General features: G+C 68.7%; 43 protein-coding genes and 1 tRNA gene (1 of these 44 running past the window's edge). 18 read left to right on the top strand and 26 right to left on the bottom strand.

Features of this window, described 5'->3' with window-relative positions:
- The 8 genes from J3S89_RS19580 to J3S89_RS19615 form a co-directional block, all read left to right on the top strand.
- A protein-coding gene (locus J3S89_RS19580) for an efflux RND transporter permease subunit (protein ID WP_217929957.1) crosses the window boundary here: on the top strand, positions 1-1,185 show its 3' end. It extends 1,944 nt beyond the left edge of the window; 1,185 of the gene's 3,129 nt are visible here — the last part of the coding sequence; the start codon falls outside the window, past its left edge; it ends in the stop codon at positions 1,183-1,185.
- Complete coding sequence (locus J3S89_RS19585; protein ID WP_338019806.1) at positions 1,182-4,322, top strand: efflux RND transporter permease subunit; 3,141 nt, start codon at positions 1,182-1,184, stop codon at positions 4,320-4,322. Before J3S89_RS19580 ends, J3S89_RS19585 begins: the two co-directional genes overlap by 4 nt.
- Before the next feature lie 62 nt (positions 4,323-4,384).
- Positions 4,385-5,806: an FAD-binding oxidoreductase gene (locus tag J3S89_RS19590; RefSeq protein WP_217929960.1), complete on the top strand. Its 1,422-nt coding sequence runs from the start codon at positions 4,385-4,387 to the stop codon at positions 5,804-5,806.
- Positions 5,807-6,108: 302 nt separating this feature from the next.
- The gene (gene pyrC, locus J3S89_RS19595; protein ID WP_217929962.1) at positions 6,109-7,143 is read left to right on the top strand and encodes a dihydroorotase; all 1,035 of its coding nucleotides are present in this window, start codon (positions 6,109-6,111) and stop codon (positions 7,141-7,143) included.
- A gap of 129 nt (positions 7,144-7,272) precedes the next feature.
- A complete protein-coding gene (locus tag J3S89_RS19600) occupies positions 7,273-7,782 on the top strand; it encodes a MaoC/PaaZ C-terminal domain-containing protein (protein ID WP_217929964.1) in 510 nt (169 codons plus the stop codon).
- Positions 7,783-7,791: 9 nt separating this feature from the next.
- Positions 7,792-8,178, top strand: a complete 387-nt coding sequence (locus tag J3S89_RS19605; RefSeq protein WP_217929967.1) for a DUF423 domain-containing protein — start codon at positions 7,792-7,794, stop codon at positions 8,176-8,178.
- A gap of 107 nt (positions 8,179-8,285) precedes the next feature.
- Positions 8,286-9,167 carry an HpcH/HpaI aldolase/citrate lyase family protein gene (locus J3S89_RS19610; RefSeq protein ID WP_217929974.1) on the top strand — a complete coding sequence of 294 codons (882 nt, stop codon included), beginning with the start codon at positions 8,286-8,288 and terminating at the stop codon, positions 9,165-9,167.
- A gap of 7 nt (positions 9,168-9,174) precedes the next feature.
- Positions 9,175-9,381, top strand: a complete 207-nt coding sequence (locus tag J3S89_RS19615) for a DUF1737 domain-containing protein (RefSeq protein WP_217929977.1) — start codon at positions 9,175-9,177, stop codon at positions 9,379-9,381.
- Positions 9,382-9,414: 33 nt separating this feature from the next.
- On the opposite strand, the gene J3S89_RS19620 is transcribed toward J3S89_RS19615, so the two are convergent.
- From J3S89_RS19620 to J3S89_RS19630, 3 genes are all read right to left on the bottom strand, one after another.
- Positions 9,415-9,720, bottom strand: a complete 306-nt coding sequence (locus tag J3S89_RS19620; protein ID WP_217929979.1) for a hypothetical protein — start codon at positions 9,718-9,720, stop codon at positions 9,415-9,417.
- A 99-nt stretch (positions 9,721-9,819) separates the two neighbouring features.
- The gene (locus tag J3S89_RS19625) at positions 9,820-10,218 is read right to left on the bottom strand and encodes a carboxymuconolactone decarboxylase family protein (protein WP_217929989.1); all 399 of its coding nucleotides are present in this window, start codon (positions 10,216-10,218) and stop codon (positions 9,820-9,822) included.
- An 8-nt stretch (positions 10,219-10,226) separates the two neighbouring features.
- Positions 10,227-10,796, bottom strand: coding sequence for an AprI/Inh family metalloprotease inhibitor (locus J3S89_RS19630; RefSeq protein WP_217929997.1), 570 nt, complete (start codon positions 10,794-10,796; stop codon positions 10,227-10,229).
- A gap of 244 nt (positions 10,797-11,040) precedes the next feature.
- On the opposite strand from J3S89_RS19630, the gene J3S89_RS19635 reads away from it, so the two are divergent.
- On the top strand, positions 11,041-11,628 hold the full coding sequence (locus J3S89_RS19635) for a GNAT family N-acetyltransferase (RefSeq protein WP_217929999.1): 588 nt from the start codon (positions 11,041-11,043) through the stop codon (positions 11,626-11,628).
- Between the two features lie 109 nt (positions 11,629-11,737).
- On the opposite strand, the gene J3S89_RS19640 is transcribed toward J3S89_RS19635, so the two are convergent.
- The 13 genes from J3S89_RS19640 to J3S89_RS19700 all read right to left on the bottom strand — a co-directional run bounded on the left by J3S89_RS19640 (position 11,738) and on the right by J3S89_RS19700 (position 23,725).
- Complete coding sequence (locus J3S89_RS19640; protein WP_217930007.1) at positions 11,738-12,517, bottom strand: succinate dehydrogenase iron-sulfur subunit; 780 nt, start codon at positions 12,515-12,517, stop codon at positions 11,738-11,740.
- Positions 12,518-12,595: 78 nt separating this feature from the next.
- Positions 12,596-14,422 (bottom strand): succinate dehydrogenase flavoprotein subunit, encoded by a 1,827-nt coding sequence (gene sdhA / locus J3S89_RS19645; protein ID WP_217930009.1) that lies wholly within the window; start codon positions 14,420-14,422, stop codon positions 12,596-12,598.
- Positions 14,423-14,427: 5 nt separating this feature from the next.
- Complete coding sequence (gene sdhD, locus J3S89_RS19650; protein WP_217930011.1) at positions 14,428-14,808, bottom strand: succinate dehydrogenase, hydrophobic membrane anchor protein; 381 nt, start codon at positions 14,806-14,808, stop codon at positions 14,428-14,430.
- 4 nt (positions 14,809-14,812) lie between these two features.
- Positions 14,813-15,217, bottom strand: coding sequence for a succinate dehydrogenase, cytochrome b556 subunit (sdhC, locus tag J3S89_RS19655; protein WP_217930016.1), 405 nt, complete (start codon positions 15,215-15,217; stop codon positions 14,813-14,815).
- Between the two features lie 281 nt (positions 15,218-15,498).
- The gene (locus J3S89_RS19660) at positions 15,499-16,551 is read right to left on the bottom strand and encodes a MaoC family dehydratase (RefSeq protein WP_217930019.1); all 1,053 of its coding nucleotides are present in this window, start codon (positions 16,549-16,551) and stop codon (positions 15,499-15,501) included.
- 153 nt (positions 16,552-16,704) lie between these two features.
- On the bottom strand, positions 16,705-17,418 hold the full coding sequence (locus tag J3S89_RS19665; protein ID WP_217930022.1) for a DUF1868 domain-containing protein: 714 nt from the start codon (positions 17,416-17,418) through the stop codon (positions 16,705-16,707).
- A 75-nt stretch (positions 17,419-17,493) separates the two neighbouring features.
- Complete coding sequence (locus J3S89_RS19670; RefSeq protein WP_217930024.1) at positions 17,494-18,246, bottom strand: DUF429 domain-containing protein; 753 nt, start codon at positions 18,244-18,246, stop codon at positions 17,494-17,496.
- Positions 18,247-18,272: 26 nt separating this feature from the next.
- Positions 18,273-19,187, bottom strand: a complete 915-nt coding sequence (locus J3S89_RS19675) for a PfkB family carbohydrate kinase (RefSeq protein WP_217930026.1) — start codon at positions 19,185-19,187, stop codon at positions 18,273-18,275.
- 17 nt (positions 19,188-19,204) lie between these two features.
- Entirely contained in the window at positions 19,205-20,392 is a 1,188-nt protein-coding gene (locus J3S89_RS19680; protein ID WP_217930028.1) for an NAD(P)/FAD-dependent oxidoreductase, read from the bottom strand.
- Positions 20,393-20,415: 23 nt separating this feature from the next.
- Entirely contained in the window at positions 20,416-20,931 is a 516-nt protein-coding gene (locus J3S89_RS19685; RefSeq protein ID WP_217930029.1) for a hypothetical protein, read from the bottom strand.
- 70 nt (positions 20,932-21,001) lie between these two features.
- A complete protein-coding gene (locus tag J3S89_RS19690; RefSeq protein WP_217930037.1) occupies positions 21,002-21,505 on the bottom strand; it encodes a hypothetical protein in 504 nt (167 codons plus the stop codon).
- Positions 21,506-21,632: 127 nt separating this feature from the next.
- Positions 21,633-22,889, bottom strand: a complete 1,257-nt coding sequence (gene rlmN / locus J3S89_RS19695; protein WP_217930137.1) for a dual-specificity RNA methyltransferase RlmN — start codon at positions 22,887-22,889, stop codon at positions 21,633-21,635.
- A gap of 284 nt (positions 22,890-23,173) precedes the next feature.
- The gene (locus tag J3S89_RS19700) at positions 23,174-23,725 is read right to left on the bottom strand and encodes an invasion associated locus B family protein (protein WP_230489145.1); all 552 of its coding nucleotides are present in this window, start codon (positions 23,723-23,725) and stop codon (positions 23,174-23,176) included.
- 284 nt (positions 23,726-24,009) lie between these two features.
- On the opposite strand from J3S89_RS19700, the gene J3S89_RS19705 reads away from it, so the two are divergent.
- Positions 24,010-24,987 carry an NADPH:quinone oxidoreductase family protein gene (locus tag J3S89_RS19705; protein ID WP_217930147.1) on the top strand — a complete coding sequence of 326 codons (978 nt, stop codon included), beginning with the start codon at positions 24,010-24,012 and terminating at the stop codon, positions 24,985-24,987.
- 2 nt (positions 24,988-24,989) lie between these two features.
- On the opposite strand, the gene J3S89_RS19710 is transcribed toward J3S89_RS19705, so the two are convergent.
- Complete coding sequence (locus J3S89_RS19710; RefSeq protein WP_230489146.1) at positions 24,990-25,358, bottom strand: YkvA family protein; 369 nt, start codon at positions 25,356-25,358, stop codon at positions 24,990-24,992.
- Between the two features lie 185 nt (positions 25,359-25,543).
- Between J3S89_RS19710 and J3S89_RS19715 the strand changes: the two genes are divergently transcribed.
- The 3 genes from J3S89_RS19715 (at position 25,544) to J3S89_RS19725 (ending at position 31,898) form a co-directional block, all read left to right on the top strand.
- Positions 25,544-26,056 carry a GNAT family N-acetyltransferase gene (locus J3S89_RS19715; RefSeq protein ID WP_217930149.1) on the top strand — a complete coding sequence of 171 codons (513 nt, stop codon included), beginning with the start codon at positions 25,544-25,546 and terminating at the stop codon, positions 26,054-26,056.
- 205 nt (positions 26,057-26,261) lie between these two features.
- Positions 26,262-26,807, top strand: a complete 546-nt coding sequence (gene ppa, locus J3S89_RS19720) for an inorganic diphosphatase (protein ID WP_217930151.1) — start codon at positions 26,262-26,264, stop codon at positions 26,805-26,807.
- Positions 26,808-27,035: 228 nt separating this feature from the next.
- Positions 27,036-31,898, top strand: a complete 4,863-nt coding sequence (locus tag J3S89_RS19725) for an NAD-glutamate dehydrogenase (protein ID WP_217930161.1) — start codon at positions 27,036-27,038, stop codon at positions 31,896-31,898.
- Positions 31,899-31,955: 57 nt separating this feature from the next.
- On the opposite strand, the gene purH is transcribed toward J3S89_RS19725, so the two are convergent.
- From purH to J3S89_RS19740, 3 genes are all read right to left on the bottom strand, one after another.
- Entirely contained in the window at positions 31,956-33,572 is a 1,617-nt protein-coding gene (purH, locus tag J3S89_RS19730; protein WP_217930163.1) for a bifunctional phosphoribosylaminoimidazolecarboxamide formyltransferase/IMP cyclohydrolase, read from the bottom strand.
- A gap of 180 nt (positions 33,573-33,752) precedes the next feature.
- The gene (locus tag J3S89_RS19735; protein ID WP_217930164.1) at positions 33,753-35,468 is read right to left on the bottom strand and encodes a heparinase II/III family protein; all 1,716 of its coding nucleotides are present in this window, start codon (positions 35,466-35,468) and stop codon (positions 33,753-33,755) included.
- A 120-nt stretch (positions 35,469-35,588) separates the two neighbouring features.
- Positions 35,589-37,031 carry an RsmB/NOP family class I SAM-dependent RNA methyltransferase gene (locus J3S89_RS19740; RefSeq protein WP_217930166.1) on the bottom strand — a complete coding sequence of 481 codons (1,443 nt, stop codon included), beginning with the start codon at positions 37,029-37,031 and terminating at the stop codon, positions 35,589-35,591.
- Between the two features lie 97 nt (positions 37,032-37,128).
- On the opposite strand from J3S89_RS19740, the gene J3S89_RS19745 reads away from it, so the two are divergent.
- Positions 37,129-37,377, top strand: a complete 249-nt coding sequence (locus J3S89_RS19745; RefSeq protein WP_217930176.1) for a DUF1674 domain-containing protein — start codon at positions 37,129-37,131, stop codon at positions 37,375-37,377.
- 6 nt (positions 37,378-37,383) lie between these two features.
- On the opposite strand, the gene folD is transcribed toward J3S89_RS19745, so the two are convergent.
- Genes folD through J3S89_RS19760 form a run of 3 tightly spaced genes read right to left on the bottom strand, consistent with a single transcriptional unit; the run spans position 37,384 to position 38,962 of the window.
- Positions 37,384-38,310, bottom strand: a complete 927-nt coding sequence (folD, locus tag J3S89_RS19750; RefSeq protein ID WP_217930178.1) for a bifunctional methylenetetrahydrofolate dehydrogenase/methenyltetrahydrofolate cyclohydrolase FolD — start codon at positions 38,308-38,310, stop codon at positions 37,384-37,386.
- Positions 38,311-38,336: 26 nt separating this feature from the next.
- A complete protein-coding gene (locus J3S89_RS19755; protein WP_217930180.1) occupies positions 38,337-38,672 on the bottom strand; it encodes a DUF167 family protein in 336 nt (111 codons plus the stop codon).
- 2 nt (positions 38,673-38,674) lie between these two features.
- A complete protein-coding gene (locus J3S89_RS19760; protein WP_230489147.1) occupies positions 38,675-38,962 on the bottom strand; it encodes a YggT family protein in 288 nt (95 codons plus the stop codon).
- A gap of 274 nt (positions 38,963-39,236) precedes the next feature.
- On the opposite strand from J3S89_RS19760, the gene J3S89_RS19765 reads away from it, so the two are divergent.
- The 3 genes from J3S89_RS19765 (at position 39,237) to J3S89_RS19770 (ending at position 41,353) form a co-directional block, all read left to right on the top strand.
- Positions 39,237-39,312 (top strand) — tRNA-Ala (locus J3S89_RS19765).
- A gap of 89 nt (positions 39,313-39,401) precedes the next feature.
- Entirely contained in the window at positions 39,402-40,952 is a 1,551-nt protein-coding gene (locus J3S89_RS23225; RefSeq protein WP_230489148.1) for a DUF6538 domain-containing protein, read from the top strand.
- Entirely contained in the window at positions 40,910-41,353 is a 444-nt protein-coding gene (locus J3S89_RS19770; protein ID WP_230489152.1) for a site-specific integrase, read from the top strand. The genes J3S89_RS23225 and J3S89_RS19770 overlap by 43 nt, the downstream gene beginning before the upstream one ends.
- Positions 41,354-41,455: 102 nt before the next feature.
- Here J3S89_RS19770 and J3S89_RS19775 read toward each other — a convergent pair whose 3' ends face one another.
- The 3 genes from J3S89_RS19775 to J3S89_RS19785 form a co-directional block, all read right to left on the bottom strand.
- Positions 41,456-42,709, bottom strand: a complete 1,254-nt coding sequence (locus tag J3S89_RS19775; RefSeq protein ID WP_217930185.1) for a PDDEXK family nuclease — start codon at positions 42,707-42,709, stop codon at positions 41,456-41,458.
- 2 nt (positions 42,710-42,711) lie between these two features.
- Entirely contained in the window at positions 42,712-43,977 is a 1,266-nt protein-coding gene (locus J3S89_RS19780) for a DNA cytosine methyltransferase (RefSeq protein ID WP_217930197.1), read from the bottom strand.
- 633 nt (positions 43,978-44,610) lie between these two features.
- Positions 44,611-45,327: a recombinase family protein gene (locus tag J3S89_RS19785; protein WP_338020054.1), complete on the bottom strand. Its 717-nt coding sequence runs from the start codon at positions 45,325-45,327 to the stop codon at positions 44,611-44,613.
- Between the two features lie 42 nt (positions 45,328-45,369).
- Between J3S89_RS19785 and J3S89_RS19790 the strand changes: the two genes are divergently transcribed.
- Positions 45,370-45,551 (top strand): transposase (locus J3S89_RS19790; RefSeq protein ID WP_217930198.1); only part of this gene is annotated, 182 nt, incomplete at its 3' end.

Raw genomic sequence — 45,551 nt, forward strand, 5'->3', positions numbered from 1 at the left:
GCGGCGGTTCACGTCCAGCCGGTGCAGGACGTCCGCATCGGGACGCGCTCCAGCCGCTCGCAATATCAATACACGCTGACCGGCATCGACGGCGCGGCGGTGTCGCGGCAGGCGGACGCGCTGGCGACGGCGCTCGCGGCACGTCCCGAATTCGCCCATGTCACGCTCGAGACCCGCGACGACGGGCTCGCGGTGCATGTGGCGATCGACCGGGAACGGGCCGGGCGGCTCGGGGTCTCGGTGCAGTCGATCGACGACGCGCTGTCGGACGCCTTCTCGCAGCGGCGGATCTCGACGATCTATGCGCAGGCGAACCAGTACCGGGTGATCCTCGAGGCGGATCTCTCGGCGGGTGTCGACGCCTCGGTGCTCGACCGGCTGCGGGTCGCGTCGAGCAGCGGCGCGCAGGTGCCGCTGACGGCGCTGGCGCGGATCGAGCGCGGCACGGCGCCCTTGTCGGTGGCGCGGGTCGATCAGTTCCCGGCGGCGACGCTCTCCTTCGATCCGGCGCCGGGGGTGTCGCTCGATGCCTCACTCGCCGCGATCGAGGCGGTGCGGGCCGATTTCGGCGAGGAGACCGGGGTGATCGGCCGGGCCGATGCCGACGCGGCCGAATTCGCCCGCTCGCTCGCCTCGCAGCCGTGGCTGATCCTGGCGGCGGTGGCGACGATCTACGTCGTGCTCGGCGTGCTCTACGAGAGCTTCGCCCATCCCTTCACGATCCTGACGACGCTGCCCTCGGCCGGTGTCGGCGCGCTGATCGCGCTGCGGCTGACGGGTCAGGACCTGTCGCTGGTGGCGCTGATCGGCATCATTCTCTTGATGGGCATCGTCAAGAAGAATGCGATCATGATGATCGACTTCGCGATCGTCGCCGAGCGCGAACGCGGCCACGATCCGCGCGCGGCGATCGTCGAGGCGTGCCGGCTGCGCTTCCGGCCGATCATGATGACGACGCTCGCCGCCCTCTTCGGGGCGGTGCCGCTCGCCTTCGCGCACGGGACCGGGTCGGAGCTCCGCGTTCCCCTCGGCATCACCATCATCGGCGGGCTGCTGCTGTCGCAGCTCCTGACGCTCTACACCACGCCGGTGGTCTATCTGGCGGTGGAGGCGTTGCGGGCGCGGCTCGGGTTCCGGGCGCCGCCGGGCGCGGTGAAGGTGGGATCGGGGGAGGCGGCGCCGTGATCGATCTCTCCCGGCCCTTCATCCGTCGGCCGGTCGGCACGACGCTCCTGGCGGCGGCGCTGATGATGGTCGGGATCGTCGCCTGGGGGCAATTGCCGGTGGCGAGCCTGCCGGCGGTCGATCTGCCGACCATCCGCATCCAGGTGTCGCGGCCGGGCGCCGATCCGGCGACGATGGCGGCGACGGTGGCGGCGCCGCTCGAGCGCTCGCTCGGCACCATCGCCGGGGTCAGCGAGCTGACCTCGACCTCGACCTTCGGTTCGACCGGCATCACGGTGCAGTTCGATCCCTCGCGCAAGGTCGACGGCGCCGCGCGCGACGTCCAGGCGGCGATCAACGCCGCCGTCGCCGATCTGCCGAGCGATCTCAATTCCGCGCCGGTGGTGCGCAAGATGAACCCGGCGGCGGCGCCGGTGCTGATCCTGGCGCTGACCTCCGACACGATGGGGCCGGCCGACATCTACGACGTCGCCGACACCACCATCGTCCAGACCCTGTCGCAGGTCGAGGGCGTCGCCGACGTCTCGGTCGCCGGCGGCGAGCAACCGGCGATCCGCGTGCGCCTGTCCTCGGCGCGGATGGCGGCGGCCGGGATCGGCCTCGACGCGGTGCGCAGCGCCATCGCGAAGGCCAACGTCCATGCCGCGCTCGGCGGTCTCCACGGCGACCGAGCCTTCGAGGTGATCACCTCGAACAGCGCTCTGGCGACACCGGAGGCCTTCGCGCGGGTGATCGTCAAGGCCGACGGCGACGCCATCGTCCGGCTCGGCGACATCGCCGAGGTCACGACGGGGGTGCGCAACACCCGCTCGGTCGGCTGGTTCGGGGCGAAACCCTCGGTGCTCTTGTTCATCACCCGGCAGGTGGACGCGAACGTCATCACCACCGTCGATGGGGTCAAGGCCGCGATCGCCGGTCTCGACGGGCGGATCCCGGCCGGGCTCGAGATCTCGACCGTCTCGGATCGCACCGTCACCATCCGCGCCTCGGTCGCCGACACCGAGAAGACGCTGGTGATCTCGATGATCCTGGTGATGGGCGTGGTGATCGCCTTTCTCGGGCGCTGGACGCCGACCTTCGCGGCCGGGGTGACGGTGCCGCTGGCGCTCGCCGGGACCTTCGTGGCGATGTGGATCGCCGGGTTCTCGATCGACAATCTGTCGCTGATGGCGCTGACGATCGCGGTCGGTTTCGTCGTCGACGACGCGATCGTGATGATCGAATCGATCCATCGGCGCCGTGCCGAGGGGCTCGGGCCGATCGACGCGGCGCTCGACGGGGCGCGGCGGATCGCCTTCACGGTGGTGGCGATCGGCCTGTCGCTGATCGCCGCCTTCATCCCGCTGATGTTCACCGGCGGCATCATCGGGATGTTCTTCTCCGAATTCTCCTTCACCATGACCTTCGCCATCGTCGTCTCGACGGTGGTGTCGCTGACGGTGACGCCGATGATCTGCGCCCACCTGATCCGCTCGGGGCCGCCGAGCCGGATGGAGCGGATTTCGGACAGGGTGTTGGAGCGGGTGTCACGGGCCTATGGCGACAGTCTCGGCGGCGTGTTGAGACGGCCGTGGTGGATGGTGCTCTTGGCGAGCGCCACGGTCGGGCTGACGGTGTGGTTCTTCATCACGTTGCCCAAGGGGATGGTGCCGCAGGACGACACCGGCCTCGTCTTCGCCTTCACCGAGGCCTCGCCGGACGTCTCTTTCCCTCGCATGATGGCGCTGCAACGCGAGGCGACCGACCGGGTGATGGCCGATCCGATGGTGGTGGGCGTCGCCTCGTCGGTCTCCGGCTCGTCGGGTGGGCAGGTCAACCAGGGGCGGATGTTCCTGTCGCTGAAGTCGGTCAAGGAGGGCGGCGAGCCGTCGCTCCGGGTGATCGATCGCTTGCGGCGCAAGCTCGCCTCGCTCGGCGACATCCGCGTCTTCATGTTCCCGATGCAGGACGTGCGCGCCGGCGGGCGCTCGGGCAAATCGCCCTATCAGTTCACCCTGTGGAATCCCGATCTCGACGAACTGGTCGCCTGGGCGCCCAAGGTGGTCAAGGCGCTGGAGGCGCGGCCGGAGCTGGTCGACGTCTCGGCCGATCGGCAGACGCCGGGTCTCGAGGCGCGGGTGGTGATCGACCGGGTGGCGGCCTCGCGGCTCGGGGTGAGCGTGCGCGACGTCGACGCCGCCCTCGGCGACGCCTTCGCCCAACGCCAGATCTCGACCATCTACGGCGGCCGCAACCAGTACAAAGTGGTGCTCGAGATCGATCCCGACCGGGCGCGCGATCCGACCGACCTCTCCGACCTCTGGGTCTCGGCCGCCGACGGAACCCAGGTGCCGCTGGCGGCGGTGGCCAAGATCGAGCGGGCGACGGCGCCGCTCGGGGTCAGCCATCAGGGCGCCTTTCCGTCGATCACCGTCACCTGGGGGCTCGCCGAGGGGGCGAGCGCGGATGCCGCCAACGCGGCGGTGCGCGCCGCCTTCGACGCGCTCCATCCGCCCGACACGCTCCACGCCGAATTCGCCGGCGACGCCAAGGAACTGGCGAAGTCGGGCAACAGCACCTGGGTGCTGGTGGTGACGGCGCTGGCGGTGGTCTACATCATCCTCGGCGTGCTCTACGAGAGCCTGATCCATCCGTTGACGATCATCTCGACCCTGCCGCCGGCCGGGCTCGGGGCGCTTTCGGCCCTGTGGCTGTTCGGCATGCAGCTCGATCTGGTCGGGATCATCGGCATCATTCTGCTGATCGGCATCGTCAAGAAGAACGGCATTCTCCTGGTCGACCACGCCATCCAGGCGATGCGCGAGGAGGGGCTCGATTCGGCGACGGCGGTGCGGCGGGCGGCGGTCGAGCGGTTTCGGCCGATCCTGATGACGACGCTGGCGGCGCTCCTCGGCGCGCTGCCGCTGGTGCTGGCCTCGGGCGCCGGGGCGGAGCTGCGGCGGCCGCTCGGGGTGACGATCGTCGGCGGTCTGTTCGTGTCGCAACTCCTGACCCTCTACACGACGCCGGCGGTGTGGCTGCTGATGGATCGTCTCTCCGGCTGGTGGGGACGGCGGCGCGGCCGGGCGGCGGGCGCGGCCGCCACGGCGCCGGGGGGGATGAGGCGAGCGAAGGGCGGAGGTGACATCGGGGCGTGACATGGGCGGGGTCGGGAGAGTATCGAGGGTGTCCTTCGTCTCCACTCAACGGATCCGTCGCCATGACCGCCGCCCTGTCGCCCGAAGCCGTCCGTGAACGCCTCGTCGAGATCGTCGGGGAAAAGCACGTCCTGACCGACGCGCATACGATCGAGCCCTATCTGCTCGAGCCGCGCGGTCTCTATCGCGGCGCGACGATCTGCGTGGTCGAACCGAAGACGACCGCCGAGGTCTCGGCGATCCTCGCCTTCGCCGACGGCAACGGGCTCAAGATCGTGCCCCAGGGCGGCAATACCGGCCTCGTCGGCGGGCAGATCCCGTCGTCCACGGGCGAGGAGATCGTCCTGTCGCTGAAGCGGCTCGATCGGATCCGCGAGGTCGACCCGGTCTCCGACACGATGACGGTGGAGGCCGGCGTGACGCTGCTCAGGGCGCAGGAGGCGGCGGAAGGCGTCGATCGCCTGTTCCCGCTGTCGCTGGCGGCGGAGGGGTCGTGCACCATCGGCGGCAATCTCTCCACCAATGCCGGCGGCACCCAGGTGATCGCCTATGGCAACACTCGCGCGCTGGCGCTGGGGCTCGAGGTGGTGCTGGCCGACGGGCGGGTGCTCAACGGCCTCGGCAAACTGCGCAAGGACAACACCGGCTACGACCTGAAGCATCTCTTCATCGGCTCGGAGGGCACGCTCGGCATCATCACCGCTGCGGTGCTGGAGATGGTGCCGCGTCCGCGGACCTTCGGCACCGCCTTCGTCGCGGTGGAGGATCCGGCCGGGGCGGTGCGGCTCCTCGAACAGGGCAAGGCGACCTTCGGCAAGGCCCTGACGGGATTCGAACTGATGCCGCGGATCGGCATCGATCTGGTGGTCAAGCACTTGCCGGGCGCGCGCGATCCGATCGCCGACAAGTACGACTGGTACGTGTTGGTGGAGATCTCGAGCGCCGAGGACGAAGGTGTCGGCGAGGGTCTCGAGGCCTGGCTCGGCACGGCGATGGAGGACGGGATCGTCCTCGACGCGGTGATCGCCGGCTCGCTCGATCAGCGGGCGCAGCTGTGGAAGATCCGCGAGGGCATGTCCGAGGTGCAGGGCATCGAGGGCGGCTCGATCAAGCACGACGTGTCGGTGCCGATCGCCTCGGTGCCGGAGGTGATCGCGGAGGGGATCCGCGTCGCCGAGGCGCTGATTCCGGGGATTCGGCCGGTTCCCTTCGGCCATCTCGGCGACGGCAACATCCATTTCAACTTCTCGCAGCCGGTCGGCGCCGACAAGGCGGCCTATATCGCGCGGTGGGACGCGCTCAACCGGGTGGTCCACGCGGTGGTGCTCGAGCACGGCGGATCGGTCTCGGCCGAGCACGGCATCGGCGCCCTGAAGCGGCATCTCCTCGCCGAGGTGAAGGATCCGGTGGCGATGGAAGTCATGCGTTCGGTGAAGAGCACGCTCGATCCGAACGGCACGCTCAATCCGGGAAAGGTCCTATGACGTAGAGTCATTGGACCGCGACACGTAGTCGCGCGACGATAGCTTCGAGGTCGAGCTATGCGTTTTTGCATTGCTGCCACGCGGTATATCCCGTATTGCGCCGCGAAGCGTTCCGCCTTAAGTCTCGGGTGTGACGCGGTCGTCTCGACCGTTTCACTGCCCTCCTTGGGCGTTTCCTCCCTAGACTTGGGCCGCCGCAAGGCGGCCTTTTTTCTTTTCCGGGCTCTCTCCTTCCCTTGAACACGGCCGGCGACCGTGCTTTGCCTCGTGAAACGAGTTCATCGTGTTCGCGGAGCCCGCTCATGACCCGCCTGACCTTTCATCGCCCCGACGATTGGCATGTCCATTTTCGTGACGGCGATCCGATGCGCGCGGTGGTGCCCTTCACGGCGCGCGCCTTCGGCCGGGCGATCGTCATGCCCAATCTGACGCCGCCGGTGACCACCACGGCGCTGGCGGCCGCCTATCGCGAGCGGATCCTGGCGGCGGTGCCGGAAGGGGTGACCTTCACCCCGCTGATGACCGCCTATCTCACCGACGGCAGCGATCCCGCCGACATCGTCGCCGGCCATGCCGACGGGGTGCTGACGGCGGTCAAGCTCTATCCGGCGCACGCCACCACCAATTCCCAGTTCGGCGTGACCTCGATCGCCGCCGTGCGCCCGGTTCTCGCGGCGATGGAGAAGGCGGGGATGCCGCTCCTCATCCACGGCGAGGTGACCCGGGCCGAGGTCGACGTGTTCGATCGCGAGGCGCGTTTCGTCGAGGAGGTGTTGCTGCCGCTCCTGGCCGATTTCCCCGGCCTCAAGGTGGTGCTGGAACACGTCACCACGGCCGAGGGCGTGGCGGTGGTGAAGGCCCATGCCGGCCGCATGGCCGGGACGATCACGCCGCAGCATCTGCTCTACGACCGCAATGCCCTCTTCAAGGGCGGCATCCGGCCGCATCTCTATTGCCTGCCGATCCTCAAGCGTTCGACCCACAAGCTGGCGCTGCGGGCGGCGGCGACCGCCGGCGACGGTCTCTTCTTCCTCGGCACGGACACCGCGCCGCATCTGAAGCACACCAAGGAGACCGCCTGCGGCTGCGCCGGCGTCTTCTCGGCGCCGACGGCGATCGAGGCCTATCTCTCGGTGTTCGAGGAGGAGGGCGCGCTCGATCGGTTCGAGATCTTCGCCTCGCTGGCGGGGCCGGCCTTCTACGGCCTGCCGGTCAATCCGGAGCGGGTGACGTGGGAGAAGCGGTCGCGGCCGGTGGCCGAGGCGATCGAGGTGCCGGGCGCGGGCGAGATCGTGCCGCTCTTCGGCGGCGAGACGGTGGCATGGTCGCCGGTCTGACGCGGCCGGCACGAGGCGGACGCGGCGCGCCGGCACCCTCCGCCGAAGGTCGAAGCCCCTCGCCGGGGCTTTGGCTCTAGGATCGCGCCGACCGCGTCGGCATGCGACGCGCATATGGGGACGACAGTGATGACGACGATGGAAAACCGCACCTACGACGAGATCGCGATCGGCGAGAGCGCGGAAGTGACGCGTGAGGTGACGCGGGCCGACATCGAACTCTTCGCGGTGGTCTCCGGCGACGTCAATCCGGCTCATCTCGACGACGTCTATGCGAGCGGCACCCGCTTCAAGGGCGTGATCATGCACGGCATGTGGTCGGGCGCGATCGTCTCCTCGCTGCTCGGCGTGCATCTGCCGGGTCCGGGCACGATCTATCTGTCACAGTCGCTCGCCTTCAAGCGGCCGGTGACGATCGGCGATCGCATCACCTTCAAGGTGACGGTCAAGGAGAAGCGCGACGACAAGAAGATCGTCGTGTTGGAGTGCACCGGCGTCAATCAGGACGGCAAGACGGTGGTGGATGGCGAGGCGGTGGTGATGGCGCCGAGCGAAAAGCTGGCGCCGACGGCCCCCGCCGTGCCACAGGTGTCGATCGCCAGGGACGGCGGCCCCGCCGTCGCCTATGTGCGCAAGTGAGGTGATGGAATGCGACGGACCGAACTCGATCTGATGCTGGCCGGCCTGTTGGGGGCCGGCGGCGTGGCGGACGCGGCGCTGGCGACGCATGTGACGGGCGGCGGTCCGTTGGCGAGCGCGGCGGAGATCATGATGATCCATGCCGCCGCGATCGTCGGTCTGGTGGCGTTGCGGCGCGGCGACGCGACGGCGCCGGGCGCGGTCGGCAAGATCGCCCTGGCGATGGGCCTGGGCGCGGCGATCTTCGGGATCGACATCACCCTGCTCTCCTTCGCCGGCGTCCATCTCTTCCCGATGGCGGCGCCGATCGGCGGCACCGTGCTGATCGTCGCGTGGCTGGCGCTCGCCGTCATGGTCGTGCTCGAGCGCGTGCGCCACGGCGAGCCGCCGACCTGAGGGCGACGGACGGTTCGTCCAACGGCCGATTGCGGGGCGGCGGGGGCTTCGGTAGGGTCCGCGCCGCGTCGACCGCTCGTGTCCAACCGATTTTCGGAGATCGTCCCATGACCATCCGTCCGCGCCGCAGCGTGCTCTACATGCCGGGTTCCAACGCTCGCGCGCTGGAGAAGGCCAAGACGCTCGCCACCGACGCGGTGATCCTCGATCTCGAGGATTCGGTCGCTCCCGACGCCAAGGCGACCGCGCGCGATCAGGTGATGGCGGTCGCGGCGGCCGGCGGGTTCGGCTCGCGCGAGGTGGTGATCCGGGTCAACGGGCTCTCCGGCCCGTGGGGCATGGCCGATCTCGAGGCGGCGGCGATGGTCGCGCCCGACGCGATCCTGATCCCCAAGGTCTCGAAGCCCGAGGACGTGTTCGAGGCGGTCGCCGTGCTCGATCGCTGCGGCGCACCGGAGAGCGTGAAGATTTGGGCGATGTTCGAGACGCCGCTGGCGGTGCTCAACGCGGCCGCGATCGCGGCGGCGGCGAGTGTCGAGGAGGGGCGCAGGCTCGCGGTCCTCGTGCTCGGCACCAACGACCTCGCCAAGGAGACCCGCGCCCGCTTCGTGCCCGGCCGCACCACCATGCTTCCGTGGCTGACGACCGCGCTCGCGGCGGCGCGTGCCTACGGCCTCGACGTGATCGACGGGGTCTACAACAATCTCTCCGACGCCGAGGGCTTCCTGGTCGAATGCGAACAGGGCCGCGATCTCGGCATGGACGGCAAGACGCTGATCCATCCCAACCAGCTCGCCGTCGCCAATGCGATCTTCTCGCCCTCGGCGGCGGAGATCGAGCAGGCGCGCCGGATCATCGCCGCCTTCGCGCTGCCGGAGAACGCCGCCAAGGGCGTGATCACCCTCGACGGCAAGATGGTCGAGCGTCTCCACGCGGAGATGGCCGAGCGGGTGGTGGCGATCGCCGACGCGATCGCGGCGGCGGCGTGAGGATCTCATGAAGCTCTATCGTTATCTGACCGGCCCCGACGATTCCGCCTTCTGCAAGCGCGTCTCGGCCGCGCTCAACAAGGGCTGGCAGCTCGCCGGCGGCCCGACGCTCGCCTTCGATCCGGTCCAGGGGCGGATGATCTGCGGTCAGGCCGTGGTCAAGGAAGTGGTCGGCGTCGCCTATACCGAGGACACGGTTCTCTCGGACTGGTGAGGGCCGGCCTCGCGCGTTCTCGCGCCGGCCGGGTCAGCGAACCTCGGCGCGCGGCGCACCCTCGCCGGGGGCGGTCGGCGCGGTGCGCCCGTCGTCCGGCAGGACGGCGGTCGGGCAGGGCGCGTCGAGGATCGTCCAGGACGTGACGTTGAGATCCATCTCGCAGCGGGCGATGTGGAACCCCTTCGGGGTCGTCAGGCACAGGGTTTCGCCGAGCGCGGCGCGCCGGCCGGGCGCTCGGCAGGTCGATTCCTGCTCCTGCGCGGCGGCTGGGGCGGGAAAGAGGGGCGCGGCGACGAGCGCGCCCAGGACGACGGCGGCGTCTCGGGTCCGGAACATGACCGTCATCGTGCCACAGGCGATCGGGCGGGGCAACGAAGTCCCGAAACGAGACGTGCGCGGCCCCTGACGCAGCGTCCCGACGGCGGCCGGACGTGTTCAGGGCTGCCGGTAGATCTCGTCGACCTCGACGCCGAAGGCGCCGACCATGCGGTTGGTCTCGCTCGCCATGCCGACGACCGCGACCAGCTCCAGGAACTGGGCCTCGGTCATGCCCTTGGCGCGGGCGGAGGCGGTGTGGGTGTGGATGCAGTAGTCGCAGCCGTTGGCGATGGAGACGGCGACGTAGAGCATCTCCTTGACCAGCGGATCGAGGGCGCCGGGGGCCATCACCTGGCGGATGCTCTCCCAGGTCCGGCGCAGCGACACCGGATCATGGGCGAGCGCCCGCCAGAAGTCGTTGACGTGGTCGGTCTTGCGGGCGGCGCGGATTTCGTCGAAGACGGCGCGCGCCTCGGGTGAGAGTTCGGCGTCGGTGAGTAGACGGACGGTCGCCATCGGGCACCTCAGCGGGAGAGGGTGATCGCCTGCGAGCCGGCGGTGCGGCCGGAGAAGCGCTCGCCGCCGGCACCGACGAGGGTGGCGACGGTGGAGCCGTCGGAGCCCTTCAGCGTGACCTGCTTGCCCTGGAGATCCCAGGCCGAGATCTTCTGAAGTTCGGGCGAGGTGCAGCCCTTGGAGATGGCGCGGTAGCCGCCGGCCCAGCTGGTCAGGTTCATGAAGAGCTGGCAGTTGTCGGAACCGGAGGCGAGACGCCAGCCGCCGAGCAGCTCGGCGCGGCCGATGGTCGGGGCCTTGGCGGCGTCGACGGCGGCCGGAGCGCTCGGCCCGGGCGTCGCCGGCAGGGCGGCGACGGCGGTGTTCGGGTCGGCGGGCACGGCACCGGGGGGCGGAGGGGTGAGCGGCTGGAGAGTGCCCTGGGTCACCGGCGCGGTCGGGGCCGGGGTGAGCGGCTCGTAGGTCGCGGGGGCGGAGGAAGAGGAGAACCTCGGCCGGTCGCTCAGTCCGAGGCGGGAACAACCACCGGCCGCGGCGGCGATCATCACGACGACGGCCAAGCGCTCAGCGCGAATCATTCTCGTAGTCTCCAGAGGGTCGGTCGGCCTGTTCTACCGCGTGTAGGCCGGCGATGCGACTCTTCTCCGGCCGGGTCGCGGCGCCGTGATGGCTCACCAATACGTCATCAGACCAAAGGATGCGGCAGAACGTCGCATATCGGCAGTTCTCCCGAGCGGCCTCTTTTCAGCCGTATTGCGACGCAACATAATATTTCACGAATTGCTGCGATGCATCATCGCGGCGAACACAGGAGTAGACCCCATGAACGAGCTCTCGCGCAGCGGCTCGATCCGGAAGCTGTGGGTGGCCGACACCGCCGCCTTCCGGGATCACCTGATGCGGCTCGACCCGCAGACCCGACGCAACCGCTTCGGCATGGCGGCCGGTGACGACTTCGTCCGCCGCTATGCCGAAACGAGCTTCGCGCTCGACACGCTCATCCACGGCATCTTCATCGGCGGCGATCTCGTCGGCGTCGGCGAGCTGCGCAGCCTCGGCCGTTCGCGCTCGGACGCGGAGGCCGCCTTCTCGGTGGAGACCGATTGGCAGGGCCGTGGCTTCGGCTCGAAGCTGATGGAGCGCGTCCTTCTCGCCGCCCGCAACCGGCGCATCGAGAAGCTCTACATGAACTGCCTCGCCTCGAACGGCCAGATGCAGCGGCTGGCGCGTCGGCACGGCGCCGAGCTCGAATACGAGGGTGGCGACGTCGTCGGCATCGTCGTGCCACAGACGCCGTCGCCGGCGTCGTGGCTACGCGAGGCGGTTCGCGACGGCTACGGCTGGGCGAGCGCGGTGGTCGACATGCAGAAGAAGGCGATGCCGGCCAAGCTCTTCGGCCGGGCGCACTGAGCCCGTCCGCTCGGTCGCGCCCACCCGGCGCCGACGAACCAAGGCAGACATGAAGAGGCCCCGGCGGGATCCCGCCGGGGCCTCTTCATCGTCCGGGTCGACCGAGCCGTCAGAGGCGGCGCTCGATCATCATCTTCTTGATCTCCGCGATCGCCTTGGCCGGGTTCAGACCCTTGGGGCAGGTGTTCGCGCAGTTCATGATGGTGTGGCAGCGATAGAGGCGGAAGGGATCCTCGAGATTGTCGAGACGTTCGCCGGTCGCTTCGTCGCGGCTGTCGATCAGCCAGCGATAGGCCTGGAGCAGAACCGCCGGGCCGAGATAACGGTCGCCGTTCCACCAGTAGCTCGGGCACGAGGTCGAGCACGAGGCGCAGAGGATGCACTCGTAGAGACCGTCGAGCTTGGTGCGGTCCTCGTGGCTCTGGCGCCACTCGGTCTGCGGGGTCGGGCTCACCGTCTTCAGCCAGGGCTCGATCGAGCGATGCTGAGCGTAGAAGTTGGTGAGATCGGGGATCAGATCCTTCACCACCGGCATGTGAGGGAGGGGATAGATCTTCACCGCGCCCTTCACCTCGTCCATGCCCTTGGTGCAGGCGAGGGTGTTGAGCCCGCCGATGTTCATCGCGCAGGAGCCGCAGATGCCTTCACGGCACGAGCGACGGAAGGTCAGCGACGGATCGATCTTGTTCTTGATGTAGATGAGACCGTCCAGAACCATCGGACCGCAATCGTCGCGATCGACGAAATAGGTGTCGATCTGCGGGTTCTTGCCGTCGTCGGGATTCCATCTGTAGACCTTGAATTCGGTGAGCTTGGTCCCGCCGGCCGGCTTGGGCCAGGTCTTGCCGATCTTCACCGTGGAGTTCTTAGGCAACGTGAGCTCAACCATTTCGGCCCGCCCTTTTCATCTGTCCGACCGTCGAGGTCCGTCGGCCGGCGGCCGACGGGTCGATGCGTCCGCGAGGGATCAGTACACGCGAGCCTTGGGCTCGATGTAGGCGATGTCCTGCGTCATGGTGTAGGTGTGCACGGGACGGTCGTCGAGCGTCACCGACTTGGTGGCGCCGTCGGCCCAGGCCAACGTGTGCTTCATCCAATTGACGTCGTCGCGGTTCGGGAAGTCCTCGCGGGCATGCGCTCCGCGGCTCTCCTGACGGGCGGCGGCCGAGTTCATGGTGACCACGGCCTGCTCGATCAGGTTCTCGAACTCGAGGGTCTCGACGAGATCGGAGTTCCAGACCAGCGAGCGGTCGGTGACCTTCACGTCCGGCAGGCCTTCCCAGACCTTCTGGATCAGGCCGACGCCCTCTGCCAGAACCTCGCCGGTGCGGAACACCGCGCAGTTGTTCTGCATGGTGCGCTGCATCTTGTCGCGAAGGACGGCGGTCGGGGTCGAGCCCGAGGCGTAGCGGTACTTGTCGAGACGCGACACCGCGAGCTCGCCGGCGTCCGCCGGAAGCTCGGGCTGACGCCCGTTCGCCACCACGGTCTCGACGCAGCGCAGGCCGGCGGCGCGGCCGAACACCACGAGGTCGGTCAGCGAGTTGGAGCCGAGACGGTTGGCGCCGTGGACCGACACGCAGGCGGCTTCGCCGATCGCCATCAGGCCGGGGACCACGGAATCGGGGTCGCCGTTCTTCTTGGTGAGGACTTCGCCGTGGAAGTTGGTCGGGATGCCACCCATGTTGTAGTGCACGGTCGGCAGGATCGGGATCGGTTCCTTGGTCAGGTCGACGCCGGCGAAGATCTTCGCCGACTCGGTGATGCCGGGCAGACGCTCGGCCAGGATCGCGGGATCCAGATGGCTGAGGTGCAGGTGGATGTGATCCTTGTTCTTGCCGACGCCACGGCCCTCGCGGATCTCCATGGTGATGGAGCGCGAGACGACGTCGCGCGAGGCGAGGTCCTTGGCCGAGGGGGCGTAACGCTCCATGAAGCGCTCGCCGGCGGAATTGGTGAGGTAGCCGCCCTCGCCGCGCGCGCCCTCGGTGATGAGGACGCCGGCGCCGTAGATGCCGGTCGGGTGGAACTGCACGAACTCCATGTCCTGCATCGGCAGGCCGGCGCGCAGCACCATGCCGCCACCGTCGCCGGTGCAGGTATGGGCCGAGGTGCAGGAGAAGTAGGCGCGGCCGTAGCCGCCGGTCGCCAGAATGGTCTTCTGGGCCCGGAAGCGGTGCAGCGTGCCGTCCTCGAGGCAGAGCGCCACGACGCCGCGGCAGGCGCCGTCGGCATCCATGATCAGGTCGATGGCGAAATACTCGATGAAGAACTCCGCCGAGTGACGCAGCGACTGACCGTAGAGCGTGTGCAGGATGGCGTGGCCGGTCCGGTCCGCGGCGGCGCAGGTGCGCTGGGCGATGCCCTTGCCGTAGTGGGTGGTCATGCCGCCGAAGGGACGCTGATAGATCTTGCCTTCCTCGGTGCGCGAGAAGGGAACGCCCCAATGCTCGAGCTCGTAGACGGCGTCGGGCGCGTTGCGCACGAGATATTCGATGGCGTCCTGGTCGCCCAGCCAGTCCGACCCCTTGACGGTGTCGTACATGTGGAAGCGCCAGCTGTCCTCGCCCATGTTGGCGAGGGAGGCGGCGACGCCGCCCTGAGCCGCGACGGTGTGGGAGCGGGTCGGGAACACCTTGGTCACGCAGGCGGTCTTGAGACCGGCCTCGGAGGCGCCGACCACGGCGCGCAGACCGGCGCCACCGGCGCCGACCACCACCACGTCGAAGGTGTGATCGATGAAGGGATAGGCGGTGCCGGACGTGCCGGGAGCCTTGACGTTGTTTTCGGCCATGGTCCTCACATCCCGAACGAGAGCTTGGCGACCGCCCACAGGGTCGCGATGGCGACGAGCGCCGAGAAGAAGTTGTTCATGAGAACGAACAGGATCTTCCAGGCGTCGGAGGGCGTGTAGTCCTCGATGATGACCTGCATGCCGATGCGCATGTGCAGGACGCCGGCGATCACCATCGCCGCGAAGGGGATGGCCACCAGCGGCGAGGAGAGAACGGCGTGGGCGCGCTCGTAGGGCGCGCCGACGACGCAGACGACCGCCAGGATGAAGATCACCGTCAGCGGCACCATCGCCACGGCGGTGATGCGCTGCATCCAGTAGTCCTCGGTGCCGAACTTGGCGGTGCCGCGACCACGAACCTGGGAAAGAGGCGTGCGCATGTTCATCACCTCACTTGACCATGTAGCCGACGACCCAGATCAGGATCGTGAAGACGCCGGACAGAACCCAGGTGCCGAGCGCCAGGAGACGACGCTCCTCGCCGAACCCGATGATCATGTCCCAGATCAGGAAGCGGATGCCGCCGATGAGGTGGCAGACCAGCGCCCAGGTGTAGCCGAACAGGACCAGACGTCCGATCCAGGAGCCGAAGGCCCACATGGCCCAGTCGTAGGCGACGGGGCCGGAAGCTGCGGCGATCAACCAGGCCGCGAGCAGCAGCGTGCCGAAATAGAGCGCCGCGCCGGTTCCGCGATGGACGACGGACATGACCATCGTCCAGGAGGGCGCGTAGATGAAGAGATGCGGCGAAAGGGGGCGCTCGACCCCATTGCCTGCTTTGCTCTGTGTCGACATCGGCCTGTCTTCGATCCTTCGGGGTTGAAGGGCGGGCGAACCCGTCGCGCCACGGCGAGGAGCCGGGGTGTGGGTCGACGGTTCGGACGCACGGCTGGAAGCCTTCTAACCCTTTTGTGGGCGGTGCGTCAAAACGTCCAAAGGGATTATTGCGCAGTCATGCGTCTGGTGCGGACCTACACCCGGGACGCGAGAAATACCAGATGGTGTCTCTGCTGATCGCATGGCTGCGACGGGGCGGCGCCGCCGCCCGGATCGAGGCATGGGCCAGACCGCCGATCTCAGCGCGGGAGGACCGCCCAATAATCGAGGTCGAGAATCACCGAGGGGTCGTAGTCGCCGGTCTCGAGCTTGTAGGGCAGGTCGGCGCAGGGCCGGTCCTTGGTGGCGACGAGGCGCAGGCGCAGCGCGCCGACGTCGTCGCGGCCGGGCAGGTCGGCGGTCTCCAACACCTCCGACCAGGCGAAGACGGTGAGGCCGGCGAAGAGCGGCGCGACGTGGCGGCCGCCGTTGATGGCGGCGACGTGGAAGGCGTTGCCGAGGCCGTTGAAGGAGAGCGCGCGGGCGAGCGAAATGACGTGGCCGCCGTAGATCAGCCGGCGCCCGAAGCGGCCTTGGCCCTCGGTGAACTGGTTGAAATGGACCTTGGCGGTGTTCTGGTAGAGGCGGGTGGCGAGCATGTGCTCGGCCTCCTCCACGGTCATGCCGTCGACGTGGTCGATGCGCTCGCCGGCGCGATAGTCGCCGAAGCGATGGGACGAGCCGGCCAGCACGCCGTCATAGGCCTCGGGGTCCAGGACCGGCACGGCCGAGCCGATCTGCTCGGGCGTCAGCGCGGCCGGGAGTTCCGGGATCCTCTGGTCGGCGACGACGGCGCTCTCGTCGGCCTTGCGCACCATCACCCAGCGCACATAGTCGAGGACTTCCGCGCCATGCTGGTTGTAGCCGGTGGAGCGGACGTAGACGACGCCGGTCTTGCCGTTGGAATTCTCCTTGAGGCCGATCACCTCGGAGACGGTCGAGAGCGTGTCGCCGGGATAGACGGGCGCGAGGAAGCGACAGCCGGCGTAGCCGAGATTGGCGACGGCGTTGAGCGAGACGTCCGGGACGGTCTTGCCGAAGACGACGTGGAACACCAGGAGGTCGTCGACGGGGGCGCGCGGGTAGCCGATGGCGCGGGCGAAGGCGTCCGACGACTGCACCGCGAAACGGGGGCCGTAGAGGGCGGTGTAGAGGGCGACGTCGCCGGTCGTCACGGTGCGCGGGGTGGCGTGACGGATCACCTGACCGATGCGGAAATCCTCGAAGAAATTGCCCGTGTTGGTCTTGGTCATGGTCCGGCCCCCGGCGCTCGCGTGTCTCGGCCTTCCTGATGCCGGACGGCGCGGGCGCCGACAATCCCGCGAAGGTCGAATAGATCGCGCCGCGGTGCGAAACGATTCGGAATTTCGTGGCGGCGCGCTCGTGGGGGGACGTCGCGGGGGGCCTCAAGCGAGGCGCTTCACCTCCTCGAAGGCGCACATGTCGGCGAAGCGGCAGAAGGCGGGCGGGGCGAAGCGCAGGATCGGCGCGGCGGCGAGAAGATCGGCGAGGGCGTCGGCGAGCACGTTGCGCCAAGCGGCGAGGCGGTCGTCGGGGAGCCAGGCGATCGGATAGGCGAAGGTGACGTGGAAGACGTAGGTCTCGTGGTCGGGGTGGCGACAGCCGAAGAGATCGGCGAGGGCGTCGCGCCAGTCGGCGAGAGCGCGCCGGTCGGCCTCCTCCGCGCCCTCCAGCACCACGCCGTTCGGGGTCAGGCCGACGGGGCGGAAGACGAAGGGCGCGCGCGGGGCGAAGCCCTCGAGCCGGCCCGCGAAATGCGCGGTCATCGCCTCGACCGGAGTGTCGGTCGGGCGGTCGCCGGGCCAGAAGGGGGCGCGGCGGCGGGTGTCGAGGATGCCCTGGAACAGGGTGACGTGGAGGCTCTCGACGGGCGTGAAGGCGAAGTGATCGGCCTCGGGCATGACGGTGAGGCGGGCGCGGGCGGCGCTCAGCGCGGCCTCCTCGATCGACCCCGGCCGGACGTGACAGACGACGGTGTTGCCGGCCTCCGGCAGGAAGCGGCCGTCCCGGTCGTAACGGATGCCGAGGCGGGCCGGCGGGGCGGCGTTCTGCGAGCGGGCGAATCGGTCGATGTCGGTCGGATCGGTGGAGGTGGTCACGGGTGGGCTCCTCGGTGGCGAGGCCCCATCCGATCCGCTTCGTGTTGCAGGGCGATGTCGGTCGGCGGACGGCGCTCAGGCGCGGATGGCGATGGGCAGGCCGCGACCGTCGCGCATCGGCGGATCGGGGAAGGAGACGGCCTGCCCGGCATGGACCCGGCGGGCGACGAGCGCGAGGACGCAGGCGTCGAGCAGGTCGTCGATCGCCGCGCCGCGCGGTGGGCGCTCGAGCAGGGCGGCATCGAAACCGAGAGCCACGAGCAGCGCCCGGCGCTCGTCGAGGCCGGGCGGGTTCGGCCGACTCTTCACCTTCTTCGGCAGGGTCATGGCGTCGCCGCCGTTCAGCATCGCGAAGGCGAGTTCGGGATGGCTCTCGACGATCCGCTCGGCGCGTTCGGGCGTGAGGAGACGATCGAGTTCGCGGATCTTGGGGAAGAGGAAATGGGCCTGTTTCGAGACGCTCTTCGGCGGATCGGAGGTGGCGAGCGCTACGGAACGCGCCCGCGCAAAGCCCTCGTCGTGGTCTAGGCCTTCGGCGGCATAGACAGATGTGCGGGAGGGTATCGAGAAAACCGAGGAACGCCGCTTCGTCACCTGCTTCCTCACCAGCCGTTCCGGCCCGCGTCCGCCCGCGCCGATGCGGTCGGGCAGGCCGATCGGCATGTCGATCGCCGCGACGGCGGGGGCGTCGGGCCGGTCGAGGAGGTCATCGAGCCGGGCGACGATGCGGATCTCCGGGTCGAGCGGACCGTCGGGAGCGACGAGGCAGGCGATCCAGCCGGCGGGGCAGCCGTCGATCCCGGCGAGGCGGAGGGCGGGATCACTCATGGATGCCGAACTCATGGGTGCCGATCTCACTCGAGGCTGGTCGGGCGGGCGACCGGACGGCGGGCGCGGGCCTCGCCGATGCGGCGGGTCGAGACCTGGGCCATCGGGTGGACCAGCGTGTCCTGTTCCTCGGCGAGCACCAGTTCGTCGGCGCCGGCGCGGGCGGAACGGGCGATCATCTCGAAGACGCTCGCCACGGCGCGAGCGGTGGCGGCCTCGGCCGGGTGACCGTCGGCGAGGCGGGCGGTGAGGAGGCCGGCGAAGAGATCGCCGGTGCCGTGGGGCGCCGCCTCGATCAGGGGGTGTTCGAACTGGGTCGCGGCGTCGGCGGTCACCAGGAGGGTGCCGACCGAGCGGGTCATCATCGCCGGCGCCGAGGTGACGACGGTGATCGGCGGGGCGAGCGCGCGGGCGGCGGTGATCGCGGCGGTGGTGTCCTCGGGCGCGCGGGCGGTGAGCCAGCCGAGCTCGAAACGGTTCGGGGTGGCGACGTCGGCGAGCGGGATCAGGCGATCGCGGACGGCGCGGGCGAGTGTCTCGGCGACGTAGAGGCCGCCGCGCCCGTGACCGTCGCCGTCGCCGAGCACCGGATCGACGACGAGGCGCAGGCCGGGATTGCCGAGGCGCAGGCGTTCGACGAGCCTGGCGGTCGCCTCGACTTGGGTGGCGTCGGCGAAATAGCCGGTCAGGACCCAGCCGATCTCGCCGGCGTTGGGGCTCTCGGCGATCTCGGCGAGGGCCTCGGCGAAGGCGATCGGATCGGGGGCGAGGCGGGTGGAGGGGCCGTGGCCGGGATGCCAGGGCATCCACACCGTCGGCACCAGCCAGACGGCGTGGCCGAGGCGCTCCAGGGCGAAGGCCGCGGCGCGCGCGCCGATGGCGCCGCGTCCGACCTGCGACGACACCACCAGCACCGTCGCCGTCTTCCACTTTTCGCTCATCGCCTCGCCCGTCGCCGTCAGATGATGTTGGCCTCCACGACCGGACGCCCGGAGACGAGGCGATCGTAGCCGAAGACGGAGAGATCGATCGAGCGATATCCGCCGTGGACGATCAATTCGGCGACCGCGCGGCCGGCGCCGGGGCCCTGCTGGATGCCGTGGCCGGAGAAGCCGTTGCAGAAGACGAAGTTCGAGATCTCGGGATGGCGGCCGATCACCGCGTTGTGGTCGAAGGTGTGGAAGTCGTAGTGACCGGCCCAGGCGCGCACCAGTTTCAGCGCCTCGAAGGCGGGGATGCGGGTCGCCAGCGCCGGCCAGATCAGATCGTCGAAGAGGGGATAGTCGACCTCGAAGTCGTCCTCGCCGGCGCGGGCGTCGGTCGCCTCGTCGGGGGAGACGCCGCAGATGAAATACTGGCCCTCGGGGCGGATGTAGACGCCGGAGGCGACCGAGGTGCCGTCGATCAGCATCGGCAGGCCCTCGATCTCCTCGCGGCAATGGACGACGAAGACGCAGCGCTTGCGCGGTTCGACGGGAAGGGCGATGCCGGCCAGGGCCGCGACGTCGCCGGCGGAGGGGCCGGCGGCGTTCACGAAGGTGCCGCAGGCGATCTCGCGGCCGTCGGAGAGAGTGACCGAGGTGACGCGGTCGCCGGCGGTGGCGATGCCGGTCACGGCGGCGTGGGCATAGTGCGCGCCGGCCGCCTTGGCCGCCTTGCGGATCATGTCGAGCCACATCCAGGCGTCGAACCATCCCTCGCCGGAGCGGCCGTAGGCGGCGAGCGCGACGCCCTCGGTCGACATGTAGGGCCAGCGCCGGGCGATCTCGGCGGGGTCGATCAGCTCGATGTCGGAGCCCTCGGCGCTCTGGACGAGGTGATTGGCGCGCAGGATCGCCTCACCGGCGCTGCTGGCCAGGGTGAGATAGCCCCTCTCGTGAAAGCCGATGTCGGCGTCGGGACCGAACCGGCCCTTCAGATCGCGGATCACCTCGATGCCGAAGCGCGACAGGCGGATGTTCTCGGGCGTGGAGAATTGTTGGCGGATCGAGGCGGCCGACAGCATGGTGGCGGAGCGGGCGTAGGTCGGGTCCTTCTCGACCACCAGGACCGAGCCGGCGAACCCCAGTTCCTTCTTCAGAAAATAGGCTGTCGAGGAACCCATGATCGCGCCGCCGGCGATCACCACGTCGTATTGTTCGGCCACGTCCGCCTCCGTCTTCGGCCCGATCAGGGCACGGGATCTCTTTCCGATATCGCGTCTTCGCGAGCTCCGTCATGCGGCGGACGCGGGGCTCCCCTCTCGGGAAGCGGACGCCGGATCCCGGCCGAGCGCCCGGCCACCAGCCAATGGGCGAAACCGGCGGAAAGACCGATCGCCGCGATCAGCTGAAGTCGGGCGGGGCCGAGGACCGGCGCGCCGCCCATCACGCCGACGACCGCGATCGCGGTGGCGACGGCGAGATGGAGGAGCAGCGAGCGGGCGCCGGTCACCTCGCCGAGGACGACGGCCACCAGCCACGCCGGCCAGACGATGGTGGAGAAGACCGGCAGCAACAGGCCGCCGCGCATCATCATGCCGAGCACGGGAACCATGGTTCCGGGATCGGCCGCGACGACCTCGCGATGGGCGGAGGCGATCGCGGCGAGGCCGAGGGTGCCGACCACCAGGGTGGTGACGATCGCCGCCGCGAAGCCGAGGCCGGCGAGGATCGTCCGCCACAGGAGATGCGAGAGAGTGATCACGGGGCGAGCCTCCGGGGACGCGGATCGGTATCACGCCGGCAGGTTCGGTCGGTGCTTCGACCGGACGCCATCAGATCTCGGCCCAGGGGTCTGAGGGCGGCGGCGGCGGCGCCGAGCGGATGGCGACGATCCAGTAGACCCAGGCGCCGATCACCCCGGCGGCGGCCTCGAGCGCGAACAGGCCGAACGAGGGTAGCGGCAGCCCGAAGGGCAGCGCGACCAGGGCGCGGGTGAGGAGGGTGATCGTCAGTCCGGCGAGGGCGTAGACCCACAGCGCGCGCAGGGCGCGCGCCTCGGCCCCGACCAGGAAGGCGGTGACCAGCGGAGCGGCGGCGACGAAGACGATCAGCGCGGTCATCGCCGGCACCACGACGAGGCTCGCCCAGCCGTTCACCGCGATCAGCCGGTCGAAGCCGCGCGTCCAGCTCTCCTCGATCACCAGACCGAGGGTGCGCACGGCGGCGACGGCGGCCACCGCGAGGACATAGGCGATGAGGATCCGGCCGATGCGGCCGGAGGCGACCCGCCTCGCGGCGAGGGGACGATCGTCGAAAGAGGAGCCGGGCTCCGACATGGGCAGACCGCGAGGCGCGAAAGACGGGGGACGACCCGCCGGCGCGAGGGGCGAATCGTCGGCACCATTGTGCGGTCGCACAGGTCGCATCGTCCAGAGGGGACGACGGCTCCCGTCGGCGGGACGGTCAGTCCTCGTCGTCGGCGGGCAGGGTTCCGATCATCGCCTCGAGCGCCAGACGCTCGGAGATCTTGAGCCGTTCGGAGGCCGACTTCAGCTGACCGCAGGCGGCGAGGATGTCGCGGCCGCGCGGGGTGCGGATCGGGCTCGCGTAGCCGGCGCGATTGACGATCTCGGCGAAGGCCTCGATCGTGTCCCAGTCGGGGCACTGATACTGCGAGCCGGGCCAGGCGTTGAACGGGATCAGGTTGATCTTGGCGGGGATGCCGCGCAGCAGGCGGACCAGTTCGCGGGCGTCGGCGGCGCTGTCGTTGACCCCCTTCAGCATCACGTATTCGAAGGTGATGCGGCGGGCGTTGGAGAGGCCGGGATAGTTCCGGCAGGCCTCGAGCAGCTCGGCGATCTTGTACTTCTTGTTGATCGGCACCAGCACGTCGCGCAGGTCGTCGCGCACCGCGTGCAGCGAGATCGCCAGCATGACGCCGGTCTCGGCGCCGATCCGCGGGATCATCGGCACGACGCCGGAGGTCGACAGCGTGATGCGGCGACGCGACAGCGACAGGCCGTCGCCGTCGGCGAAGATCTGCATGGCGTCGCGCACCGCCTCGTAGTTCATCAAGGGCTCGCCCATGCCCATCATCACCACGTTGGTGACGAGGCGGCCCTCGGAGGGGAGGATGCCGTCGGCCTTGTCGCTCGCGGGGAAGTCGCCGAGGCGCTCGCGGGCGACGACCACCTGGGAGACGATCTCTTCCGCCGTCAGATTGCGCACCATCACCTGGGTGCCGGTGTGGCAGAAGGAGCAGGTGAGCGAGCAGCCGACCTGGGAGGACACGCAGAGCGTGCCGCGCCCTTCCTCGGGGATGTAGACGGTCTCGACCTCGACCGGCTTGCCGGCGCCGCGCGACGGGAAGCGGAACAACCACTTGCGGGTGCCGTCGACCGAGATCTGCTCGGTGACCAGCTCCGGGCGGCCGACCACATAGGCCTCCGCCAACTGGGCGCGCAGCTCTTTGGAAACGTTGGTCATGCGGTCGAAGGAGTCGACCCCGCGCAGATACATCCAATGCCAGAGCTGGTTGACCCGCATGCGGACCTGCCGCTCCTCGACGCCGATGGCGAGAAGAGCGTCGGCGAGCCGGGCGCGGGAGAGGCCGAGCAGCGACGGCTTGGCGTCGACGGTGGCGATCGCCTGCGGTGCCTTGACGATCGCGTCGAGGACGTCGTCGTGCCCGAGGGGGGCGGCCGTGGCGGGGCTCGTCATGGGGTGTTCCTTCGCGGGGCGGCTTGCGGGCGTCGGGCGTCGCGGCGGGGTCGGCCGGCGCAACGCGAAAGGCGGACGGGTCGCCCCATCCGCCTGATCTCGGGTTCTTCATAGCCGAAAACCGCGCGCCGAGGAAGATCCCGGCGCCGGATGCCTCGTACTCGGCTCACGAATTTCGGACTCGTCCGAATTTCAGGAGCGTCACGGCCTGATCGGGCGATGCCCGGTCGGGCTCGCCTTCGCTCGCCGAGCTTCGAATGGGTCGAAACTCGGCGAGCTCGGCGTCACTTGCATTCCTTGGCGGCCGCGTCGAGCGCGGCGGAGACGCCGGAGAGCGAGAACTGATAGGAGGTCGGGTTGCCGCGCCCGGAGGTCGCCTGGACCGAGAGCTTGGAGCCCTTGCGCATGGCGTCGAGGAAGGGCGTGTAATCGGTGTTCTGCTCGAGCCAGGCGCCGTCGCCGCGGGTGAAGAAGGAGAACTTCTTGCCGTCGATGTCGACGACCGCCTTCGATCCCTCCTTCATCGGGTAGCCGACCTGGAGGCTCGGCTCGTTGCGGACGTTGTCGGCGGGGCGGGTCGAGACGAAGAAGAAGACGTCGCCGTGGTTGAGGTTGGCGGGGTCCATCTTCTGCGGCTTGGTCAGGGCGAAGCAGACCTTGCCCTTGGGGGCGGCGGCGGTGATGGCCTTCCAGTCCTTCGATTCGGCGATCAACATCGGCGAGCCGCCGGCCGCGGCGGCGGGCTTGGCCGGTGCCGGTTTCGTCTCCGCCTGAGCGATGCCGGCGGCCACGATCATCGTCGCGATCAGCGACACGGCGCCGAGAGCAGTTCTCATCTCACCATTCTCCGTCTGTTCGACGACGTATCGCCGCCCTCTGGGGACGGCGTCTCACCCTCCAGAAACCACGGGGATGGTTACCAGAAGGTTGCCGATCCGCGTGGCATTCGCGCGCAGCCGACGGGGGGGCGGGGCCGGCGCGCGCCGCCGCTCGTCGTGGCCGATGGAAAGGGCGAAAGTCGGGCATGACGAGGGCATCGACCAAAGGAGCGGCTGGACGGCGTCGGAGGGGGCGTGTTTCCTCTCGATCGGTTCGAATCCCGTGGGGGAAGGAAACGCGAATGAAGGCGGTCGTCTGTCGCAGGCATGGTTCCGCCGCCGATCTGGTGGTCCAGGATCTCGCCGATCCGGTCGCCGGTCCCGGCGAGGTGGTGGTGGGGATGCGGGCCTGCGCCCTCAATTTCTTCGACACGCTGATCATTCGCGACCGCTACCAGTTCAAGCCGGAGCTGCCGTTCTCGCCGGGCGGCGAGATCGCCGGGGTGGTGGAGAGCGTCGGGGCGGGCGTCACCGGCTTCGCCGTCGGCGATCGGGTCGTCGCCTATGTGAAATGGGGCGGCGCGCGCGAGAAGGTGGTGGTCGACGAGGAGGATCTGATCGCGCTTCCCGATGCGCTCGACTTCGTCCGCGCCGCGACCCTGTCGGTGACCTACGGCACGGCGATGCACGGCCTGATCGACCGGGGCGAACTGAAGGCCGGCGAGACGGTGGCGATCCTGGGGGCTTCCGGCGGCGTCGGGCAGGCGGCGATCGAGGTCGCCAAGGCGGTCGGGGCGCGGGTGATCGCCTGCGCGTCGGGGGCCGACAAGCTCGCCTTCTGCCGGAAGGTCGGCGCCGACGAGACGGTCGACTACGACGCCGAGGACCTCAAGGCGCGGCTGAAGGATCTGACCGGCGGCAAGGGCGTCGACGTCGTCTACGACGCGGTCGGCGACAAATATGCCGAGCCGGCGGTCCGGGCGACCGGCTGGCGCGGGCGCTATCTGGTGGTCGGCTTCGCGGCCGGCGAGATCCCGAAGATCCCGCTCAATCTGCTGCTCTTGAAGGGTTGCGATCTACGCGGGGTGTTCTGGGGCGACCATCTCGTGCGCGAGCCCGAGGCCTTCAAGGCGGAGATGGCGACGATCATGGGATGGGTCGCCGACGGCCGGGTGGTGCCGCACATCCATTCCGTCCGGCCGCTCGCCGAGACGGCGGCGGCGATCGAGGAGATCGCCGCGCGCAAGGTCAAGGGCAAGGTGGTGGTGACGGCGGGCTGAGCTCAGCGCTCCGCCAGCGTCTTCTTCGCCGCGTCGCGGTGGTCGTCGCGGATGTGGCGGCCGACCATGGCGATCGCCGCCATCAGCACGCCGGCGTCGTCGCCGAAGCCGACCAGGGGCAGGACGTCCGGCAGTACGTCGACCGGCGCGACGAAATAGGCGAGCGCCGCGAGCAGCGTCAGGCGGACCTTGCGCGGCGTGGTCGGGTCGATCGCGCAATACCAGGCGGCGACCACGTCCTCCATGAAGGGGATGGCGCGGGCGGCGCGTCGGATCGTCGGCCACAGGCCGCTGCGCACCCGCTCCTCGCGGGTCTCCTCGGGGCCGAGGATCTCGGGGTCGTCCCAGACACGGCGATAGGAATCGGTCACGGCGGGCTCCTGAGGGGCTCCGGGGACGCCGTCGCGGGAGGGCGCGGCGAAACGAGATCGAAGATCGGTACGTCGCGGCCGGGTTTCAAGGGGCGCGGGTGGCGGCGGGCGAAATGTCGGCCGTGTCCGGGAAATTCCGCATGGCCCCTCTTTGCGGCGAGGCGAACGCGGGTTACGCTTCCCTCATGAAGCTTGGTCAGATCGGTGTCAGACGCGCGGAGATCGCGGATGCCGGTCGCATCGCCGACGTTCACGACGCGGCGTGGCGACAGGCCTATCGCGGGATCATTCCGGGCAAGGACCTGGAACGGATGATCGCACGGCGCGGTCCGCTGTGGTGGAAACGCGCCCTCGATCGCCATACGGCTGTGCTGGTGTTGGAGGTCGGCGGCCGGATCGTCGGCTATGCCACGCTCGGCCCCAACCGGATGCGGATGCTGCCGCAGGCCGGGGAGATCTACGAGATCTATCTCGATCCCGACCATCAGGGTCTCGGTTTCGGCAAGCTGCTGTTCGAGGCGGCGCGCGCGGAACTGCGCCGCTACGGGCTCGCCTCCTTCTCGGTCCGGGTGCTCAGCGACAACGAACCGGCGATCGCCTTCTACGAGCGCCTCGGCGGGCGGATCGTGGCGGAGACCGGCGAGCGGATCGGCGAGGCGACGCTGCCCTTGGTGGTGTTCGGCTTCGAACCCGCCTGAGCGACGCGGACCCTCCCTTTCCCACGGATCGCGGCATGTCGTCCGAAGGGCGACGTTTCGTCACGGCGCGCGATCGGGTAAGAGAACTCCCCGAGCGGGTGGAGCGCGCGCCGCGCGACACCACTCGGCCGGGTGCTCGAGGGGCTCCCCGGACGTCGTCAACCCGTGGACAGCCGGCCCGAGACCGGCGGCCAGGAGTATCCAGATGCGCATCGACGCCATCGCCATCGGCAAGAATCCGCCCGAGGACATCAACGTCATCATCGAGGTTCCGATCGGCGGCGAGCCGATCAAGTACGAGCTCGACAAGGCCTCCGGCGCGCTGGTCGTCGACCGCTTCCTCTACACGTCGATGCGCTACCCGGGCAATTACGGCTTCGTGCCGCACACGCTGTCCGACGACGGCGATCCGATCGACGTGGTGGTGATGAACACCCGCGCGATCGTCCCCGGCGCGATCATGCAGTGCCGTCCGGTCGGCGTGCTCTACATGACCGACGAGAGCGGCCACGACGAGAAGATCCTGGCGGTGCCGGTGTCCAAGCTGACCCCGCGCTACGATTCTGTGAAGACCTACGCCGATCTGCCCAATATCGCGATCGCGCAGGTCCAGCACTTCTTCGAGCACTACAAGGACCTGGAGCCCGGCAAGTGGGTGAAGGTGGTGCGCTGGGGCGACGACAAGGAAGCCAAGCAGATCATCATCGAGGCGATCGAGCGCTACAACGCGGACAAGAAGGCGAAGGGCTGATCGGCTCCGCCGTCCGGTTCAACGGGAAAGCGCGGCTTCGGCCGCGCTTTTTTCGTTTTCGGCGTCGAAATTCGTTGTTTCTCGAGATCAGAGGGCCATTCTCGGCGGCCAATGGCCCGAAAATGGCCTCGTCGACGTATTTCGCCGGCTCCCGCGCCCTTCGAAACGGTTCGGTGAGGCGAGCGGATCGACGAGGTCGAAGAGACCGGAACGATCGAGGAGATGCCGATGTCGACGCATGCGCTGGTCCCGGTTCAGCCCGCCGCCCCCTCCGACGGTCCTCGGCTCGTCGGCGAGGCCGAACGCCGTCTCGGCGAGATCGGCGGCGCTCACGCGGCGGCGTGCGGGCGTCTGGCGCGGCTCCTGTTCGAGCGGGTCGCGGAAGAGGACGTGACGGCGGCGAACGTCGAGGATCTCACGGCCCTGACGGCGGCGGCCTTCGATCTCCTCGCCCAGCGGCGCGCGAAGGGGCACCGGATCCGCCTCGGCGAACGGATGCTGGCGAGCGGCGAGACGGTGACGGTCGTCGACGTGCTCAACGACGACATGCCGTTCCTGTTCGATTCGGTGACCGGGGCGTTGGTGGAGGCCGGCCACGAGATCCGTCTGGTCGCCCACCCGATCCTCGAGGTGGCGCGCGACGGGGCGGGCGGGTTCGTCGATCTGGTCGATCCGCGCGCGGCGCGGCCGGCCGGGACGATCCGCCGGGAGAGCCTGATCCACGTTCATCTGACCCGGCTTTCGAGCGAGGCGGCGCGCGGCGAACTGGTCGCCTCACTCGAGGCGACGCTCGCCGACGTGCGGGCGGCGGTCGAGGACTGGAAGGCGATGCTGAAGCGGCTCGGCGAGCTGGTGGTCGCCTATCGCTGGGGCACGACGCCGCTCGAGCCCTCGACCCGCGACGAGGCGCTGGGCTTCATGGAATGGCTGGCGGAGGACAACTTCACCTTCCTCGGCATGCGCGAATACCACTTCGAGGAGACCGAGGGCGGCGCCTATGTCGAGCCGATGGGCGAGACCGGGCTCGGGATCCTGCGCGATCCGGAGGTGCGGGTGTTGAAGCGCGGCGCCGAGAGCCTCAACGCCGCCAATGCGATCGGTGCCTTCGCCCGCTCGCCCGAGCCGATGATGGTGACGACCTCCAACATCCGCTCGCGCATCCATCGCCGGGTCCACATGGACTATGTCGGCGTGAAACTGTGGGGCGACGACGGCCGGATGACCGGCGAGCTGCGCATCCTCGGCCTCTTCACCGCGAGCGCCTACACCCGGTCGGTCCACGACGTGCCGATGGTGCGGGAGAAGGTGGCGCGGGTGGTGGCCCGGGCCGGGCTGCCGGCCGGCAGTCATTCGGCGCATGCGCTCGCCAACGTGCTCGAAACCTATCCGCGCGGCGAGCTGATGCAGATCGACGAGGCGACGCTGCTCGACTTCGCGCTGGCGATCCTGGCGCTGGGCGAGCATCCGCGCATCCGGGTTTTCGCCCGCAACGACCCCTTCGATCGCTTCGTCTCGGTGCTCGTCTTCGTGCCGCGCGACCGCTACACGACCGACCTGCGCCGGCGCATCGGCGAGCTGCTCGAGAGCCGTTTCGACGGCAAGATCGTATCGTGGCTGCCGTCCCATTCGGAAGGGCCGCTGACCCGGATCCACTACATCGTCGGACGCTATCGCGGCCACACGCCGGTGGTGGCGCGGGCCGATCTCGAGCGCGAGGTGGCGGGTCTGGTGCGGACCTGGCGCGACGATTTCGCGGCCGAGGTCGAGCGGCTCGACGACGAGGGCGTGATCCACGGCGCGCTGGCGCGCTGGGCGGACGCCTTCGGCGCGGCCTATCGCGAGGCGATGTCGGCGGCGGTGGCGGTCGGCGACATGGGGGTGATGGAGGGGCTCTCGCCCGAGGCGCCGCTGGCGGTCCGGTTCCAGCGTCGCGACGGCGACCCGGCCGAACGCATCGCCGCGAAACTCTTCCATCTCGCCGAGCCGATCGATCTGTCGCGCCGGGTGCCGGTGCTCGAGGCGATGGGGCTCCGGGTGATCGACGAGAGCACCTACCGGATCGCGCCCTCCGGCGGGCCGGTGGTGTTCGTCCACGACATGACGCTGGCGCACGGCGACGGCCGCGCCATCGATCTCCACGAAAATCTGATCGGACGGCTCGAGGATCTGTTCGCGGCGGTGTTCGCGGGCCATGCCGAGAGCGACGGGTTCGACGCGCTGGTGCTCGCCGCCGGGCTCGATCGCCGCGAGGTGGCGGTGCTGCGCGCCGTCGCCCGCTGGCTCCGGCAGGTGCGCACCCCCTGGTCGCAGGACTATCTGTGGGCGACGCTGCATCGCCAGCCCGGCCTCGCCGTCGATCTGGTGGCGCTGTTCCGGGCGCGGCTCGATCCGATGATCGTGGAGGATCGCGAGGCGGCGGAAGCGCGGGTGGTCGAGCGGATCGAGGCGGCGCTGTCGCAGGTGGCGAGCCTCGACGACGACACGATCGTGCGGCGCTTCGTCGAGGTGATCCGGGCGATGGTCCGCACCGACTTCTTCCGCGAGGAAGGGGGCCCGCGCGAAGAGGGGCGGCGGCCGCGCGACACGCTCGCCTTCAAGCTCGATCCGCATCGCATCTCCGATCTGCCGGCGCCGCGTCCCTTCCGCGAGATCTGGGTGTGCGGGCCGACGGTGGAGGGCGTCCATCTGCGCTTCGGGCCGGTGGCGCGCGGCGGGCTTCGCTGGTCGGATCGGGCGCAGGACTTTCGCACCGAGGTGCTGGGTCTCGTCAAGGCGCAGCAGGTCAAGAACGCGGTGATCGTGCCGGTCGGCGCCAAGGGCGGGTTCTTCCCCAAGAAGATCACCGCCTCGATGGATCGCGACACGGTCCAGGCCGAGGGGGTGGCGGCCTATCGCACCTTCGTCGGGCGTCTCCTCGATCTCACCGACGACATCGTCGAGGGCGTGATCGTGCCGCCGCCGTCGACGGTCACGCGCGACGAGGCCGACCCCTATCTGGTGGTCGCCGCCGACAAGGGCACCGCGACCTTCTCCGACACGGCCAACGCCATCGCGCAGAGCCACGGTTTCTGGCTCGACGACGCCTTCGCCTCGGGCGGGTCGGCCGGCTACGACCACAAGAAGATGGGGATCACCGCGCGCGGCGCCTTCGAGGCGGTGAAGCGGCATTTCCACGAGATGGACGTCGATCCGATGACGACGCCCTTCACGGTGGTCGGCGTCGGCGACATGTCGGGCGACGTCTTCGGCAACGGCATGCTGCTGTCGCCGGCGATCCGGCTGGTGGCGGCCTTCGATCACCGCCACGTCTTCCTCGATCCGGCGCCGGACACGGCCGTCTCGCTCGCCGAACGCCAGCGTCTCTTCGCGTTGCCGCGCTCGTCTTGGGCCGATTACGACCCGGCCAAGATCTCGGCCGGTGGCGGGGTCTTCCCGCGTTCGGCGAAATCGATCCGTCTCACGCCGGAAGTACGGGCGATGCTCGATCTCGACGTCGATCACGCCACGCCGACCCGGGTGATCCGGGCGATCCTGACGGCGCGGGTCGATCTCCTGTGGTTCGGCGGCATCGGCACCTATGTGCGGGCGGCGACCGAGACCGACGCTCAGGTCGGCGACAAGGCCAACGACGCGATCCGCATCACCGCCGCCGATCTCCGAGCGCGGGTGGTGGGCGAGGGCGCCAACCTCGGCATGACCCAGGCCGCGCGGATCGACTACGGCGGGCTCGGCGGGCGTTGCAATTCCGATGCGATCGACAATTCGGCCGGGGTCAACTGCTCGGACGTCGAGGTCAACATCAAGATCGCGCTGGCGCCGGCGGTGGCGGCGGGGCGGCTCGCCCGGCCCGACCGCGACGCGCTGCTCGCCTCGATGACCGACGACGTCGCCGAACTGGTGCTCGCCAACAACCGTTCGCAGACGCTGGCGATCTCGGTGACGCAGGCCGACGGGCTCGCCGATCTGCCGTTCCAGCGCCGCCTCGTCGGCCTGCTCGAGAAACAGGGGCGGCTCGACCGCAGGGTCGAGACCCTGCCCGACGACGCCGCCTTCGCGAGCCGTATCGAGGCGGGCCAAGCGCTCGGCCGCGCCGAGATCGGGGTGCTGCTGGCGCACGCCAAACTCGCCGCCAAGGCGGATCTGATCGGAACCGATCTGGTCGACGATCCGTGGTTCGAGCGCGAGCTCTTCGCCTATTTCCCGCGGGCGCTGCGCGAGGCGCATGCCGACGGCATCGAGGGCCACCGCCTGCGCCGCGAGATCGTCCTGACGCGGCTCGTCGACGCGATGATCGATCGGGGCGGGCCGACGGTGCTGGTCCGGATCGGCGATCGCACCGGGGCGAGCCCGGCGGTGGCGGCGCGGGCCTTCGTCGCGGTCTCGGCGATCTTCGGGCTCGACGATCTCGGCGCGGCGCTCGAGGCGCTCACCGGGCGGGTGTCGGGGGCGCGACTCCTGGAGCTCCACGGGCGGGTTCGCGAGATCGCGATCGCCGCGACCATCCGCTTCGTGCGCTCGGTCGGTCCGCGCGAGGCGATCGAGGCGAGCGTGACGCGGTTCCGCGCGCCGGTCGAGACGCTCGCGGGCCGGCTCGCGGCGATCGTGCCGGAGCGGGTCGGCGCGGTGATCGCGCGGATGCGCGACGACCTCGTCGGGATCGGCGTGCCGGAGGATCTGGCGGGCCGGCTCGCCGGGCTCGATCGCCTGATCGAGGGGCTCGACGTGGTGGTGGTGGCGGAACGGCTCGACCGGCCGCACGAGGAGGTGGCGGCGGCGTGGTTCGCGCTCGGCGAACATCTGGCGCTCGATCGGCTGATCGACGCGGCGCGCGACCTGCCGGTCTCCGACTATTTCGACGGTCTGGCGATCGACCGGGCGGTCCGGATGCTCGCCGACGCCCATCGCGCGCTCACCATCGAGGCGATGGCGGCGGGCGGCGTCGAGGCCTGGGTCGCGGCCCAGGGCGAGGAGGTCGGCCGGGTGCTGGCGGCGGTCGGGGAGACCCTGTCGGAGACCGGCGGGGCGGCCGGGCGGGTGTCGCGCTTCACCGTGGCGGCGGCGCTGGTCGCCGATCTGGTGGAGACGGCGTGAAAAACGACGAAGGGAGGCCGAGGCCTCCCTTCGCATTTCGGATCCGGCGATCGCCGCTCAGTGGCGGAAGTGGCGCATGCCGGTGGTGACCATGGCGATGCCGGCCTTGTTGGCGGCGTCGATCACCTCCTGGTCGCGCATCGAGCCGCCCGGCTGGACGACGGCGGTGGCGCCCGCCTCGACCACGACCTCGAGTCCGTCGGCGAAGGGGAAGAAGGCGTCGGAAGCGGCGACCGAACCCTTGGTCAGCGGCTCGGAGAGACCGGCGATCGCGGCGGCGTCGGCGGCCTTGCGGGCGGCGATGCGGGCCGAATCGACCCGGCTCATCTGGCCGGCGCCGATGCCGACGGTGGCGAGATCCTTGACGTAGACGATCGCGTTCGACTTCACGTGCTTGCAGATGCGGAAGGCGAAGGCGAGGTCCGCGGCCTCGGCCTCGGTCGGGGCGCGGTCGGTCACGGTCTTCAGCTCGAGCGCGTCGACGGTGCCGTTGTCGCGGGTCTGGACCAGCATGCCGCCGGCCACCGTCTTGGCGGTGAGGCCCTCGGCGGCGGGCTTCGGCAGGCCGCCGGTCAGGAGCAGGCGCAGGTTCTTCTTGGTCGCGACGATCGCCTTCGCCTCGTCGGTGGCGTCGGGGGCGATGATGACCTCGGTGAAGATCTTCACGATCTCGGTCGCGGCCTCGGCGTCGAGGGTGCGGTTGAAGGCGATGATGCCGCCGAAGGCGGAGACCGGGTCGCAGCGCAGCGCCTTCACATAGGCCTCGGCGAGGGTCTTTCCTTCCGCCACGCCGCAGGGGTTGGCGTGTTTGATGATGGCGCAGGCGGCGGTGCGGGCGGGATCGAACTCGGCGACCAGCTCGAAGGCGGCGTCGGTGTCGTTGATGTTGTTGTAGGAGAGGGTCTTGCCCTGGATCTGGGTGGCGGTGGCGACGCCGGGACGAGCCTCCGGGGTCTTGTAGAACGCCGCCTTCTGATGCGGGTTCTCGCCGTAGCGCATCACCTCGGCGAGCGTGCCGCCGAAGGCGCGGTACTTCGGCGCCTCCTCGCCGATGGCGGCGGCGATCCAGTTGGAGATGGCGGCGTCGTAGGTCGCGGTGCGGCCGAAGGCCTCGAGGGCGAGCGCCTTGCGCAAGCTCAGCGTGGTGGCGCCGTCGTTCGCCTCGAGGGCGGCGAGCACGTCGGCGTAGCGGGCCGGATCGACCACCACCGCGACATGGGCGTGGTTCTTGGCGGAGGCGCGGATCATCGCCGGGCCGCCGATGTCGATGTTCTCGATGGCGGTCGCCCAGTCGGCGCCCTTCGCCACCGTCGCCTCGAAGGGATAGAGGTTCACCACCAGGAGATCGATGCCCTCGATGCCGTGGGCCTCCATGGCGGCGACATGGTCGGGGTCGTTGCGCACCGCGAGAAGGCCGCCGTGGACCTTCGGATGCAGCGTCTTGACGCGGCCGTCCATGATCTCGGGGAAGCCGGTCACGTCCGAGACGTCCTTCACCGGCAGCCCCGCCTCGGCGATCGCCTTGCACGTTCCGCCGGTCGAGAGCAGCTCGACGCCGCGGCCGACCAGGGCGCGAGCGAAGTCGATCAGGCCGGTCTTGTCGGACACGGAGAGGAGGGCGCGCTTCAGGGGAACGCGGTCGGGCGGGGTGATGTTCTTGACGGTGATCGACATGGGAGGGCTGTGCCTTCACGAACCGGAGCCGTTCGGGAACGGATCGGGGATGGGCGGAACGGCGGCTCACACCGTTCGGCTCGTCACTTCGCCTCGGATCCGGAAATTTTCGCGTGCGCGATAGCACGAATCCTCGCCGCCGCAAACAGGCCGAAAGGCGGTCTGCCCGATCGGGGCGGATCAGCGGCGCGGAATCAGCGAGCGCGTGGCGTGGGTGAAGACCCAGGAGAGCGCGCGTGGACCGTCGGCGGCGACGGTGAGGGTGATCTGCTCGGCGCGCCTGAGGCCGTGCACGTCGGCGAGATGGACCGAGGGCTCGACCACCGGACGGACGTCGGCGCAGGCGAAGTCCCAGGCCTCGCCGTTGGGGCCGGTCAGCCGGACGGTGTCGCCGAGGGTCTCGGTGCGCACGCTCGGGTGGAGATGGAAGCGGACCACATAGGGCACGGCGGCGGCGCCGTCGGCGGCGGGCAGGATCCGGTCGGTTCCCTCCAGCCGGTCGCCGTCGGCGGAGAGCCTCAGGCCGCGCTCGTGCAGGACACCGTAGGTGCGGGCGTAGCCGTCGTGGCGCGCGGTCACGGCGATCTCGACGCCCTCGTCCTCGATCTCCTGCTCGTGCCGATCGACGTCGACCTGTTGCGGGCCCGGCAGGAGGACCGGGCCGATCAGGCGGACCAGCAGGCCGTCGTCGCGGAGGCGGGCGGAGGAGTGGTCATCGACGATCAGGGCGGAATGGGCGGCGGTGGTGCGGGCGAGCCTGCGCCACTCGCCGACCGGGCGGAAGGGCGCGCCGCAATTGACCACGAAGCGGCAATGGCCCGAGGACATCTCCAAGGCGAGCGTGCCGGCATGGGCGATGGTCGAGAGCTCGGGCGGGGGCGGCGGGCCGCAGTCCATCATCACGACGGTGCCGCTCGCCTCCAGGCGCTGATAGCCGGAGTGCGGGGCGTTGCCGTGCGGCCGGCTCTTGGCCTCGTCATAGGCGAAGACGGTGGCGATCAGGTCGGTCGGGGTCGAGGTGGCGCCGTTGAAGAGGGCGAGCGCGCCGTCGTCGTGGCGGAAGAAGCGCAGCATCGGCATCATGCGGTCGATGGCGTTCATCATCGCCTGCGACACCGGCAGGCCGCGCGCCGCCAGGACCTGACGGATCGGCAGGAGATCGACCAGGATCTCGACCACGGCGGTCGGATTGCGGCCGACATGGCCGCCGTCGGGCAGGATCTGGCGCTGGAGCTCGTCGTCGAGGCGGCGGGCGGCGGGCTTCACCCAGCGCCGGAAACTCTCCACGGTGACGGCGCAGGCGAGGACGGCGATCGCCACCTTGAGGCGCGGCAGCCCGTCCGGCTCCTCGCCGCGATGGATGCGCAGATGGCGGAAATGGCGGGTGAGGCCGGCCAGGAAGCGGTGATAGAAGGCGGGGTCGGCGTCGGCCAGGATCATCGGCGCCTGGGTCAGCCAGGCGAGCAGGCGGCGGGCGGCGGTGTCGAGTTCCCAGGCGGCGTCGGCGTGATCGGCGATCTTCAGCCAATCGTCGACCAGGGCGCGGGCGTTGGAACGGGCGACGGCGGTATCGGCCGAGCGCAGATGGCGCAGCCAGCCGAAGCCGTGCAGCACGCGGGCCCATTCGGCATTGGGAGCGGTCACCTCGAAGGGCGAACGGCCGCGACATTCGACGATCTGGCCGGAGAAGACGAAGACGCCGGCGTAGATGTCGTCCGCGACGGTCGGATCGGCGGTGCGCAGATCGGAGGGGGCCACCGTCAGGCGGTCGGCGGCCGGTTCGACCAGGGTGCGGGCGGTGCGCAGGGCGCGGACGAAGGGCGCGAGGAGGCGCCGGGCGACCAGACGGCCGACCAGACGCAGTTCCGTCCCTCTTCCCGAACCACGGTCGCTCATGAAACCCCACCGTCGGCCCTCGCCCACCCGATGCGGCGCGAGGGGCGCGAAACCCCACGGTTCAGGGCACTCCATCGCGGTTAACGGCGGGTTAAGGGGAAGACGGAAAAGCGGTTTCCTTCACACCGTCCTTCGACGGAGGCGGGCGGCGAAGAAGCCGTCGAGCCCGGCGAGGCGCGGGTCCTCGGCCGGCAGGAGGTCGGGCCGGGTGCGCAGATCGCCCTCCGGCGTGATCGCTCCGGCGAGGCCGCCGATCTCCTCGGGGGTGACGGGAACGCGTTCCCACTCGGGGTGATCGGCGAGGAAGGTGACGATCTGCTCCTCGCCCTCGGCCTTCTGCAGCGAACAGGTGCAATAGACCAGGAGGCCGCCGGGCTTCAGCCAATGGGCGACCCGGTCGAGGAGATGGGCCTGCAACGCCTGGAGCGCCTCGAGGTCATGGGCCTTCTTGAGGCGGCCGACGTCGGGGTTGCGGCGCAGCGTGCCGGTGGCCGAACAGGGCGCGTCGAGCAGGATGGCGTCGAAGGGCGCGTCGGGCTCCCACAGCGAGAGGTCGGCGGCCAGCGCGGCGGCGGGCGCGAGGCGGAGCCGGGCGAGGTTCTGCTTCAGCCGCTCCAGGCGATGGGGCGACAGGTCGACGGCGGTGACCGAGGCGCCCCGGGCGACGAGCTGGGCGGTCTTGCCGCCGGGCGCGGCGCAGAGATCGGCGATGCGGGCACCCGTGACGTCGCCGAGAAGGCGCGCCGGCAGAGCGGCGGCGGCATCCTGAACCCACCATTCGCCGGCCTCGAAACCCTCCATCTTGTCGATGGCGCCGTGCGAGACGAAGCGCACCGAGCCGGTCGGCAGCACCACGCCGCCGAACTTCTCGGCCCAGCCCTCGGGGTCCGACTTGACGGTGAGATCGAGCGCCGGTTCGACCATGTGGGCATGGCCGAAGGCGCGCGCGGCCTCCTCGCCCCAGCTCTCGCACCAGTCGCGCCAGAGCCACAGCGGCGTCACCAGCCGGTCGGCGTCCTGATCGGCGAGAATGGTCTCGCGCTCGCGGACGAGGTTGCGGAGCACGCCGTTGACCATCGCCTTCCACGGCTGGAGACGGGGGTCGCGGGCGGCGAGTTCGGTCGCCAGCGACACGGCGGCGTGGTCGGCGACGTCCATGAACAGGACCTGGGTGGCGCCGACCCGCAGGATCTGGCGGGCGCGGAGCGCCTTGGGCGGCAGCGGACGCTTCATCAACCGCTTCAGCGCGTCGTCGATCAGGCCGAGACGGCGCAGGCAGGTCGAGACGATGGCGCGGACGAGGCCGCGATCGGCCGGCGTGAGCGCGCGCCAGGACGGGATGCCGGCGCGGTGGTCGAGGACCTGATCGAGGGGGCGGCCGTCGTCGAGCACGGCGGAGAGGATCTCGACGGCGTGGCGGCGGACGGCGAGGCCGGGCTCGTCCTTGCGCTCCTCCAGGACGACGCGCTCGTCGCGCGGACGCTGTTCGCGTGGGGCATCCCCGCGAGCGGGGGCGGAAGAGCGGGGGCGGTTGGGAGCGCGCGGGCGTCCACGATCTGTCATCGACGGGGGGATCTCACGAGAGGCGGCGTCGTGGTTCGACGCGGCTGAGCCGCCATGCTATCACCCGGTTTCCGACGAGGATCAAGGCGAGGATGCCATGACCGACGACGCAAAGTCGAAGACTGCGCCCGAAAACGCGGCGGCGACCGTCGCGACGGCCCCGACGCGGCCGCGTTTCGAGGATCTGCCGCCCGCCGCGCAACGCGCCCTGAAGGAGGCCGAGGAGCGCCGCAAGGCCGCCGACGCGGCCGCCGTCCCGCGCCCCAAGGAACTGATGGGGCGTGACGGGCCGGAGCCGGTGCGCTACGGCGACTGGGAGTTGAAGGGCATCGCCTCGGACTTCTGAAGTCCCTCAGCGGCCGAACAGGCGTTTGTCGAGCTCGGCGAAGAAGGCGGGCGCGGTGAGGCCGCGCCGGCGATGGGCGGCGATCAGCGTGTTGGCGAGAAGCGTGGCGACGGTCATCAGGCCGACGCCGCCGGGAACCGGGGTGATCGCGCCGGCGACCGCGGCGGCCTCGTCATAGGCGACGTCGCCGACCAGCCGGGATTTGCCCTCGCCCCTCTCCGGGGCGGGGATGCGGTTGATGCCGACGTCGATCACGGTGGCGCCGGGCTTGACCCAATCGCCGCGGATCATGCCGGGGCGGCCGACGGCGGCGACCAGCACGTCGGCGCGGCGGCAGACGGCGGGAAGATCGCGGGTGCGCGAATGGGCCATGGTCACGGTGCAGTCGGCCATCAGCAGCAGCTGCGCCATCGGCCGTCCGACCAGTTCGGAACGGCCGACGACCACCGCCTCGAGGCCGGCGAGGGGACGGCCGACCGAATCGAGCATCATCATCGAGCCGTAGGGCGTGCAGGGCACGAGGTTCGGCCGGCCGGCGGCGAGGCGTCCGGCATTGGTCACGGTCAGGCCGTCGACGTCCTTGGCCGGATCGATCGCGGCGATCACCCGGCCGGTGTCGAGATGGGCCGGCACGGGCAGCTGCACCAGGATGCCGTCGACGGCGTCGTCGGCGTTGAGGCGGGCGATCAGGCCGAGAAGCTCGGCCTCTGGCGTGTCGGCGGGCAGGCGATATTCGAAGGAGCGCATACCGACTTCGACCGTCTGGCGCGCCTTGGAGGCGACGTAGACGGTGCTGGCGGGGTCCTCGCCGACCAGGACCACGGCGAGGCCGGGGGCGGCGCCGCGCGCCTTCACGAAATCGGCGACGGCCTCGGCCACGGTGGTGCGGAGGGCCTGAGACAGGGCCTTGCCGTCGATGATGCGTGCGGTCATGGGGTCCCCCGAGGTTGCGGCGCCCGTCACTTGGCGGCGGCGGCCGATCGGTCCAGCGCGGCGGCGAGTTCGGCGCCGTCGCCTTCGACATGCAGGATCTTTACCCGGCTGGTGTGTCCGGAAACGACATCGACCTTCGTCCGAGCGACGCCGAGGGCCTTGGCGACGAGCGCCACCAGGGCGGCGTTGGCCTCGCCGTCCGCCGGCAGCGCGCGGACGTGGGCGATCATCACCTCGTTGCCGTCGGCGAGGCGCTCGAGCCGTCCGAGCGCGTCGCGGGCGGCGCGCGGCGTCAGGCGGACGCGCAGACGCACCCCGTCGGCACGGGGCACGATCGCGGAGGCGGGGGCGACGGCGGCCATGATCAGCGGATCAGGATGTGGAGATACTGCCGGACCAGGAAGATGCCGAGGAACACAACCAGCGGCGACAGATCGAGACCGCCGAAATCGGGCAGGAAGCGCCGGATCGGCGCCAGGACCGGCTCGGTCAGGCGATAGAGCATCTCGCCGATCGCCGCCACGGCGCGATTGCGCGTGTTGACGACGCCGAACTGATAGAGCCAGGAGAAGACGATCGAGCCGATCAGGACCCAGCCGTAGAGGTCGAGCAGGAGATCGATGACGAGGATGATCGGGGTGATGAGAGCCATGCCGCGCTTCCGTTCGTTTGATCACCTGATGTAGCGAGCGGCCGAGCCCTTGCCAAGGGAGCGGCCGCGCCGGAACCGGCGTGTTCGCCGACGCGGTGAACGCGGGCGGGTCGCGGAGGTTCGCGCGCGTCGGGGCCGGCGTCGATCGCCGCGGGCGAGGGGTGTCGGCGAGAGAGGCGTGGGAAGCGTGTCGCGACGCTTGACAGGCTTCCGCCGGTGCCGTAAACGGCGCCCATCCGACGCGGGGTCCCCCATGGCCCCGCCTCGCACGGTCGGGGCTGTAGCTCAGATGGGAGAGCGCTGCAATCGCACTGCAGAGGTCAGGGGTTCGATTCCCCTCAGCTCCACCAATTCACCCCAAGCCTTTGAAATTGGGTAAGTTCCGGAGCTTTCAACGGTTTTTGACGCTTGTGTAACCCCTGGGTGTTACACCGAGGTCATGGAAGCCGTGCCCGGACACACCAACCTCTTCCGCAGAGGTGCCGTCTACTACCACCGCTGCAAGGTCCCGACGGACATCGTCGAGACCTATGGTCGGCGCGAGGAGACGTACTCGCTCAAGACCCGCGATCTCGCCGAGGCGGTGCGCCGCGTGAAGGTCGCGTCCGTCGAGACGATGAAGGCGTTCGACGACCACCGCCGGAAGGTCGCCGCCGAAAAGGCGGTGGTGGCGGCGGCGGAGGCGCGGGCGGCGGTGTCCGATCCCATTGCGCGGCTTCTCGCCGCCGGAGAGGCGATGGCGGCGAACGACGCGGACGAACGCGCCGAGCTGATCGCCTATTCGACCCTGTCACGGTCTCAACTCAACCTCTTCGCCGAGCTTCACCGTTCGATCCGCCTCGAAGACGACGAGGACGCGCGATTCAACGGCTTCAAGGCGGTTCGGCCCGGTCCGGGCAGCGACATGCTGCTGTTCGCGGCCGACGACAAGCGCCTCGCGGGTAAGAAGGCGCACGCGACCGACTACGCCCTCGCCGAGAGCAAGGCGCGGGCCTTCCTCACCGGCTCGATCCTACGCGGAAAGCTCGCACGCGGCGAATACGGCAGCGTCGAGGGCTATGCCGAGGACTGTCTCGCCGCCGCCGGAATCTCACTCGACGTGGAGTCCCGGGCGTGGCGTTCGCTGTTGCGGCTCGTTCAGGTCGCCGAAGTGCAGGCGATGGCGGACATTCAGGCGCGCAACGAGGGCAAGGAACCCGAACATCGGGGTTCAGATGAGATCTTGGCCGAAATCGCCGCCAGCTTGGTTCCCAAGCCCGTAGAGCCGAATTCGACCGCCTCCGCTATGTCGCCTCATCCGATACCCGCCGCGCCCGTCAGCGCTCTTCCCACGCTCTCGGAGCTTCGCGACCAGTGGATTGCCGAGGCTGCAACGCGCAATTTGGCGGACAAAACGGGTGATGCTCACCGGATCATGGTCGACATGTTCCTCGAACTCGTCGGGGATCGCCCAATCGATGCCTACGCCAAGGCCGATGCCCGCGCCTTCAAGGACGTCCTCTCGGCGCTGCCGCCGAACCGGTCGAAGATGAAGGCGCTGCGCAACCTGTCGCTCGAGGCTGCGGCGAAGAAGGCGAAGGCGGCGGGCTTGCCGCCGATGAGCATCACCAACGTCAACAAGCACCTCGGATGCCTCTACGGCCTCTTCGCGTGGACGCGGAAGCACTATGACGAGGTGGAGAAGAACCCCTTCGAGGGAATGCAGGTCGAGAAGAGGACGAACGCACGCGACGATCGCGACCCGTTCTCGCTCGACGATCTGAAGCGGATGTTCGCCGCGCCGATCTTTCGGGGATGCCGGTCCGAGCGACGCTGGTCGACGCCGGGTGCGGTGGTGCTTCGAGACAGTCCGAAGTTCTGGGTGCCGCTCATCGGCCTGTTTACAGGGCGCGTCTCAGCGAGATCCTTCAACTCTACCGAGACGACATCGTCGACGTCGACGGCGCGCTGTGCTTCCGGATCTGTGCCGAGAAGAACGATCAACGGGTGAAGACGGCCTCGTCGCGGCGGCTCATCCCCGTGCACGCCGAATTGCTGCGGATCGGCTTTGCGGCTTACGTCGCAGGGAAGTCGGGGCGGCTGTTCGACACGGTCGAGAAGGCGCCCGACGGCTACTATTCGTCGACCTTCTCGAAGCACTTCGTGCGCTTCCTCGACTCGGTCGGGGTGAAGCGGCCGAAAGTGTCGTTCCACAGCTTCCGCCACACCTTCGAGGACGCCTGCCGCGCCTGCGGCGTGCCCCACGACGTCACGCGTGCCTTACAGGGGCATTCGCAGGGCGGCATGGCGGATCGCTACGGCGGGCAATACCCGGTGGTGAGGCTGGTGGAGGAGATGGGGAAGCTGCGGCACGCGGGGTTGGATCTGTCGGCGCTCGCGGTGGTGCCATAGCGGGCTCGTCATGCCGCGCGACGGACGGCCGCGCGCCGAAATAGGTCATTTGCACCCGTAACGCTACGACGATAACAGCACGACCCACTTTCGTCCGGCTTTTCATCTCGTCCGGCTAGCGGGTCCAGGGCCTGTGTAGGCGGACTCACTCTCAAGGCTTTCGACAGGCATGCCGCCCTCCCGGAGCGACTTGCGTATACTGGCGAAGGCGCTCACCTCTGTGCCATCCATGGGCACGTCAGTGATGACGGTTTTAGCGAGTTCGGGCCAGAACAGCTTGAGCCGCCGAGAGAGGGCTGAAAGTAATCCAACTTCGGCATCGATGTTTGAGAGAGCGGCAGCGGGAGCCACTTCAAGAGCCCAGTGAGAAATGGATGGAGCGTCCGTACCAATTATCTTCCTAACCACTATGGGCGACGGGGTGACATCCGTCAGTGCGTCGGGGTCAAAAACATAAATCCAGGCGGGGCAAGGATTTGGGCGTTCCCGCCCCGGAGCGAGCAGGCTGAATGTGCCGTCCCCCTCAGCCTTCAGCTCAGGTGCACCAAGATGGCGCTGCCAACTATCCCAGACGGATTGCGGAATTGCAAGAACACAACCAGCACAACGGTCATGATGACCGAGTTGAAACTTGAACATCATCTGGTAAAATGTACGCTTAAACACGTTGGCGATGTTGGGGCCTTCCACGCCCTCCGAGAGCCACCATTGGTTATCCTGCACAGTCGAACCAAAGTGCGTCGGATGCATGCGCAGACCTTCGCGAAGATTGCGCACTGCGTCGCGATAGGAGCCGTGAAAATCCATCGTCTGGATTTCCAAAATACCAAAGCTCCCGATATGGGGAACGCCATCCTTGTTCCCGACTTCGACCACCGTCACATCGAAAGAGAATTCCGGCGAGCGCTCAGTTGGCGGGATCGAAAGCTCGCCGCTGGTCTTCTTGTCAAAGTAGATGAATACACGCTCTCCCGCGCCCAGGCGCCTACCGATGTCGTCCCGGACGTCGGTGCGTTTGAGCGTGACGGCCGGAGTGACAAAAGGCTGGACACCTGCGGGCAAGGCGAAGAGTTGGTGGATTGAGTTCGAAACCAGTTCATCATTGAGCGCACGGTAAGGGCAGACGAGCCAATCCTGCCGTGAGCCGTTGCTCAGGCTGCTTATGGTACACACGCCCTTAGCCGCTTCTGCTTTAATGCACTTGCGTAGTTCCCCCGTCGCATCCGACAGGAATGGACATCGCTCGTTCTGCTGGTCAGCGATGGACGAAGAGGTCGAAACCACAGCCGGATAGACGCGATGCCCGAACCACTCGCTGACAAAGTTTCCTTGCGGTTCCTTGGGTTTCTTCGCCATGCTTACTCTGCCGCCGCAAACGGTTCAGTGGGAATGGAATAGCGCGACTTTATCGGCACAGACGCGCGTGCCGTATCGCGTTCGCCGGTCAGCATCCCATACAGTTCATTAGCGACCGCGCGGGCTAGAAGTGGCGGCACGGCATTGCCGACCTGATCGTATTGCTCCGAATAGCTGCCCTCAAACACGAACCAGTCGGGGAAGCTCTGAATACGGGCGGCCTCGCGGATGCTTATCGTGCGGTGCTGCTCTGGATGGATGTACTCGCCGGATTTCGGATCGCGGAACCTCGTGATGATAGAGCGCGCGATTCCGGTCCATTGCATGCGGCGGTAACGCCTAGTGTGATCTTTTCTGAGCGCGCGCTGCATTCCGGCCGGAAGAAGATGGTGCGGCAGATCTCGCCAGTCCTGGCCGGGCTTCAAGAAGCGGATACGGTCGAGATTCTGCTTCGACAGACGTGCAGCGTAGTGATTCGCGACCATCCCCGAGTTGGCACGCATGGCCTCCTGGTAGTCGCTCTGAGGCGCGCAGCGGTAAGCCGTCGCGATCTCTCCGCCTTCGATAACTGGGAGGTCGCCGATGGCCTGTGCAATGGTGACAAAGCCGGCACTTTGGTCGGGGCTGATCGTTCGGTTGGGCACGAGATCGCCAATTCCCGCATTTCCATGCGTTGGCAGCGGAAAACCGCCGCGCTTGTCTTCGCCAGAACGCCAGCCGATGAAAAACATGCGCCAACGCATTTGCGGGACGCCGTATTGGGCCGCCAAGAGTTCCGCGCATTCCACAGAATACCCGGCACCATTGAACGCGCGGCCAATCTCGCGCAGGACGGTTCCTTTTTCGAGCGTCGCGAGTCCGGTGACGTTTTCAATGACGACACAGCGCGGTTTGAGCTCTTCTGCGATACGGAGAAATTCGTGAAACAGACCGTTTCGGGGATCCCAGATCTCCCGCTGCCCGATGATGCTGAATCCTTGGCAGGGGGGGCCGCCAATCAGTAGGTCAAGTTTGCCCGGCTTTAGACCCGCAGCCTTCAGAATGTCTTTGCCGCGGAGTTTCTGGATTTCAGTTCGCGCGAACGGAATGCTGGGGAAATTGCGCCTATGCGTAGCCTCACATGCAGAATTAATATCTGAACAAAATACTACATTAAACCCTGCATTCGAGAGGCCGAGGGTAATACCGCCTGCTCCGGAGAACAGATCGATTGCCGTAGGTTGATCCGGGTTTGGAATGGAGGGGCGCTCAAGGCGAGGCGTCTTCACGGCTTTAACTCCCGGCGCGAAGGCCGTTTGAATAATTCTATTTGCACTTCGAACTGTTCACGATCCAGGTGCTCTCTGATGAGGCGGACGATCAGGGTCGACTTCTTGAACCCCTTGGTTCGGCAGTACGCGTGCGAAACGTACCGCCTCGTCTTCCGGGATCAAAACATGAACACGAGCACAGTGGGTCATGGGAAGGCCGGAGGTCAAGAGGGTGATTCACTATCCGAAAGATAACCCATCTTTGCTCACTTTCGTAAAGTAAGCGCAATTTATATGTGAAAATGCGCATAAATGTGTATTTTGCCCGGAAGAGCAAGTTCAATAAGAGGTGAGGCTTTGATGGCCCGATAGGACCGACCGTGGTGAGATAGTTGGAGGAACCCGAACTTGAGCGGTCGCTTCGGGCGGTTACCAGCCTCACGTCACACGGAACCTCGCCGCCTACCGCGTTCCCCGGTGACTTCACCACCGCCGGACGGGCGCTCTACGTCTTTGCGGCAGTGACTGGGGTAGGCTTCCATTTGGGTCCCCTCGGGGTCGGAAATTTGGAGACCGGGGGGTATGCGGACGCCGCCGCCGGTCGGGGGAAGCCGCCGGCGCGCGAGCGGGTCTCTCCTCTCCCATGACGATTCACGCAGCCTGCGTGTCTTCGCTCTTCACCCGGAACACCGAACGGATCGAGATCCCGAGCCGGTCGGCGACCTGTTCGGCGGTGAGCCCTTCGGCGCGAAGGCGCCGGACGTCGTCGGCCTTCGCCCGGGCGGTGGGCTTGCGCCCCTTGTACTTGCCCTCGCCCTTTGCCTTGGCGATGCCCTCGCGCTGCCGTTCGAGCATCATTTCGCGTTCAAACTGTGCGACCGACCCGAGGACGTTGAGCATCAGCGTTCCCGTCGGCCCGGCGGTGTCGAGGTTCATGGCGAGAATGCGCAGCGAAGCGCCTTTCGCCTTGATCCGGTCGACGATGGCGACGAGGTCGCGCACCGACCGCGCCAAGCGATCGAGCTTGGTCACCACCACCACGTCGTCGTCGCGCACGTAGTCGAGCAAGGCTTCGAGCTGAACGCGCGGGGCGACCGACGAGACCTGTTCCTCGAACACCTTCTCGCATCTGGCGGCGGCGAGGTCGCGGCGCTGCGCTTCGAGCCCGGCGAGCTGTTCGACGGTGGAGGTGCGGGCGTAACCGATGATCTTGGACATGGGGCACTCCGTTTGTGCCAATAGCGTTTTAAACGTCGTGTCTCGGTTATGCCAAAAATCGAACATGACTTCAATGGCGCACGAATCCGACCTCTCGCGGTGGTTAATGGCATATGCCACAGGGGCAAGGTCTGACGTGCTCCCCGTCATTCCGGCCACGGATAAGTTTGGTCCTTCACCAGGAGCAGGACCATGCGGCGCAGCCGTTTCAGTGAAGAGCAGATCATCGGCGTGTTGAGGGAGCACGAGGCCGGCATGAAGCCGTCGGACCTCTGCCGGAAGCACGGGATCAGCGAGACGACTCTCTACAAGTGGAAGGCCAAGTTCGGCGGGATGACGGTTCCTGAGACGGCGCGCCTGCGCACGCTCGAGGA

Origin of the sequence: Pinisolibacter aquiterrae, assembly GCF_019160155.1 — a bacterium.
Taxonomy (GTDB): Bacteria; Pseudomonadota; Alphaproteobacteria; order Rhizobiales; family Ancalomicrobiaceae; genus Pinisolibacter; species Pinisolibacter aquiterrae.

Excerpts from the sequence above, each read along its gene's own strand:
- J3S89_RS19590 (WP_217929960.1), top strand. The coding sequence starts at position 4,385 with ATGACCGCCGCCCTGTCGCCCGAAGCCGTCCGTGAACGCCTCGTCGAG.
- pyrC (WP_217929962.1), top strand. The coding sequence starts at position 6,109 with ATGACCCGCCTGACCTTTCATCGCCCCGACGATTGGCATGTCCATTTT.
- J3S89_RS19600 (WP_217929964.1), top strand. The coding sequence starts at position 7,273 with ATGACGACGATGGAAAACCGCACCTACGACGAGATCGCGATCGGCGAG.
- J3S89_RS19605 (WP_217929967.1), top strand. The coding sequence starts at position 7,792 with ATGCGACGGACCGAACTCGATCTGATGCTGGCCGGCCTGTTGGGGGCC.
- J3S89_RS19610 (WP_217929974.1), top strand. The coding sequence starts at position 8,286 with ATGACCATCCGTCCGCGCCGCAGCGTGCTCTACATGCCGGGTTCCAAC.
- J3S89_RS19615 (WP_217929977.1), top strand. The coding sequence starts at position 9,175 with ATGAAGCTCTATCGTTATCTGACCGGCCCCGACGATTCCGCCTTCTGC.
- J3S89_RS19620 (WP_217929979.1), bottom strand. The coding sequence starts at position 9,720 with ATGTTCCGGACCCGAGACGCCGCCGTCGTCCTGGGCGCGCTCGTCGCC.
- J3S89_RS19625 (WP_217929989.1), bottom strand. The coding sequence starts at position 10,218 with ATGGCGACCGTCCGTCTACTCACCGACGCCGAACTCTCACCCGAGGCG.
- J3S89_RS19630 (WP_217929997.1), bottom strand. The coding sequence starts at position 10,796 with ATGATTCGCGCTGAGCGCTTGGCCGTCGTCGTGATGATCGCCGCCGCG.
- J3S89_RS19635 (WP_217929999.1), top strand. The coding sequence starts at position 11,041 with ATGAACGAGCTCTCGCGCAGCGGCTCGATCCGGAAGCTGTGGGTGGCC.
- J3S89_RS19640 (WP_217930007.1), bottom strand. The coding sequence starts at position 12,517 with ATGGTTGAGCTCACGTTGCCTAAGAACTCCACGGTGAAGATCGGCAAG.
- sdhA (WP_217930009.1), bottom strand. The coding sequence starts at position 14,422 with ATGGCCGAAAACAACGTCAAGGCTCCCGGCACGTCCGGCACCGCCTAT.
- sdhD (WP_217930011.1), bottom strand. The coding sequence starts at position 14,808 with ATGAACATGCGCACGCCTCTTTCCCAGGTTCGTGGTCGCGGCACCGCC.
- sdhC (WP_217930016.1), bottom strand. The coding sequence starts at position 15,217 with ATGTCGACACAGAGCAAAGCAGGCAATGGGGTCGAGCGCCCCCTTTCG.
- J3S89_RS19660 (WP_217930019.1), bottom strand. The coding sequence starts at position 16,551 with ATGACCAAGACCAACACGGGCAATTTCTTCGAGGATTTCCGCATCGGT.
- J3S89_RS19670 (WP_217930024.1), bottom strand. The coding sequence starts at position 18,246 with ATGAGTGATCCCGCCCTCCGCCTCGCCGGGATCGACGGCTGCCCCGCC.
- J3S89_RS19675 (WP_217930026.1), bottom strand. The coding sequence starts at position 19,187 with ATGAGCGAAAAGTGGAAGACGGCGACGGTGCTGGTGGTGTCGTCGCAG.
- J3S89_RS19690 (WP_217930037.1), bottom strand. The coding sequence starts at position 21,505 with ATGTCGGAGCCCGGCTCCTCTTTCGACGATCGTCCCCTCGCCGCGAGG.
- rlmN (WP_217930137.1), bottom strand. The coding sequence starts at position 22,889 with ATGACGAGCCCCGCCACGGCCGCCCCCCTCGGGCACGACGACGTCCTC.
- J3S89_RS19700 (WP_230489145.1), bottom strand. The coding sequence starts at position 23,725 with ATGAGAACTGCTCTCGGCGCCGTGTCGCTGATCGCGACGATGATCGTG.
- J3S89_RS19705 (WP_217930147.1), top strand. The coding sequence starts at position 24,010 with ATGAAGGCGGTCGTCTGTCGCAGGCATGGTTCCGCCGCCGATCTGGTG.
- J3S89_RS19715 (WP_217930149.1), top strand. The coding sequence starts at position 25,544 with ATGAAGCTTGGTCAGATCGGTGTCAGACGCGCGGAGATCGCGGATGCC.
- ppa (WP_217930151.1), top strand. The coding sequence starts at position 26,262 with ATGCGCATCGACGCCATCGCCATCGGCAAGAATCCGCCCGAGGACATC.
- J3S89_RS19725 (WP_217930161.1), top strand. The coding sequence starts at position 27,036 with ATGTCGACGCATGCGCTGGTCCCGGTTCAGCCCGCCGCCCCCTCCGAC.
- purH (WP_217930163.1), bottom strand. The coding sequence starts at position 33,572 with ATGTCGATCACCGTCAAGAACATCACCCCGCCCGACCGCGTTCCCCTG.
- J3S89_RS19735 (WP_217930164.1), bottom strand. The coding sequence starts at position 35,468 with ATGAGCGACCGTGGTTCGGGAAGAGGGACGGAACTGCGTCTGGTCGGC.
- J3S89_RS19740 (WP_217930166.1), bottom strand. The coding sequence starts at position 37,031 with ATGACAGATCGTGGACGCCCGCGCGCTCCCAACCGCCCCCGCTCTTCC.
- J3S89_RS19745 (WP_217930176.1), top strand. The coding sequence starts at position 37,129 with ATGACCGACGACGCAAAGTCGAAGACTGCGCCCGAAAACGCGGCGGCG.
- folD (WP_217930178.1), bottom strand. The coding sequence starts at position 38,310 with ATGACCGCACGCATCATCGACGGCAAGGCCCTGTCTCAGGCCCTCCGC.
- J3S89_RS19755 (WP_217930180.1), bottom strand. The coding sequence starts at position 38,672 with ATGGCCGCCGTCGCCCCCGCCTCCGCGATCGTGCCCCGTGCCGACGGG.
- J3S89_RS19760 (WP_230489147.1), bottom strand. The coding sequence starts at position 38,962 with ATGGCTCTCATCACCCCGATCATCCTCGTCATCGATCTCCTGCTCGAC.
- J3S89_RS23225 (WP_230489148.1), top strand. The coding sequence starts at position 39,402 with ATGGAAGCCGTGCCCGGACACACCAACCTCTTCCGCAGAGGTGCCGTC.
- J3S89_RS19775 (WP_217930185.1), bottom strand. The coding sequence starts at position 42,709 with ATGGCGAAGAAACCCAAGGAACCGCAAGGAAACTTTGTCAGCGAGTGG.
- J3S89_RS19785 (WP_338020054.1), bottom strand. The coding sequence starts at position 45,327 with ATGACGGGGAGCACGTCAGACCTTGCCCCTGTGGCATATGCCATTAAC.